Source organism: Vibrio sp. 10N.261.45.E2, assembly GCF_002875705.1.
GTDB lineage: Bacteria > Pseudomonadota > Gammaproteobacteria > Enterobacterales > Vibrionaceae > Vibrio.
Window position 1 is genome coordinate 1 of sequence record NZ_MCZZ01000069.1, and the last position, 57,671, is coordinate 57,671.

Sequence of the window (57,671 nt, forward strand, 5' to 3'; positions counted from 1 at the left end):
TCGCAGTTGAATTCGGGAGTGACTAACTATTTGTGTAAACATCATGGCTTAAAATAGTGTGTTATTTAGTCAAGCTCATTTGATGTTTAAAAGTACGGTAGACACTTGGATTCTTGGATTTTGAGAGTTTTGAGAGTTTTGAGAGTTTTGAGGTTGGTTGATCTGTGCTATGAACAGAAGATACTTTGAATATCGCGTGTATGGCTTAGAGAGGCGGCTTCAGTCGTTGCGGGCATATTGGGATAGATAGCAATGAAAAAGCCGCTATGAGAAGCGGCTTTGGATGAGAAAGGAGTGAAGTGCTTTGAGTTAGATCAGCGCACCAATACTCAGTACAACAATGCAGAACACCATCAAGATACCGACTAATGGCATCACCCATTTAACCCAGCGTACATAAGGGACGCGAGCTATCGCTAAACCACCCATTACCACCGCAGAGGTCGGGGTGATTAGGTTCACCAAGCCAGATGCAGATTGGTACGCAGTGATAACTAGGTCGCGACCTACACCTGCAAAGTCAGCCAGTGGAGCCATGATTGGCATGGTAAGCACCGCTAAACCAGAGGTCGATGGCACTAAGAACGACAGTAGAATCTCTAAGAAGAACATCACGTTAATGAAGATAACGGAAGAAAGCCCCGTCACCATTTGTTCTGCAGAAAAGAGAATAGTGTCAGTGATCATACCGCGGTCCATCACCACCACGATACCACGTGCAATACCTATGATAAGTGCTACACCAAGTAGGTCGCGGGCACCATCAATGAAGCTAGTGGTGAACTCTTCTTCGCTCATACGAGCCACAATACCAACGATGATGGTCGCCGCAAGGAACATTGCAGATATCTCTGCCATCCACCATCCAGCAACGGATACACCGTAAATCATCACAGCGAATGAGCCGCCAAAAATGGTCAGAATCAGTTTGCGAGTCGCGGTGAATTCCAGTTTTTCTCCGCTCGAGTTACCAAGGAAGTGCGCTTTGTTCTCTTCGTATTTGTCGTAGACAATGGATTTTGTCGGGTCGGCTTGTACCATTCTTGCGTAGCGCATGACGTAGGCAACACAGATACCCCAACCAATAATCAACATTGCCACACGTAGCACAATACCGTCAGTAAATGGAATGCCAGAAGCGTTAGCAGCAATAACGGTTGCGAATGGGTTAATGGTTGAGCCTAGCACCCCTATGCCCGCACCTAGAAGTACAGTTGCTGCGGCCACTAGAGGGTCAAAACGCGCCGCCATCATTACAGGCACTAACAGCGTATAGAATGGTAGTGACTCTTCTGCCATGCCGTAGACAGTACCGCCAGCGGCAAACAACGCCATCAGTATTGGTATCATCAACTCTTCTCGCCCTTCTAAGCGGGCGGTAACGCGCTCGATACCTGCATCAATGGCACCAGTTTTAGTTACTAGCCCTAAGAAGCCACCAATGATTAAGATGAACAGCGAAACGTCGATCGCTGCTGCTTCATAGCTATTGTGGTCGTAGAAGCCGTCAATAGGCGCTAGTAGTACGTCAATCACGCCTTGAGGGTTACCTTCAACCGCTTGATAGGTTCCGGTGACGGGTACTTCTCGGCCTAGCTCTTCATTCATTGCACGGTCGTATTGGCCTGCTGGAACAATCCAGGTAAGCAGAGCGACGAACGCAATGAGAATAAATAGAATGGTGTAGGCCGAAGGGAATTTAAAATTGGCAAAGAAGCCGCCCTTTTTTGTCTCGCTTGGTATCGTTTGAGTTGTCATGGCTATCTCCTTACATCATCTTAAATAGAAGTGATGTGAATTAGCGACTAATGATTTATAGATTGTAAATACACTGACTCTAATAAAGTACCCAACGATAAAAGTTGCTGACTTTAAATTAAGGTTATTTTTATATTTACCAATCCAAATGAATTTAGATTTATTTTAGCTGCGGTTATTTTATTCCTTACGTAGCTATTTAAGTTTGGTGCTGTTCACAAAAATAATCGCCAATGAATGGGCTAGAGAATGGTAAAAAAACGGCAAGGTTTTTTGGTTAGTTAGCTTGGATTAATATTCGATGTGGATAAAAGGAAAGCTAGGGGAGATTGATTTGATAGGTGCTGATTCTAGTTGGTTTGAATAACCTTGGAATTTTATTCAAACTTTATTTTTAGGCAGTTTTTAAAGTTTATAATGGTTATTTGACGTGTATCAAATATCACATTGAGTAGAAAACAAAAAAGGAAGCCGAAGCTTCCTTTTAAATGTTCAATCACCAGCGAATGTTAGATAAACAGACCGCCGAATGCGAAGCCTAGCGCTACCGCAGTACTGATTGTTACCACACCTGGAATGAAGAATGGGTGGTTGAATACGTAGTTGCCGATGCGCGTTGAGCCTGTGTCATCCATCTCAACCGCTGCTAGTAGCGTAGGGTAAGTTGGAAGTACGAACAGCGCACTTACCGCCGCAAAAGAAGCAACCGCTGTTAGTGGTGCTACGCCAATCGCAAGTGCTGCAGGCATAAGTGCAACCGTTGTTGCACCTTGAGAGTAAAGCAGCATAGAAGCGAAGAACAGAACAAGTGCCAGCATCCATGGGTAGTCAGCCAGTAGTGCACCTGCAACGTCTTTGATTTCAGCAACGTGTGCGTTTACGAACGTTGAACCTAACCAAGCCACACCAAGTACACATACACACGCCGTCATACCAGAGCGGAACGTTGGTGCTGAAGAGATCTTCGCTGCATCAATCTTAGTAAACATCACGATAGCCGCCGCTGCAGCCAGCATCACAGACATGATTGCTTCGTTACGACCTAGCGCTGGGTTTTCAATTAGGCCAACAGAGCTTGAAATCGCTGCTGCGTAACAAACCACGAAACCAATCGCAGCTAGGAAGATGTAAGTTGCTTTCTTCGCTGTTGGAAGGATTTCGCGTTTCTCTTCTGTTGCCAGTTTGATTAGACCTTTCTCAAGGCGCTCTTGGTAAACAGGATCGTCTTTCAGCTCGCTACCCATGTAGTTCGCAACAACCGCACCAACCATACAAGCGATGAAGGTTGTTGGGATACAAACCATCAATAGTGTTAGGTAATCAACACCAAATGGTGCAAGCATCGCTGCGAAAGCAACAACTGCCGCCGAGATTGGCGAAGCTGTGATAGCAATTTGAGAAGCGACAACAGCGATAGACAGTGGACGAGAAGGACGCACGCCTTGGCCTTTCGCTACTTCTGCGATAACAGGAAGCGTAGAGAATGCTGTGTGACCAGTACCCGCCATTAGTGTCATTACAAATGTCACAATCGGCGCGTAAAAAGTGATGCGTTCAGGGTGCTTACGCAAAAAGTTTTCTGCAATTTGTACCAACCAGTCCATACCGCCAGCAACCTGCATTGCAGCAATTGCGGTGATAACCGACATGATGATCAAGATTACGTCGATCGGGATGAAAGATTGGCTTGTTGGAACGCCAAGAATAAGTGAAAGGGCAATAACACCAGCACCACCGGCAAAACCGATACCGATACCGCCAATTCTGGCCCCTAAAAAGATAAAGAGCAGGACGACAAACAGTTCTACTGCAATCATAAGTAACACCTCATTTAGATTTTATTATGTGAACACTCGCCGCTGGAATGTTCACATAATAGTTCTATGGTTTAGGTTCAATGTAGCAAAAGCACAACCTACGGAAATCCACAAAATAAAAAGGGTTAACCGTATTGGAGCCTAAAAAAGGGCTCCGTTTGGAGCCCTTTCTCGCTAACTTTATTCGTAGCGCTTCGCTTTATACTGAGGATGCATCAAATTTTCAACAGAGAAAATGTCATCAAGTTCTTCTTCGGTCAATAAACCGCGCTCTAGAACCACATCACGCACGCTCTTACCTGTTTCAGCACAGATCTTACCAACAATGTCGCCCTCGTGGTGGCCAATGTATGGGTTTAGGTAAGTGACGATACCGATAGAGTTAAATACGTGTGATTCACATACTTCTTTGTTTACTGTAATGCCGTCTACACACTTGTCGCGTAGGTTCACACAAGCGTTTGTTAGGATGTCTAGAGACTCAAACATGCTTTGTGCAATAACAGGTTCCATTACGTTCAGTTGAAGTTGACCACCTTCTGCAGCGAAAGAAACCGTGTTGTCGTTACCTAGAACTTTAAAGCAAACTTGGTTTACTACTTCAGGAACAACTGGGTTTACTTTAGCAGGCATGATTGAAGAACCCGCTTGCAGTTCAGGTAGGTTTAGCTCGTTCAGGCCAGTACGTGGACCAGAAGAAAGCAGACGCAAATCGTTACAAATTTTAGACAGCTTAACAGCCAGACGCTTAAGTGCGCCGTGCGTCATTACGTATGCGCCACAGTCAGATGTTGCTTCGATTAGGTCTTCTGCAGGTACACACTCTAGGCCAGTTACTTCCGCTAGGTGCTTAACTGCAAGGCCTTGGTAACCTGGTGCTGCGTTCAGACCTGTACCGATTGCCGTTGCGCCTAGGTTAACTTCAAGCAGTAGCTTTGATGTGTATTCTAGGTTTTTGATTTCTTCGTTGATGGTTACAGCCCAAGCGTGGAACTCTTGGCCAACCGTCATTGGAACAGCATCTTGAAGCTGAGTACGACCCATCTTCAAAATTGTGTTGAATTCTTGGCTCTTAAGCTCGAATGCACCTTTTAGGTATTCAATCGCATCGATCAGTTTTAGTACGCTGTTGTAAACAGAGATACGGAAGCCAGTTGGGTAAGCACAGTTTGTAGATTGGCTGCGGTTTACATGGTCGTTCGGGTTGATGAACTCATATTGGCCTTTTTCTTTGCCCATAAGTTCAAGTGCCACGTTCGCTACTACTTCGTTCGCGTTCATGTTTACAGAAGTACCAGCACCACCTTGGAAAACGTCCGATGGGAACTGATCCATGCACTTGCCCGTGTCTAGAATTAGGTCACAAGCTTGGATGATGTATTTAGCCACTTCGCTAGGAATTACACCTAACTCTTTGTTTGCTAAAGCAGCTGCTTTTTTTGTCATCACCATACCGCGAACGAATTCAGGTACATCTGAGATCGTTACATTTGAGATGTTGAAGTTTTCAACTGCGCGTAGAGTGTGGATGCCGTAGTAAGCATCAGCCGGAACATGACGTTGACCTAAAAGATCTTCTTCGAGACGAGTAGCTTGAGGAGCATCAACTTGTGCTTCTGATAGAGTAGCCATAACAGGATCCTTAGAGAATTATTCTGATTATATAGTTAGTTATTAGCCTATTCTGTGTGCAAATACTCCGTTCGCTAGAATATTGGGCTGATAAATCCGTCCTGACTTATGTGGCACATGATACTGTACTTAGCGCATAAAAATATTAAGTTGATCACCTTTTTCAGTTTTGTTTCGTCAATATTTTGCAAAGTTATTCTTGGTCAATAAACACGCTTATTTACAGGATAAATTTGAGATTGTTAGGGCTTTCAGCGTAAACTGCAAGTAACAAAGGAGGGCGTGTGTTTCCTATCTTATTATTACTCTTTATCTTCGTACCCATCATTGAGATTGGGCTATTTATTCAAGTTGGTGGCTTCTTAGGATTGTGGCCAACTATTGCATTGGTTTTGATCACGGCATTTGTGGGTGCATCGCTTGTTCGTAGCCAAGGCATTCAGACACTGATGTCTGTGCAAGGTCGCTTGCAACAAGGTGAAATGCCAGCACAACAGATTCTGGAAGGCGTGATGCTTGCAGTTGCTGGTGTATTGCTGCTGACTCCGGGCTTTATGACGGATGCACTTGGTATGTTGGTGTTGCTACCAGCACCAAGAGCCATGATTGCCAAGAAAATGATGGAAAAAATGGTGGTTAAAAATATGTCTGGTGGTTTCCATACCGGTGGGCAAGCTGGCTTTGGTCAGAGTCCTTTTGGACAAGACCCATTCAATCGCGACCCATTTGACCAGTCAAAAGACGGCAACACCTTTGAAGGTGAGTTTGAGAAGAAAGACGACGACAACGATCGTAACCGATTAAACTAATTGATTTTTTCTCTTCTTATATAGAGGAAAAACAGAAAAGGCTCTTACCTTTATCCTTCGCAAGAAAGTGATAATGGTAAGAGCCTTTTTTATTGCGTGTTAGCGATCATTGGTAGCAGATAACCGCCCTAGTAAGCGATCGGTTATACCGCGCCTTCAAAGCCCATTTGTCGCCACGCTTCGAAGGCGATGATAGCAACCGCATTAGACAGGTTTAGGCTGCGTGCATCTGGCATCATTGGGATACGAATACGTTGCTCCATTGGCATACTTTCGATGAACTCAGCGGGCAGACCTCGAGTCTCTGGGCCAAACATCAACACATCACCTTGTTGGAATTTTGCATCCACGTGGTGGCCTGTCGTTTTAGTGGTGCAAGCGAAGATGCGGAAGTCACCCTCGCGTTCATTTTCTAGATACTCAAGGAAGGCTTCTAGGTTCTTGTGACGCTTAACACGCGCTAGATCGTGGTAATCCAAGCCAGCACGGCGAACTTTCTTCTCTTCAAAATCAAAGCCAAGCGGTTCAATCAGGTGCAGGTTTGCGCCGCAGTTAGCACATAGGCGGATGATGTTACCCGTATTGGGGGCAATTTCTGGTTCGTATAGAGCGATATCAAACATGTTGGTTCACAAGAATAATCAAAGATAGCCAGAGTATACGGTGGCAAGCTGAGTGAGTACAGTTCACCACCATTAGCTTACGCTTTATTCGCGAGTGCTTGTGTGTAGTTTTCAGACACGGTATCCCAGTTGACTACATTCCACCAGGCGTTGATGTAGTCTGGGCGTCGGTTTTGGTAGCTGATGTAGTAGGCGTGTTCCCAAACGTCGAGCGCAAGAATTGGCTCACCGTTGCTGGCGATGGTATCCATCCTCGGGTTGTCTTGGTTTGAGGTTGAGATGATCTTCAGTTGTCCTTCTTCTACCACCAACCACGTAAAGCCTGAACCAAAGGTATTGATTGCCGCTTGAGCGAACTGATCTTGGAACGTCTCGAAATCTCCGAATGTGCTCTTGATAGCATCACCAAGTTCGCCTGTCGGTTCTCCACCACCGTTCTGAGACATGCAGTTCCAATATAAGATGTGGTTGTAGTAGCCACCGCCATTGTTACGTACAGCCGGGCTGTGCTGAGATATGTTGGCGAAGATCTCGGTCAGAGATTGTTGTTCTAGATCGGTTCCAGATACCGCTGCAACAAACTTATCGTAGTAGGTTCTATGGTGTTTGCTGTAATGCACTTCCATCGTTTTAGCATCAATGTAAGGCTCTAGGGCATCGTAAGCGTAGGGTAAAGCAGGGAAAGTGTGCGACATGGTAAATCCTCCATAATTAGAGGATTTACCATAATGATAATAACAATCATTATCAACTGTGATCTTTGTGGGGGTATTACATCGGTAGGATAGGCAGAGTAATTTCGAGCTGTAATCCACCTAACTTACTACGGCTTGCCGTGATGGTTCCACTGTGTTGGCGAATCGCACTTTCAGTAATCGTCAGACCAAGTCCAGTGCCGCCCGAGTTACGATCTCGAGCGGTTGATACACGGTAGAAAGGTCTAAAGATAGAGTCCAACTCATCCTCTGGCACACCATCACCATTATCATTGACGCAAATCGTTAGCTGATCTTGGACCACATGGAATTGCACATCCACTTGGTCTTTACCGTAATAGATGGCATTACGTGTAATGTTGTCTAGCGCACTCATCAGCAGTTTAGGGTTACCTGAAATAGAGCGTTCCGGGATCTCCGAAAACGTCAGCAACTTGCCCATCTGTTCAGCTTCAAACTCTGCGTCTTTTAAGATCTCTTCCCATAGGCTCGAGATAGGTTGAACCTCACGAGTAATATGGCTGTCGACCTGCATACGAGATAACGTCAGTAGCTCACTGATCATCTGTTCCAGACGTTGTGCTTCGGTATCAATGCGTTCTAACTCTTGGCTCTCACCTTGTTTACGAATCGCTAGCGCATTGGCCATGCGAAGACGTGTCAGTGGTGATCGAAGCTCGTGTGAAATATCAGAGAGCAGTCGCTGTTGCCCTGAAATCATCTGGTTTACCGCTTCGACCATCTGGTTAAAGCTTTCACCGGCTTGTCTGAATTCTGAGGTGCCTTTTTCGAGTGTTGGATCGACCTCAAACTGACCTTTCGCCACACGTTGTGCTGCACGTTCGAGCCTACGAGCAGGTTGGCTCAATGCCCAAGCTAACCAAAGTAATAGCGGGGTACTCGCTAACATCACGGCAAGCAATAACTGCAGGGGCTTATCAAACAGGCGCAACAAGAACGGCGGTGGTTGATTCCACTTTATTCCGGCGTACATCAACAACTCTTCACCCGCCAGTTTAATCGGCACAGGGCCAGCTACCATGTAGTGCCCGTACAGCTTTTGTTTCGGTACTTCAGGGTTATCTATCGAGGTAACAAAGTTGCGAATCGCTTTAAGCTTGTAGTCTGAATGCCTTTTTGAGGTAAGGACTGCGCCTTCAAGATCGGTCAGATAGATGCGAGCACGAGAATCCTTGCGGCTGCGTGGCGCCTCAAGTTGGAAAACTATTTTGCCCAGATTAGGTTCTTTGGCGTAGCGTTTCTCTGTGATTTTAGCGATACGCTCGAGTTTATCGAGGTGATCTGCGGGCACATTTCGCGCGACTCGAGGGTCTAAATGGGGAAGTGACAGCACCGACAAAAGCACCAGTAACATGGTGAACCAAAAGATAGCAAAGATACGTCCATATAAGCTGGTGATTTTAGGGATACGCATTAATCTTCCTCTACCAATAAGTAGCCACGGCCTCGCAACGTCTTGATGCGAGCTTTACCATCACTGCGCTCAGGGATCTTTTTACGAAGGTTAGAGATATGCATATCAATCGCGCGGTCAAATGCCGCAAGCCTTTTACCTAGTACATCTAGGCTTAATGCTTCTTTGGTGATCACTTGCCCCGGGTTCTGGATTAGGTGGCTCAGCAGGGCGAACTCGGTAGTGGTGAGGTCGATAAGCTGGCCATTACAATAAGCTTCTTGTTTGCCAGGGAATACCTCGATGTCTTGATATTGAACCTTATCGCTGGTGGTTTTAGGTGCCGCAGTGGTCTGCGTTCGGCGCAAGATAGCTCGAATACGCGCTAACAATTCACGGTCACTGAAAGGCTTAGGTAGGTAATCATCCGCGCCAAGTTCAAGGCCAATAACACGGTCGATCTCTTCGCCTTTTGCCGTCAGCATTAGCACTGGCGTTTCCCAATTTTCTCTCAGTTTCTTTAGTGTTTCCATGCCATTCAGACGCGGCATCATCACATCCAAAAGAATCAGGTCGATCTCATCATTGATCGCTTCAAGCCCCGCATAGCCATCATTAGCTTCGGAAACAGTGAAGCCCTCAAAGCTCAGAATATCTTTGAGTAAGCTGGTTAACTCGGTGTCGTCATCAATAAGAAGAATGTTCGCCATTGGGAAGCCTTAATCGGTTATCTACTATTTACACGTTAATAATACTGCTAATTATTCGCCTGCTTTCGCTCTTTACGATTCTTTACGCTTTCTAAACGTCACTTTACGAGGGAAAGACTAATCTATATTCAAGCGCTGAGAAACAGACGCAACACATGACTTATTATACCGAATTGAGGCAACAATTATGAAAATGACTAAGAAACTTGTATTAGCAGCTGCGGCACTTCCACTTATTTTAGGTACAGCAAGTGCGTATGCTTATGGCGGTGGTGATAAAGGTGACCACAAAGGCATGCACGGCAAATGTGGCGGCTTCGATAAGAAAGTGATGCGCCAACTAGACCTAACTGACGCACAAAAAACAGAATTGAAAGAGATGCGCGAAGCGAACCGCGCTGAAATGAAAGAAAAACACGCAGGCAACAAAGCCGATAAAATGGCGAAAATGAAAGCGCACCAAGAGAAAGTTCAAGCATTGGTTCTTGCTGACAATTTCGACGAAGCGGCAGCAAACGACCTAGCAAGCGAAATGGTTGAAAAGCAAACTGAGCGTCGCGTGGCAATGCTGAAGAAGCAACACGAAATGATGAACGTACTAACGGCTGAGCAAAAAACTCAACTGAAAGAGATCCAACAAGAGCGCATAACTAAGTGTGCTGAGAAAATGGAAAAACGCATGAACAAAGACAAGTAATTCGGGCTTGATAAAGCAGCTTTGAATGAAAGTGTTTAGAAAGAAGCGGCCGTGTGCCGCTTTTTTTGATCCCTAAAAATGAATGTCTTACACCTTAGCTGTCATATTCAATTGATTGTTTGCAGGTTATACTTTGTGCTATCAGCCACTTTATAGCCAAGTTATGAAACAAGAATACGCACGTTTAGTTACGCTCGCCGCTTGGGCAGCCACCACCATTGCTACCATTTTATTGATAGTGAAAGTCGCAGCGTGGTGGGTGACAGGTTCTGTGAGTCTGTTGGCTTCCGTGGTGGACTCAATGCTGGATATCGCGGCCTCTGTCGTTAACCTTATCGTGGTTCGTTATTCTCTGCAGCCAGCCGACAAAGAACACACCTTTGGTCATGGCAAGGCTGAATCCCTCGCTGCATTAGCGCAGGCGATGTTTATTTCAGGCTCAGCATGTTTCCTTATTCTCAACGGTATTGAGCGCTTCTTCCGACCTCATGAGCTTAACTCTCCAGAGATTGGTATCTACGTCAGCTTATTTGCGATGGTGATGACCTTCGGCTTGGTTCTATTCCAAAAACATGTCGTGAAAAAAACGGGCAGCCAAGCGATTGCGGCCGATTCACTGCACTATCAATCAGACCTTTATATGAACGCCGCGATCATGCTGGCGCTGGCATTGAGTTGGTTTGGTATTGGCCAAGCGGACTCTGTATTCGCGGTAGGTATTGGTGTCTACATTCTTTACAGCGCTTATCAAATGGCGATGGAAGCGGTTCAGTCTCTGCTTGATCATAAGCTCCCTGATGAAGAGCTAAAACAGATAAAAGAGACATCATTGAGCGTGGAAGGTGTGTTGGGAGTGCATCAATTACGAACGCGTCGTTCGGGTCCGATTCGTTTCATCCAACTGCATCTAGAACTGGACGATAATATCCCACTTATTGAAGCGCATCGCATTTCTGACGAAGTAGAGGCTAAGCTTATCTCCGTGTTCCCTGATGCTGATGTATTAATTCACCAAGACCCGTACTCAGTGGTATTTGGGCCAGAGAAGCAGCAAAAATTCCACTCGTGGTAATGCGTGCTAAAAATTAGCGGGCAAATGGTAAGTGAGTGGCTTTTGAACTACAGTGAGTAAAAATTATTAACTGTTAGGTGATTCAAAAACCACCTTAGTAACAATTAATGTTGATTCTGATGTGAATCAACAAAGTTATTGAGTAAAACTGTAATACTCTTACAGAAGTAGAAATGTTACATAATTTTACGCGATTTGAGTGCTATTCCTGTTGAGGAAATGTAACATAACGCACAAATATAGATTTAAAATCTTGTTGATATACAATCAGCAAGAACAAGAATTGAATAATAGATTCCCAAAAATCGAGGGTGAGCATGATTAAGAAGATCGGTGTTTTGACCAGTGGTGGTGACGCTCCAGGCATGAACGCAGCAGTTCGCGGTGTAGTTCGTACCGCGCTATCAGTTGGCATTGAAGTTTACGGCATTTACGATGGCTACCAAGGCCTTGTTGAAGACCGTATCGAAAAGCTTGACCGTTCAAGCGTATCTGACGTGATCAACCGTGGTGGTACTTTCTTAGGTTCTGCACGTTTCCCTGAATTTAAAGACGTTGCTGTTCGTGAGAAAGGCATTGAGAACCTTAAGAAGCACGGTATCGAAGCACTTGTTGTTATCGGTGGTGACGGTTCTTACATGGGTGCTAAGAAGCTGACTGAAATGGGTTACCCATGTATCGGTCTTCCAGGCACAATCGATAACGATATCGCAGGTACTGACTACACTATCGGTTACCTAACAGCGCTTAACACTGTTATTGATTCAATTGACCGTCTACGTGACACGTCTTCTTCTCACCAACGTATTTCTATTGTTGAGATCATGGGCCGTCACTGTGGTGACCTTACGCTTATGTCAGCAATCGCGGGTGGTTGTGAGTACATCATTACTCCAGAGACTGGCCTAGATAAAGAGCAGCTTATCAGCAATATCCAAGATGGCATTGCTAAAGGTAAGAAGCACGCAATCATCGCTCTAACTGAGCTAATGATGGATGCTAACGAACTGGCTAAAGAGATCGAATCTTCAACAGGTCGTGAAACTCGTGCAACGGTTCTTGGTCACATCCAACGTGGTGGTCGTCCTACTGCATTTGACCGTGTACTTGCTTCTCGCATGGGTAACTACGCTGTTCACCTTCTTCAAGAAGGTCACGGTGGCCGTTGTGTTGGTATCGAGAAAGAAGAACTTGTTCACCACGACATCATCGACTGTATCGAGAACATGCAGAACCCAGACCGTTCTGAGCTGTTCCGCGTTGCAGAAGAGTTGTTCTAAGCCGCGCATAGCGTTCGCTTAAAGAATTTAAAAACCGCTGATTTATCAGCGGTTTTTTTGTACCTGCCGTTTGAGGTTTCAGGAATGACAGGCACTAAAAAGGCCAACCTAAGTTGACCTTTCATCTAATTTAAACAGTGACGTTTAAATTAAGCTTTTGCTTCAGCTGCTGCTTTAGCGATAGCTGCGAAGCTTTTCGCGTCTAGAGCTGCGCCGCCAACTAGAGCACCGTCGATGTCTGGTTGTGCGAAGTAAGCTGCTGCGTTTTCTGGCTTAACAGAACCGCCGTATTGGATAACAACTTTCTTAGCAACTTCTTCAGATTTCTCTGCGATGTGTGCACGGATTTGAGCGTGGATGCGTTGTGCATCTTCAGCTGTAGCTGCTTTACCAGTACCGATAGCCCAGATTGGTTCGTAAGCGATGATAGCGCCTTCAAGAGCTTCAACACCTTGAGTGTTGATAACAGCGTCAATTTGACGAGCACATACTGCAACAGTTTCGCCTGCTTCGTTTTGTGCTTCAGATTCACCGATACAAAGAACTGGAGTTAGGCCGTTCTCTTTTAGGAATGCGAATTTCTTAGCTACGAATTCATCTGATTCGTTGTGGTATTCACGACGCTCAGAGTGACCGATGATGATGTGAGATGCGCCGAACTCTTTAAGCATTGCTGGAGACATGTCGCCAGTGAATGCACCGCTGTTGTTTAGGTCAGAGTTTTGAGCACCTAGGATGATCGCGCTGCCAGCTTCAGTAAGCGTACGCTCTGCAAGATCAACGAAAAGTGCTGGTGGAGCAACTGCTACGTCTACGCCTGTTACGCCTTCAAGTTCAGCGTTAAGACCGTTTAGTAGTTCAACAACCATTTCTTTGCTGCCGTTTAGTTTCCAGTTACCCATAACTACAGGATGACGCATAGGAATATCTCCAAAGTATTTAAATAAATCGAATGTAAAAAAGTAAACTTTATTACGAAATAATATAACAGATTAATATCAACAGATCATGACTGTGGTCATGACTTTATTGGATCTTACTCAATGGTCAGAGTAGATTTTGAGCATATATCAGTGATCCGGCAGACAGAATAATAGCTAACTTCTCGGATTTTTCATCGTTAGTTGCTATTAAGGGACAAACGATTGCGCTAACAACAGGAAGTAACAATGCCGAATTTAGTTCTAGAGTACTCCAATTCAGTGGATGAGCGAGTGAATATCCAAGGCTTACTGGAAGATCTCCACCAAGTAGCACTCACATGCGGTTTGTTTGATGTGCCGTCAGTGAAATCTCGTTCACTGCGTTGCCATAATTGGTTGGTCGGTGATGAGGAAGATAGTGTAGACTTTATTCATATCAGCTTTGAGTTACTTTCGGGACGAACGGAAGAGCAAAAGCGAGAATTGTCACGATCGTTAATGCAAATCCTGCAAGAGCAAGCGAGCCATGTAAGAAGCTTAACGGTGAATATTCGTGATATGGACAAAAGTTGCTTTCAAAAAGTAATAAATTAACCATTGCTGCTGACTTTTAGCGGCGTATAAATTTGAGTATTTAAGATGTCGATGAAAGAATTACTGCTCTCTTTCAAAGGGAGAATTGGTCGTAAGACTTACTGGATGTGGAATATTTTCTACTATATAGCGATTACCGGTTTTGCTTCTGGTATTTCTGTATTGTTCCCTGCTTACTCTTACATCCTGCTACCAATCTTCCTATTGATGCTTGTGATCCCAGATCTTGCGGTTACCGCTAAGCGCTGGCATGACCGTAATAAGTCGAACTATTGGCTACTGTTGAATGTACCACTAGTGCTGGGTCGCTTGGCTTCCCCAATGGCAGCGACTACGACAGAGCCAGTATCACCCGTTCACATGGCAGCAACTGTAGCGGCATTAGTGTGTGGTTTGTGGATTCTGATTGAGTGTGGTTTATTGAAGGGCACTGAAGGTCGTAATGACTACGGCGAAGACCCTTGTAAATATTGAACAGATGAAAAGGGAGCATTGTGCTCCCTTTTTTCTTTTTAATACCTTCTATTTTCAATACATCTTGGGTTCGGTATTCGGTTTAAAAGGGACGACATTTTCAGGAGGCGTTTCTTCAAAGCCGCAGCGACCTTCAAGTGCATCTTGGAACTTACAGACCTGACAGCGCAACTCTTGCATGAGCACGACATTGGCATGGTGTGGGTTTTTACAGCGGCTAACCACCAAGTCGATGTGACTTTGTTGAGCGCGAAGTCGGTCTTGCATCACTTCTGAAGCTGAGCAGATCATCTGTTCACACATATCGTGTTTGAATTGATTGAATGCTTTAGGATCGCTTTTCGCGAGTTGGACAAGTTCATCAAAGGGTGGCAATTTTTGAGCGGGTTGTGGATGTGCCATCATTCCTTCCTTAGCATTAAGCCTGTTTCATATGCATTAAGCTTAAGAAAGAAATTTGTACAATTTTTAATCTATTTGTTTTTTCTCAATATTGAGACGGTATTAACCGCTTACCGCTATGATTAAAGTGCAGGCGTTAGAGTGTAAGTACAGCGTCGCTCACCAGCAATGATGTGCTCTGTACGGCTCACATGACACTCATCTTTGAGTAGTTCAGTAAACACATTGAGCTCTGATTGGCACAGGCTAGGGCAGCGAGTTGCAGCTTTGCAGATAGGGCAGTGGTTCTCAATCAGGATGTAGTGATCGTCATGCTCTTGAAGCTCAGCCATGTAGCCTTCGTCTTCACGAAGCTGGGTGAGTTTTTTAAGCTTGCTGATGAGCGAATCACAGTCAGACAGCGCAGTTTGATATAGCTTGAGTGTGTGTTGTTCACGCTCAGCAGCAACCTTAGCCAGTCCTTCTTTACCAAATAGATTTTCTACAGCATCAATCACTTGAATGGTGAGTTCACCATGTCGATCTGAAAATTGGCTGTGGCCTTGTTGAGTCAGGGACCAGTGGCGAGTCGGGCGACCCACTTTCACTTTCACATCATGAAACGCAAGGATACCGTCATCTTCCAGGCTTTGCAGGTGTTGCCTTGCACCCATTGTCGTCATGCCAAATTCTTCTGACAGTTGTTTCGCGGTTACCGCGCCTTGACGTTTAATGGTCTGTAAGATTTTGTCGCTTGTTTTCATACTATCCCTACCTCATGAACCTTACTATTATGAGGCAAGGTGTTTATAAAGCAAACCATTTACTATATTGATGGTGATTTACTTTATAGAGCGCGTTTTACTCTATCAGCAGTCATGGTGAGATTCTGGTGCGCCAATAAAACAAAAGGCTGATACTTGGTATCAGCCTTCGAATACTCTGTTTAACCTAGCTTTGGTTTACAGGATATGACCTACTACTTCTGGATCTTTACGCTCTAGGTAGTGGATAGATTTGATGCGGCGAATCGTACGGCAACGGCCACGGATAAGTAGTGTTTCCGTTGTTGCTATATTGCCCTGACGAGAAATGCCTTCTAGCAAGTCACCCTTAGTGATACCCGTCGCTGAGAATACAACGTTGTCGCTGCGTGCCATGTCTTCCATTTTCAACACGATACCCGCTGTTACGCCCATTTCTGCACAGCGCTCAAGTTCAAGTTCACCGTGCTTGCGGTTTTCTTCTGTGTCGCCCTTTACTTCGTGACGAGGAAGAAGACGACCGTGCATGTCGCCGTCGAGTGCGCGAATTACCGCAGCTGAAACCACGCCTTCAGGTGCACCGCCGATGCAATACATTACATCTACTTCGCTGTCTGGCATACACGTTAGGATAGAAGCCGCAACATCACCGTCTGGCACTGCAAATACACGAACGCCCATTGTTTGCATCTCTGCAATAACTTGGTCGTGACGTGGCTTAGCCAGTGTAGTTACAACCAGTGTATCCAGTGTTTTACCTAGTGCTTTAGCAATGTTTTCTAGGTTTTCTTTCAGTGGCAGTTCTAGGTCAATCACGCCTTTTGCGCCAGGGCCAACAACCAATTTTTCCATGTACATGTCAGGTGCTTTAAGGAAGCTGCCTTTTTCGCCTGCAGCCAATACAGCTAATGCATTTGATTGGCCCATTGCTGTCATGCGTGTCCCTTCAATTGGGTCAACTGCGATGTCGACAGCATCGCCGCCTACACCTACGTTTTCGCCGATGTATAGCATAGGTGCATCATCGATTTCACCTTCGCCGATAACAATCTCACCGCTAATTTCGGTTTTGTTAAGTAGGCTACGCATTACTTCTACAGCAGCGCCATCTGCCGCGTTTTTATCGCCACGGCCAAGCCACTTGTAACCAGCTAGTGCTGCGCCTTCTGTGACACGAGAGAATGACATTGCTAAATCGCGTTTCATGCGGACTCCAAAATTTTCAAAGGGGGAATAGAAATTTCGCGGCGGATTTTACCATATCCAAAAGAAAACGTTTGCCTTTTTGTTTTTTGGAGATTGCTCTCGATCAATTCGCAGTGGAAAACAGTTATTATTCATCAAAATAATCGGTTTGCCGTCGTGGCAGTAATCGTTCACGTCAATATTCGGTAAAAAGCGCTGTTTTTTTCATCGAATGGCGCAAAATATCGAATATATTGAGTGTTTATCCTTGCTCTGCTGAGTAGAATGGGGAAATAAGTGGAGTGAACCTTCACCATCAAACGGATAACTTAAAGGTAGGCCAGAATGTCTTTTGAAGTACTAGAGCAGCTAGAAGCAAAAATTCAAACAGCAGTAGATACAATTGCACTTCTTCAAATGGAAGTGGAAGAGCTTAAAGAAGAGAAACAAGCACTAGCAACAGAAGCTGGTGAGCTTAAAGCAAGCCGTCACGAGCTAGAGCAAAAAACTCAGCAGATGCAAGAAGAGCACTCTGCATGGCAAGATCGCATCCGTAACCTTCTTGGTAAAATGGATGAAGTAGAGTAATTGACTCTTCAGAATTAAAAAACGCCCGCTACTCAGTAGCGGGCGTTTTTGTTTGTGTTCATATGTTTTGCTTCGAAGCTTAGTGAGTTGTGAGTTACTCGACCTCTTCTTCCTCAACATCCAAATCAAGCTCTACATCCAAAGGCTCTGCAGAAAGAATGATGCCGGTGTTGTCTGCGTAGAGGTAATCTTCTGGTAAGAAGGTCACACTACCAAAATTCACTGGGACGTCTATCTCTCCGACACCTTCTTGGCTTGCACCAACAGGAATAGAAGCCAAGGCTTGGATGCCTAGGTTCATGTCTTCAAGCTCATCGACTTCACGAACGCAGCCGTAAACCACAATACCTTCCCACTCATTGTCTTCGGCAAGCAGGGCAATCTCAGCATCGATCAGCGCTTTGCGTAGTGAGCCGCCACCATCGATTAACAACACACGCCCCAGGCCATCTTGCTCTAGTACAGAGCGAATCAAAGCGTTGTCTTCAAAACACTTTAATGTCGTGATCTGTCCTGCGAAGGATGCACGTCCACCGAAGTTGCTGAACATTGGCTCCACGACATCAACTTGATCCAAATATATGTCGCACAGTGTTGAAGTGTTGTATTCCATTAGTATACCTTTTGAACAATGAGCTTACTTTGAGTATATCGGTGCTTGATCCCTTTGCAATGATTAGTCTCAATTAACTCAGTAGAGTTTGAGCTACGACAACCCCTGCAAACAATAGGTTAGTGACCAGTGAGCATTTCACAATCACAGGCATCATTGGTGCAATCTGCGCTGGTTTTTCGGTTTCCCAAACGGCCTTCCCGTGCTTATAAACAACAACAATGCTCAGTAAAAACGGTAGGCTGATCCAAACTGGTTTTTCTTGAATCAGTAGGTAAATAGCAAAAGAGACAAGTGCCAAACCAAGCAGTGCAAAATGGTAGTGCTTGGCTTTGCGTTGTCCTAGACGAACCGCCATGGTGCGCTTGCCGCATTCGCTGTCGTTTTCGATGTCACGCATGTTGTTGATATTGAGTACTGCAACTGCCATCAAGCCACAGCCCAATGCTGGTAAAAACAGACTTGGTTCAACATGGCCAGTGTGTAAGAAGTAAGTTCCGGAAACACCGAGCAAACCAAAGAAGATAAATACCGATAAGTCGCCAAGGCCAATATAGCCATAAGGCTTATTTCCGACGGTGTAAGCGATCGCTGCAGCAATGGCTAATACGCCTAACGCAATGAAAGATAAGATACTTTCAATCGAGGTTAAGGCGTGGAAAATAAGAATCAGCCCAGCGATCATGGTAAACACGATGTTGAGGATGATGGCTTGCTTCATGGTTTTAGCGGTTACCGCGCCAGACTGCATTGCACGTGTTGGCCCAAGGCGATTTTCGTTGTCTGTGCCTTTTACTGCGTCACCATAGTCATTGGCTAGGTTCGATAGGATCTGTAATAAAGTGGCGGTTAAAAATGCCAGTAGTGCTATCGATAAAGAAAACTGACCGCCGGCGAACGCTAAACTACTTCCTGTAAGAATAGAGACGAGTGCAAGAGGCAGAGTTTTTGGTCGTGCGGCATCAAGCCAAATCAGTAGAGATTGTTTCATCGTAGGTCTAATTCTTTGTAAGTCTTCGTTTCAAACTGTGATTTGAGTATACGCCCATTTTTCGGGTAATAAAAAGCCCACTCGAAAGTGGGCCTTGAATTCGCTTATTAGCTGCTATTTCTTTGAGATAGAGCAATAAGTTGGAGTTTCGTGTGCTACAGGATGAAGCGGCTTAGGTCTTCGTCTTCAACGAATTCGCCAAGCTTCGACGTTACGTAAGCTTCATCAATCACTAGCTTGCTACCCGCTTTGTCTGTTGCGTCGAATGAAATCTCATCCATCAGGCGCTCCATTACTGTGTGTAGACGACGTGCACCGATGTTTTCAGTGGTTTCGTTTACGCGCCATGCTGCGTCTGCGATTTGATTGATGCCATCTTCAGTGAACTCAATGCTCACATCTTCTGTTTTCATTAGGGCAATGTACTGCTCTGTTAGAGATGCTTTTGGTTCAGTCAGGATGCGTTTAAAGTCATTTGCAGAAAGCGCTTCAAGCTCTACACGGATTGGTAGACGACCTTGCAGTTCAGGGATCAGGTCAGATGGCTTAGCCACTTGGAATGCGCCTGATGTGATGAACAAGATGTGGTCTGTTTTCACCATGCCGTGCTTGGTTGATACAGTGCTGCCTTCAATAAGAGGTAGTAGGTCACGCTGAACACCTTCGCGAGATACGTCTGGGCCTGAGCTGTCGCCACGCTTACAGATTTTGTCGATCTCATCGATGAATACGATGCCGTTGTTTTCAGCGTTGAAGATCGCGTTCTCTTTTAGCTCTTCTTGGTTCACAAGCTTTGACGCTTCTTCTTCCGTCAGTGCTTTGAATGCGTCTTTGATTTTCATCTTACGCTTTTTCTTGGTGTCGCCAGCTAGGTTTTGGAACATGCCTTGTAGCTGGTTAGTCATCTCTTCCATGCCCGGAGGTGACATGATTTCAACGCCCATTTGTGGTGCTGCTACGTCGACTTCGATCTCTTTGTCGTCTAGCTTACCTTCACGCAGTTTCTTGCGGAAAATCTGACGAGTGTTTGAAGAGGTCGTGTCTTCAGTTGATTGCTCGTTCTGACCCCAAGCATCACGAGCTGGTGGTAGAAGGGCATCAAGAATACGTTCTTCAGCTTGTTCTTCAGCGCGATATTTTACTTTTTCCATCGCTTGCTGGTGCGTCATCTTGATTGCAACGTCCGTTAGATCACGGATGATGGTCTCAACTTCTTTACCAACGTAGCCAACTTCGGTGAACTTAGTTGCTTCTACCTTGATGAAAGGCGCGTTTGCGAGTTTCGCTAGACGGCGAGCAATTTCAGTTTTACCGACACCCGTTGGACCAATCATTAGGATGTTCTTTGGTGATACTTCAACACGCAGGCTCTCTTCAAGCTGCATACGACGCCAGCGGTTACGCAGAGCGATAGCGACTGAACGCTTAGCGTTGTCTTGGCCGATAATGTGGCGATTGAGTTCGTGAACAATTTCGCGAGGAGTCATCTCAGACATGGTTTTTCCTTAATTCTTTAATCACTGTTGAATACAACGTTATTGGTGGAAGCGTTCGTTACTCTGGCTTTGGCAGTTCAACGGTGCTTTCTAGTTCTTCAACGGTGTGGTGATGGTTGGTGAATACACAGATATCGCCCGCAATGTTCAGCGACTTTTCTGCGATTTCACGCGCATCTAAATCAGTATTTTCTAATAGTGCCGTAGCCGCTGCTTGAGCGAAGTTACCGCCCGAACCGATCGCAATCAGGTCGTTTTCAGGTTGAACTACGTCACCGTTACCAGTGATGATCAGTGAAGCGGTCTCATCCGCTACTGCTAGCAGTGCTTCTAACTTACGTAGAGCACGGTCGCTACGCCAATCCTTCGCCAGCTCAACGGCAGCTTTGGTCAGATGGCCTTGGTGCATTTGTAGCTTGCTTTCAAATTTTTCGAATAGCGTGAAAGCATCAGCCGTACCGCCAGCAAAACCAGCCAGTACTTTGTTGTTGTATAGGCGACGTACTTTACGGGCATTGCCCTTCATTACAGTATTGCCTAGAGATACTTGTCCATCACCCGCGATGACGACTTTATTATTACGACGTACAGATACAATGGTAGTCACGAGTAGGGCCTCTTAATATTTCTTATCTTTGGGTATAAAAACTATATGAGGATGGCGCTCGGATAATTCAAGGAAGGGCGAGTGATGTCGCGCAACTTATCGGTGGAAGTTGTAAGGAAATTTGGCTGAACGGAGGGGAGATAAAAGAAAACCTCCACAATGGGAGGTTTTCAATATTTGGTTTTATGCTTTTACTAAGACTGAAACTGGCGCTGAATCTAAAACTACTCGGTGTCTTTCCAAATAGCGCAAGGTTCGATTTTCGCTCTTTGCAGCTTGTGGCGATCTCGCTCTGCGTCACGCTTCAATTTGTAAGGACCTAAAACCACACGGTACCAGCTACTGCCATCTTTCTTGCGGATCTCACTCGAGATACCTTGGAAGGCAATATCTAACTTACGTGCTTCTGCCTGCGACGAGGTTTTGTAAGCGCCACACTGCATGATGTAAGGGATCTTAGAGATCTGCTGCTCTTTGGCTTTGACTTCAACTTCTCGGCTTGGCAGCGTTTCAACATAATCCCACTTCTCTTCAGGAGGCGGTGGAATGACTTTCGCAGGTTTTGGCTTAGGCTTTGGTTTGGTTGCCACAGGAGTCGGTGCTGGCGGCTCAGGATCATTACTCAATAGGTAAAGTCCGTAACCAAAACCACCGGCAAGGAGGATCGCCAAAAGACCACTGCGCCAAGGTTTACGGCGAGGGGCTTGTTTCTTGGTCGGTTTCTTCGTGCCACGACCGCGCTTTACATAATCTCTATTAGCCACAAGACAATTCAATAGTTGCTGATTCTGCTCTCATGGTAATCCAGATTGCGCGAGGATAATAGTGCAGAAATGGAAGCGGCACATCAAAATGTGCCGCAGATTTATATCGGTATTTCTAAGGCTTACATTCGAGGTGGCGCAGTACTGCCTCGAACCACTAACTTAGCTTCAAGCAGGCGTGAACCAGCTTGCACATCGTTGCCTTTCAGGAGGTCAAGCATCATTAACATCGCTTGGCGTCCAATCTCATAACGAGGTTGAGAAATGGTGGTTAGCGGTGGATCGCAGTATTGAGCGAACTGGATGTCATCGAAGCCAACAATGGATAGGTCTTGAGGTACGCGTAAGCCTAGTTTCTTCGCTTCTTGAATCGCACCAATGGCCATTGCATCGTTGTGACAGAAAATAGCCGTTGGCTGTTCAGGAAGTGCCAGTAATTGACGAACCGCTTGAGCGCCTGCTTCAAAGGTAAAGTCACCGACCGTGCTGTAGGCTGGGTTCATTGTGACTCCGGCACGACGTAGCGCTTGTTGGTAGCCTTGCTGGCGGAACTTACACAGGGTTGCTGATACTGGCCCTGAGATTTGAGCGATACGTTTATGACCTAACTGAGCTAGGTAGTTAACCGCTTCAAATGCAGAGGTCAGGTTGTCGATGTGTACCGTAGGCAGTTCAAGCTCTGGGGCAAATTCACACGCCATGACCATCGGTGGTAAGTTCTTTTGTTCAGGCTTGCTGACATCAAACGGGTGGTCAGTACCAAGCAGTAGCATGCCGTCAGCTTGTTTGGTGAAAACTAAGTTAACAAACGAAGATTCGCGTTTCTTTTGCTGACCGCTATCACCCAGTAGAACAAGGTAATCATTTTCTACTGCGGCATCTTCGATACCACGAATGATCTCGGCGAAGTAAGGGTCACAGATATCAGGAACAATAGTGATGATGGTTTTTGATTCGTTGCGACGTAAGTTTCTAGCTAATGTATTGGGTGAGTATCCAGCTTCAAGTACTGCTGTTTCTACTCGCTTACGAGTTGAAACTGAGACTTTCTCAGGATTCATCAATGCACGTGATACCGTGGCTGTTGAGACGCCTGCTAGCTGGGCAACATCCTTCATTGTCGCCATAAATTAAACCCTCTTTTAAGTTCCTTTGTCGCCTAAGTATCTAAGGCGTGAATAATAAATGTAATCGAATAGATATTGTGAAAGTGTTGCTAACACTTTTTTTATTGCAATATTTTATTCGTTTAAATCGCGTAAAGTTACGGCTAGATTAACAAAAATCACATGACTAGTGTGAAGTTGCTCACGAGTAATATGAAATATTTGTGAATAAACTTATCATTAGTTTTAACCCAAGTGGGTTTAGCTCAAATCTTGAGGCTCAATATCGAGTGACCAGCGGACTTTTTTCGCAGCAGGTAACATATTGATCGCCGGCTTGGCACTCATTAAAAGCTTCTGCATTAACGACCGCGTCTGAGTTTGTAAGATTAGCTGCCAACGCGATTTGCCCGCACGTTTAGCTAACGGAGCAGGGGTTGGCCCTAGAACCATGCAATATTGGTCAAACAGTGGATGCGATTCCAATGTGTGACGAACCTGGCGCAAGAACTCTTCCACTAAGCGTGTGTCGTTCGCTTCTGCTCTAAACAGAGTCATAAAGGTATAAGGCGGTAACATAGCTTGCTTACGTTCTGCCAGTGCCGTCTGAGCAAAGTGGTTATAGTCTTTGTGCAGCAAGGCTTGCAGCAATCCATGTTCTGGGTGGTGAGTTTGTAAGATTACCTCACCGGGTTTGCTAGCACGACCTGCTCGCCCTGCTACTTGGATGAATAGCTGGGCAAGACGCTCAGATGCTCGGAAGTCACTGCTATATAAAGACCCATCAACATCCAATAACGCCACAAGTGTCACGTCAGGGAAATGGTGCCCCTTAGCCAACATTTGTGTGCCGATTAAAATCTGGTATTCACCTTTACGAATCGACTCTAGCGCGCTTTCTAAGCTGCCTTTACGGCGGGTGCTGTCGCGGTCAATGCGAATTGTTTTGTATTCAGGGAATAGTTGGCCAAGTTGAGCTTCTAATTGCTCGGTACCTACGCCTACTGTTACTAAGTTCGAAGACCCACAACCTTGACAATTGTGCACAATGTGCTGCTGAGAACCACAGTGGTGGCAGCGCATCTCATTGCTGTATTGGTGATAGGTGTAGTAAGCATCGCAACGTTTACATTCGGCAGTCCAACCACAATCGTGACACATCAATGCGGGAGAAAACCCTCGGCGATTGAGAAACAGCATCACTTGGTTGCCTGCTTTGAGGTGTCTTTGCATCTCGGCAATTAACGATGCAGACAAGCCACTTTCTAGATATTCACCCTTAACATCCAACACCTTATTGGTGGTCGGCAATGCGACACCTGCGCGTGAGGTGAGGGTAAGGTAGCTGTATTTACCGATCTGAGCATTGTGCAGTGTTTCAAAGGCCGGAGTCGCCGAGCCTAACACTACTGGAATCTGTGCTTTGTGCGCACGCATGATCGCCACATCACGAGCATGGTAGCGCAGGCTATCTTGCTGTTTATAAGAGGCGTCGTGTTCTTCATCGACAATGATAATACCCAAGTCCGCAAACGGCGTGAACAGAGCCGAACGAGTACCAATCACGATGCCCGCTATTTTATCTCGCGCCGATAACCACGCATTCAGTCGTTCAGAATCATTTAAACCAGAGTGGATAACCTCAACAGGCACATTAAAGCGTCGCTTAAAGCGGTTAATCGTTTGAGGTGTTAGGCCGATTTCAGGCACTAACACTAATGCTTGTTTACCCTTATCGAGTATCGGCTTGATCATATTCAGGTAGACTTCTGTTTTACCAGAACCTGTGACGCCTTCTAGCAGGAAACAACCAAAGTCGGTTTGACTATTTACTGTTGCAATCGCGATGGCTTGCTCGGCATTGAGCTTAGGTTTGTCTTGGTCATTTTCAAGATCAACAGGCCAAGGCTGACGTTTCGGCTTTTTCTCTACCGATTCAATCCAACCTTTCTCTTCGAGTGTTTTAAGGACAGCGCTACCCACCTCTTCATCGATGAACTCTTGATGAGGGACGGCGCCGAGCTCCAGCATGTGCATCACTTTGGCTTGCTTGACCGCACGACCAAAGCCTTGCATCAATTGATCTCTGCCTGATGGTGTCAGTTGCCATTCAACCAATGTTGCGAAGTCAGCTGCTTTACCTTTACGTAAAGCACTTGGCAGGGCATTGGCAAAGGTTTCGCCAAGCGGGTACTGATAAAACTGACTGCACCACGTTAGGAGAGAATAGACAGATTCCGGCCAAACCGGTTGATTGTCTAATAACGCTTTAATAGGTTTGAGCTTGTCTAGCTCGAATTCTGATTCGTTAACCAGAGCCGTGACAATACCGGTTAAGGTTTGTCGTCCAAAAGGTACAGAGACTCGCCCACCAATAATCGGAAATAGGTGGCTTGGAATCTTGTAATCGAACTGCTTGTCGAGTGGAACAGGCAGTGCCACGCGGGCAATCATTGGACGCATAAAGGGACGGCTTTATCTGAGTTGACGAGAGCGAACAGTCTAAAGGATAAGGCGCTTAAATTCGAGAAGCAGTTTGGATGAAGGCGGCGAGTAAGCTTATACAAGTAAAGAGAGCCAGAAATCTCAAGCCGATAAAAGAAATAAAGATACAATTGGTGAAAAATGTATCAAATCAGTTGATCCTACCTTATAGATTCATTACTATACTGCGCCTTAAAGGTATGGCTTCGTCACTCTTTTGTGCGAATGCGGTGTCTTTATTTCTTTTTTAAACTACGTGTGGTGTGCGGCTTAGAATCGTATAGCGACACGGCCTACTTGAGGTTATCCCATGAAAGCTGGAATCCACCCAGAATACAAAGCAGTTTCTGCAACTTGTTCTTGCGGCAACACATTTGAGTTCAACTCAACTCTTGCAAAAGAATCTATCCACCTAGACGTATGTGACAAATGTCACCCATTCTACACTGGTAAGCAACGTATCGTAGATACAGGCGGCCGTGTTGATCGCTTCAACAAGCGTTTCGGTGCTCTTTCTAGCAAGAAGTAATTCTCGCTATTTAGACATGAAAAGGACACTTCGGTGTCCTTTTTTGTTGCCTGCAATTTAAGAAAGCAGCGACTTTCATTTAAGCTTTAACCCCACCTAACGATAGGTAGCCTCTCTATTCTATTACAGGGCAATTCCTTACTTATCATTCGCCGCTAAAATTCCGCACGAAAGTTCAACAAGCGATAGTAATTTCAACTGCTCACTGGTCTTATTAGTAGTGAAATCTCGTTTTTTAATGAGACAGAGGCTTCAACCACCTAGGAACTTTGAAGTACATCCATTAACATGAACAAGATCCCCCAAATAATAATATCCTAGGAACCTACACCTATGTCTGAAGACAGCAGCCAAGCTCAATCCTCTCAAGAATTATCACCTCAAGAACAATTCCGTCAGCAAGCTCTTGATTATCATGAGTTCCCAATTCCAGGCAAAATTGCCGTAGAACTGACGAAGCCTGCAAACTCTGCAGAAGACCTAGCACTTGCATACAGCCCAGGCGTAGCTGAGCCTGTACGCGAGATCGCACAGAACGTTGATAACGTTTATAAGTACACAGGTAAGGGCAACATGGTTGCAGTTATCTCTAACGGTACTGCGATTCTTGGCCTAGGTAACCTTGGTCCAATTGCTTCTAAACCAGTAATGGAAGGTAAAGCGCTTCTGTTTAAGCGTTTCGCTGGTTTAGATTCTATCGATATTGAAGTAAAACACCGCACAATCGATGAGTTCGTTGATACGGTTGCCAACATCGCAGATACATTCGGCGGTATTAACCTAGAAGACATCAAAGCACCAGACTGTTTTGAGATTGAACGTCGTCTGATTGAACGTTGTGATGTACCGGTATTCCACGATGACCAACACGGCACGGCGATTGTAACGGCAGCGGGTATGCTGAACGCGATCGAGCTTCAAGGTAAGAAGCTTGAAGAGTGTAAGATCGTTTGTTTAGGTGCTGGTGCAGCTGCGGTAGCTTGTATGGAGCTACTGATTAAGTGTGGTGCTCAGCGTGAGAAGATCTACATGCTTGACCGTAAAGGTGTGATTCACACTCGTCGTGATGACCTAAATGAATACAAAGAGCTGTTCGCAAATAACACTGACAAGCGCACGCTTGAAGATGTTATCGAAGGCGCTGACTTATTCTTGGGTGTATCGGGTCCTAACTTGCTTCCTGCTGAAGCACTAACTCTGATGGCTGACAAGCCAGTTGTGTTTGCATGTTCAAACCCAGATCCAGAGATCAAGCCTGAGCTTGCAAACGAAGTGCGTTCTGATCTAATTATGGGTACAGGCCGCAGTGACTACCCTAACCAAGTAAACAACGTACTTTGTTTCCCATTCATTTTCCGTGGTGCATTAGATGTGCGTGCGAGCGAAATTAATGACGAAATGAAACTAGCGGCGGTTAAAGCGATTCGTGAACTAGCGAAAGAAGAAGTGCCAGCTGAAGTACTGGCAGCTGCGGGTGAGACTGCACTGGAGTTCGGTAAAGGCTACATCATTCCTAAGCCAATGGACCCACGTTTACTTCCTCGCGTAGCACGAGCAGTTGCGGAAGCGGCTGTTGAATCTGGCGTAGCTCGTATCGAGATGCCTGCTAACTATATGGCATAGAGACATAGATACTGGATGACATAGTCGTCTGGTATTGTCGTTTCGGTATCGAGACGAAAAAGAATAATAAAAAACCGACTCATCTGGAGTCGGTTTTTTTATGTCTATCATTCACAGCGCAGTCATAAAAACGCAATGCGTGATGTGATAAATAGGGTCAGCTAGAGCGAATCAATAATGAAGGCAATGACTGAGTTATTTTTATTCTTCGTCAAACGCTTCGAACTCGATACCCATTTCTGTCATCAGTTTTTTAACTTCAGCAGGGATATCGTCTGGACGATCTTTACGAAGGTCTTCATCCGTTGGTAGTGGTTGGCCTGTGTACGCATGTAGAAAGGCTTCGCACAGTAGCTCACTGTTTGTTGCATGGCGTAGGTTGTTAATCTGGCGGCGAGTGCGCTCGTCAGTCAGAACCTTTAACACTTTTAGAGGGATAGAAACTGTAATTTTCTTTACTTGTTCGCTTTTCTTTCCATGCTCAGCATATGGGCTTATGTATTCACCATTCCAGTCGGCCATTGCGTACCTTCATCACTTTAGTTGTTAGAATAAATTAATAGTGGTGATTTTAGCGGGATTTACTGCCATAAGCAAAGACATATAGACGTCTAGAAGTGTTGACGTCTCACGTTTATGAAAGTAAAGTGAATAACATATATCTAACACAGCCGCAAAATGCCGACAAGCAGCTGTGACTCTCAGACGCAAAACTTGTAAGGAAGCACCTATGAGCAGCCGGAAGCCAGCAACCATCGCAGTACGTACTGGTATCGAGTCAGACACGCAACACCATGCCGTTGTCCCACCCATTTATCTTTCGACTAACTATGGGTTTCCCGCTTTTGGTGAAGTGCCAAAGTACGATTACACCCGCTCAGGTAACCCAAATCGCGGTTTATTAGAAACGGCACTGTTTGAACTTGAGTCAGGTAAAGGCGCGGTTGTCACGAACTGCGGTACTTCTGCGCTCAACTTATGGGTTTCTGCTTTCCTAGGTGGCGATGATCTTATTATCGCACCACACGACTGCTACGGCGGTACTTACCGTCTGTTTAACACTCGTTCACTGAAAGGTGACTTTAAAGTTCTGTTCGTTGATCAATCGGATCAAGCGGCGCTGGATGCGGCGATCGCGCTTAAGCCAAAGTTGATCTTAATTGAAACACCATCGAATCCTTTGGTTCGTGTGGTTGATATTGCAGAAACTTGTCGTAAAGCGAAAGAGGTTGGTGCTCTGGTTGCTGTAGACAACACGTTTTTGACTCCTGTGTTCCAAAAGCCTTTAGAGCTGGGTGCGGATTTTGTTATTCACTCAACCACTAAGTACATCAACGGACACTCGGACGTTATTGGTGGCGTTGTCGTCACGAAAACAGAAGAGCACGCTGAAGAGCTCGCATGGTGGGGCAACTGTATTGGTGCGACCGGCACACCATTTGATAGCTACATGACTTTACGTGGTATTCGTACGCTAGGTGCGCGTATGCGAGTTCACGAAGAAAGCTCACGTGAAATTCTTGCGTCTCTGCAGCAACAAGATCTTGTCGGCACTATTTACCACCCAAGTCTTCCTGAACATCCGGGTCATGATATTGCGAAGAAACAGCAATCGGGCTTCGGCTCAATGCTCAGCTTCGAGTTTGCGGGTTCATTTGAAGCACTTAAGTACTTTGTCGATAAGTTAGAGCTATTCTCTTTGGCAGAATCTCTGGGTGGTGTTGAAAGCCTGATTTGCCACCCTGCGTCGATGACTCACCGTGCGATGGGTGACGAAGCTTTAGCGGAAGCGGGTGTTTCTCAGCAGCTACTGCGTCTATCTGTTGGCCTTGAAGATGCAGAAGATTTGATTGATGACCTTAAGCAAGCATTTGAAAAGACACAAAGCTTTATCGCTGAAGGGGAGGTTCAATAATGGCAACCTTTCGCCAGCTACATAAATTTGGTGGCAGCAGCTTAGCGAACCCTGAATGTTACCAGCGCGTGGTCAACATTCTTAGAGAATACTCATCAACCACTGACTTGGTCGTGGTATCGGCAGCGGGTAAAACAACTAACCGCTTGATTGAGTTTGTTGAAGCGCTCGACAAAGATGGTCGTATCGCTCATGAATGTCTGCAAACACTTCGTCAGTTCCAACTTGAGCTGATTGAAGCCTTGCTTGAAGGTGAATCTGCGGCTCAACTAACGACAACCATTCAACAAGAATTTACCGCTTTGGGTGAGCTAACGGCTCCTCTAAGTGAAGCACAAAAAGCACAAGTGCTCGGACACGGTGAGATTTGGTCTTCACGTCTGTTAGCTGCGTTGTTGTGCCAACATGATTTACAAGCCGTAGCTCAAGATGCGCGTGCCTTTTTACGTGCAGAAGTGGGCGCTCAGCCTGAAGTTGACCGCGCACGTTCTTACCCTCTGATTAAAGAAGCCTTGGCGCAGCACGCACATTGCCGTGTGGTGATTACTGGCTTTATGGCTCAAAACACTGAGGGTGAAACGGTGTTGCTTGGCCGCAATGGTTCGGATTACTCAGCAACTGTGATTGGTGCCTTGGCTGAAGTTGAACGCGTGACGATTTGGAGTGATGTGGCGGGCGTTTACAGTGCTGACCCTCGTTTGGTTTCGGATGCGTGTTTACTACCTCTACTTCGCCTTGATGAAGCGAGTGAATTGGCTCGTTTAGCTGCTCCAGTGCTTCATAGCCGAACGCTACAGCCTGTGGCTCAAAGTGCTATGGACTTAAGCTTACGCTGCAGCTATCAGCCAGAGGCGGGCTCTACACAGATAGAGCGTGTACTGGCATCGGGTCGTGGCGCGAAAATCATTACCTCTTTAGATGAAGTACTTATCGTGCAGCTGACCTTTGGTCACGGTCATGACTTTGACCGTCTAGAAAGTGAAGTACTTGAAGGGCTAAAACGAGCTCAACTTGAGCCGCTTGCTTACGAGCTTGAACCGGATCAACACTGCCTACGTCTTGCTTACACAGAAGAGATCGCTGGTGGCGCTCTGGAATATCTACAAGATCACGCGATTGAAGCTGAGATTAAATTAAAAGAAGGTTTCTCTTTGATTGCTGCGGTGGGCGCGGGTGTGACTAAGAATCCGAACCATTGCTACGGTTTCTACCAGCAGCTTAAGAGCTCGCCAGTTGAATTCATCTCAGAAGCGAACTCAGGCTTAAGCTTGGTGGCAGTCATTCGTAAGAGTGAAACATCAAGCCTAGTGAAAGGCATTCATTCTCAACTGTTCCAAGCGCAGAAGCGTGTTGCGATTGCTTTGTGTGGTAAGGGCAACATTGGTTCAAGCTGGTTAAGCCTGTTTGCTGAACAAAAAGCAGAACTTGAAAAGCGTCGTGGAATGAACTTTGAATTAGTTGCTGTGGTTGATAGTCAAACCTATTGGTTCGATGACCAAGGCATTGATGCGACCTCAGTGAGTAAGCGTTTTGATGATGAAGCGATTGCTAACAATGGTAACGACTGGTTGGAGCGTCTGGGTTCTATTCAAGGTTACGATGAAGCCGTTGTTCTCGATGTTACTGCGAGCCCAGTGCTTGCCGCAAAATATCTGCAAATAGCACAACAAGGTATTCACTTGATCTCGGCGAACAAGGTGGCAGGTTCTGCATCAAGCGAGTACTACCATCAGGTGCAAGATGCTTTCGCTAAGATCAGCCGTCATTGGTTGTACAACGCGACTGTGGGCGCTGGATTGCCGATTAACCACACAGTAAGAGACCTGCGTGAAAGCGGCGATGACATTATTGCGTTGTCAGGCATTTTCTCAGGCACGTTGTCCTGGTTGTTTCAACAGTTTGATGGCACGGTGCCATTCAGTGAGTTGGTCGACTTAGCGTGGCAACAAGGCCTGACTGAACCAGACCCACGAGCTGACCTAGATGGGTCAGACGTGATGCGTAAGTTGGTGATTCTGGCGCGCGAATCGGGTTTAGATATTGAACCTGAAAACGTAAAAGTGGAATCACTGGTACCTGAAGAGTTGCAAGATCTGTCGGTGGATGACTTCTTTGATAAAGCTTCTGTACTGAGCGAAGAGTTGGCTGAGCGTTTAGAGAAAGCGCACTCTCAACAAAAAGTTCTACGCTATGTAGCGCGTTTGGAGAAGAACGGTAAGGCAACCGTCGGCGTTGAAGCACTGTCTAAAGAGCACGCTCTAGCTAACTTACTGCCTTGCGATAATATCTTTGCGATTGAGAGCAAATGGTACAAAGATAACCCGTTGGTTATTCGTGGCCCAGGTGCAGGGCGTGAAGTCACAGCTGGCGCGATTCAATCTGACCTAAACAGAATGTCTAGCCTGTTTTGATTTTCAGATCGGTTGGTTTAGTGTCTAAATAGCATACTATTCACTAAGATAAATAAGGCTGAAAGCACGATGTGTTTTTCAGCCTTTTTTCTACCTTATTTCTGCTTTGCGACCCATTTAACGACTTGAGTTTTACTCACGATCTACTTGAGAAAAATTCATAATGGATCTGTTGACATTAAATCGTATTCAATTCATTCTACAGACATATAGACGTCTAAACGTCGTTTAAGGATTTGAGTTTTTAGTGGTTGCTTTTGCCACAGGGAGAGTAAGATGGGATACACACACGCTAGTCATATCGACGCTTTAAATCAGAATATCGCTGAGCTTTCTGACAACATCAATGTGTCATTTGAGTTTTTTCCACCAAGCAGTGAAAAGATGGAAGAGACACTGTGGAATTCTGTTCACCGTCTTAAAACACTTCAACCAAAATTTGTATCGGTGACTTACGGTGCGAACTCGGGTGAACGTGACCGTACCCACTCAATCATTAAAGAGATTAAAAGCCAAACAGGTTTAGTCGCAGCACCACACCTAACGTGTATTGATGCGAGCCGTGAAGAGCTGATTCAAATTGCCGACGATTACTGGGCGAATGGTATCGAGAGCATTGTTGCGCTGCGTGGTGATATTCCAGCAGGCGGCGGCGCGCCAGAGATGTACGCATCAGACCTAGTAGAGCTGCTTAAATCTCGTCACGACTTTGATATATCAGTCGCGGCATTCCCTGAGGTTCATCCTGAAGCAAAAAGCGCTCAATCGGATCTTATTAACCTCAAGCGTAAAGTGGATGCGGGTGCTAACCGTGCCATCACTCAGTTCTTCTTTGATGTAGAAAGCTACCTACGCTTTCGTGACCGTTGTGTGGCGGCTGGTGTGGATGTTGAGATTGTACCGGGCATCTTACCGGTTTCTAACTTCAAGCAAGCATCTCGCTTTGCTGCGATGAACAACGTAAAAGTACCAGGCTGGATGGCGAAGCAGTTCGAAGGTTTGGATGATGATCCTACGACTCGTCAGCTTGTTGGTGCTAGCCAAGCGATTGATATGGTTCGTACACTGAGCCGTGAAGGTGTGAAAGACTTCCACTTCTACACGTTGAACCGTGCAGAAATGACTTACGCACTTTGCCACACGCTAGGCGTTCGTCCACAAGTCGCTGCGCTTTAAGCAAAGTCTAACAAGTAAAGCCTAAGCGCTTGTAAAAGCTTCTGGCAGTAAAATTTCAAATCCTAAAGATACAAAAAAGGCTTGGACTCTAAGAGTTCAAGCCTTTTGCTTTTCTAGCTTCTAGCTTCTAGCTTCTAGCTTAACTTAAGCAAGAGAACCAAGTTCAAGCAGTACTTCTTCAGCCCATACAATCCATGCTTCACGGATAAGTAGGTTGCGACGAAGAGTAAGACGCTCAAGGCGTGCTTGCTTGTCTAGAGTTGATGGCGTTGCGTAGTAAGCTGCTTCGATTTCACGGTAGTGAGAAACCAGTTTGCGAGACTCTTCTACTAGCTCACCAAGTTGTACACGGTAAGCGTCAGAAGGTTGTACAGCACAAGCCATTAGCTTAGCTGAGAACTCGTCACGAACGGTTGGGTGTGCAGTTGGTTGTTCAAACCATTCACCTAGCGCGCCACGGCCAGCATCAGTGATAGAGTAAACTTTACGATCAGGTTTGCCTTCTTGAGGCTCAAGCACGCAAGTTACCTGGTCGTTCTGAGCCATTTTATTTAGCTCGCGGTAAACTTGTTGGTGGCTAGCTTTCCAGAAGTAACCAATGCTTGCGGAGAATTCTTTTGTGATATCGTAACCAGTAGCATCGCGTGTACTTAAAACGGTTAGAATTACGTGTGGTAATGACATGTCTGAAATCCAAATGGTAAACAGTAAACAAATACTTAAACAACAAGTGTGCTTCTAATGGCACGTTATATTGGTTATGTCTAAGTAGCACCAACTCATCGGTTGGTTATGTCACCTTACAAAGCCGTTTATCACCTAGGTTGACCAGTTTATTGGTCAAGATGCTGCAGATTATTTTTTTGGAGTGTTTCCGCAGCGGAGCAGTAGTATATCTAAATAATAAGCATAAAGTAGAATACATGGACAAAATAACCCAAAAAACTGACAAAATACTCACTAGTGGTTATTTTGCAAAATAAAAAGGCCGCACGAGGCGACCTTTTGTTCTTTTTATAGTAGGAACCACTAATTAACCAGTGTTTCGCATGCCTGCTGCAATGCCTGCAATCGTCACCATTAGCGCTTCTTCTAGCTCTGCTGGTGGTGTTTCACACTTACGAGTACGGTAAAGCAGTTCTGCTTGAAGCATGTTTAGTGGCTCAACGTAGATGTTACGTAGGCGAATTGACTCAAGCCCCCAAGGGTCGCTCTGCATCAAGTTCTCGTTATTTTCTACATTCAGTACCGCTTTGATGTCTTTTTGTAGCTGTTCACGCAGTAACTCACCCAGAGGTAATAGCTCTTCGTCAACAAGACGTTGGTCGTAGTACTTCGCAATTTCCATGTTGCACTTCGAGTACACCATTTCCAGCATACCTAGGCGAGTTGAGAAGAATGGCCATTCACGACACATCTCTTCAAGTAGCGCTTGGTGGCCTTGGTCTACTGAGTATTGAATTGCTTCGCCTGCACCTAACCATGCCGGAAGTACCAAGCGGTTTTGGCTCCAAGAGAAGATCCATGGAATTGCACGTAGGCTTTCTACGCCGCCATTCGGGTTACGTTTCGCAGGGCGAGAACCAAGAGGTAGTTTACCTAGCTCCAGTTCAGGCGTCGCTTGACGGAAATAAGGTACAAATTTCTCTTCACCACGAACCACGTTACGGTAAGCCTCACAAGAGACTTGAGACAGCACTTCCATTAGGTCGCGCCACTCTTGTTTAGGCTCTGGTGGCGGCAGAAGGTTCGCTTCTAGAATCGCACTTGCGTATAGGTTGAAGCTGTTTACTGCAACATCCGGCAAGCCAAGCTTAAAGCGGATCATTTCGCCTTGTTCAGTTACACGTAGGCCGCCTTTCAAGCTCTTAGGTGGCTGAGAAAGAAGAGCAGCGTGCGCCGGAGCACCACCACGACCAACTGTACCGCCACGGCCGTGGAATAGAGTCAGTTCAATACCTTCTTCGTCGCAAACCTTAACCAGCTTGTCCATCGCATCGTATTGAGCCCAACCTGCGGACATTACGCCGGCATCTTTCGCTGAGTCAGAATATCCGATCATCACCATTTGGTGATTCTGGATAAAGCCACGGTACAAGTCGATGCTCATTAGTTGCTTCATTACCGCTTCTGAGTTGTTCAAGTCGTCTAGCGTTTCGAACAGTGGACATACGTCCATGCGATACGGACAACCACACTCTTGCAGCAGCAAGTGAACTGCCAGTACATCGGATGCAGTACGAGCCATAGAGATAACGTAGGCACCGAAAGCTTCACGAGGTTGAGCAGCAATGACCTTACAGGTGTCTAAAACCTCTTTAACCTGTTCAGATGGCTCCCAATCACGAGGAAGTAGTGGGCGTTTTGAGCTTAATTCATTGGTTAAGAATGCGATCTTGTCTTGCTCGCTCCATTGGTCGTAATCGCCAATGCCTAGGTAGCGAGTCAGTTCAGACAGCACATCTGAGTGACGGGTACTTTCTTGACGAACATCGAGACGAACTAGGTGTACACCGAATGCTTTTAGGCGGCGCAGAGTATCAAGCAGAGAACCGTCTGCGATCACGCCCATGCCACATTCGTGTAGCGATTGGTAACACGCGTACAACGGTGTCCAAAGTTGGTCGATATTCTGTAGTGTTTCTTTCTTCGGTACTTCTGCATCATGCAGTTTCGCATCAAGTACTTCTAACGTGTTGTTCAGCAGAGTACGAAGGCTCTTTAGGATTGCACGGTATGCTTCGTGCTCGTCACCCGCTAGCTCACGAACGGCATCATTGCACTTAGTCATCGACAGTTCGGTAATCAGCTCGTTTACGTCACCTAGGTAAAGGTCAGCGGCTTTCCAGCGAGATAGGCGCAGCACTTCTTTGGTAATGGTGTGCGTTACGAATGGGTTACCATCGCGGTCACCGCCCATCCAAGATGAGAAGTGTACTGGGCGCGCATCAATTGGCAGGCCTTCACCAAGATAACCTTTTAGTCGGCCATCCATTTCACGTAGGAAATCAGGAACCGCTTCCCATAGCGAGTTTTCTACAACTGCAAAGCCCCATTTAGCCTCATCAAGTGGTGTAGGGCGTTGCTGACGAATCACATCTGAGTGCCAGCCTTGAGCGATAAGTTGCTCTAGGCGACGTTCTGTTTTCACACGCTCTTTGTGTGATAGGTCGCTTAATTCTAATTTAGATAGACACTCGTTGATCTTAACCAGCTTGTTAATCATGGTGCGACGAGTGATTTCTGTTGGGTGTGCAGTCAGAACGAGTTCAATGTTCAGGTCGCGAACGGCTTGAGCCGCATCTAGCTTGCTGATGTCATTCTGGTTTAATTTGGAAAATAGAGATTGCAGCACATCTGGTTCGCAAACATGCTCCTCACAGTGGCGAGAGATGGTGTGGTACTGCTCTGCCATATTGGTGAGGTTGAGAAATTGGTTAAACGCACGAGCAACAGGAGTCAGTTGTTCGTTCGGCAGGTTTTTGATTTCTTCAACTAGGCTGTCACGGTCAGCTTTGTTGCCTGCGCGGGCGGATTTGGAAAGTTTACGGATAGTCTCCACTTTCTCTAAGATAACGTCACCATGTGCATCTTGGATTGTGTTACCTAGCAAGCGTCCCAGCATGCTTACGTTACTCTTGAGAGCGGCGTATTTCTCGTTCATTGTCATCCTGCCTCGTAAAAAAATTACATCCATTGTTCCTTGTTAAGTACACAATCTAGCGAAAACTGCTGTATCTAGTCAAATAAAGCATTCTAAGTTTGCAATTATTAGTTTTCGAAATGCGGGAGAAGTAAATTTTCCAATACTTCGGAATCAAAGTGAAATTTAATTACAAGATCAGGCTGTGTCAGGGATAACAGAATAAAAGCCACTTTTTCGAGTGGCTTTTATACGAAAATATTGGAAGAAAAGTAATCGCTAGAAACAATATTTACGGATCGATTTACTTAGAACATCAATCGTTGGATCAATAAAATCGAAGCTTAGGAACTCATCAGGTTGGTGAGCTTGGTCGATTGAGCCTGGGCCCAGAACTAAGGTTGGGCAAAGTTCTTGAAGGAAAGGCGCTTCCGTACAGTAGTTCACGGTTTGCGATTCAATCTCACAAACTGATTCCATGCCACCGATAAATGGATGGTCGTGTTGGCACTCGTAACCCGGGATAGGTTCGTGTAGTGGCGTGATCTCAATTCTGCCCGGCCATTTCGCTTCCACTTCTTTGAGTGCGCTGCGCAGCATGTTGTCTAGGCCATCTAAGCTGATACCCGGCAAAGGACGCACATCGTAGTGCAGTTCACAGCAACCACAGATACGGTTAGCGCTGTCGCCACCATGAATATGACCAAGGTTTAGAGTAGGGCTTGGAATTGCAAAACCCGGGTGATGGTACTCTTTGACTAGCTTGTCGCGCAGCTGCATTAAAGCAAATAGCACTTCATGCATGATCTCGATGGCGTTGACGCCTAATGCCGGGTCTGAAGAGTGACCCGATTTACCGGTTACTCGCACTGTATTGGCGACATGACCTTTATGACCACGAATCGGCACTAGGCTGGTTGGCTCACCAATGATGCAGTAATCCGGTTTAAACGGTGCATTCTCGGTGAAGTGACGTGCGCCGAGCATGGTGGTCTCTTCGTCACAGGTTGCCAATACATATAGCGGCTTGGTCTGTTTGCTCCAATCCATCTTCTTTGCCGCTTCATAAACGAAAGCGAAAAAGCCTTTCATATCGGCCGTGCCTAATCCATAGAAGCGATTGTTGTGTTCGGTCAGTGCGTGAGGGTCGAAGTTCCAACGGCCTTCATCGAATGGCACGGTGTCGCTGTGTCCCGCTAATAGCAAGCCACCTTCACCAGAGCCCATCTTCGCGATCATATTATGCTTGCCGGGTTCGACTTCCACGACTTCAACGCTAAAGCCCAAGTCTTTAAACCATTGAGCCATTTTTTCGATCACTTTCTCGTTGCCATGATCCCAACTTGGATCGGTCGAACTAATAGAGTCTGTGGAAATTAGGCCTTTGTAGACCTCAAGAAAACTCGGTAATTGCATATTATCTTCACTTCTACTATTGACAGGAAAACTATAAGTCGGTAAAACACATATTAAATCATATTTAATGCATAAGAAATCAAATAAAGCTAAAAATTAAGTATGAATAGTCAAATTTTGAAATGTAACTTACCTCAAGAATGGATGTGTTGAGATGTTGAAAACCACGATCATTGGCGCAAGCGGCTACACAGGAGCAGAACTGGCTCTAATGATAAACAGACACCCTGAGCTCACGCTATCAGGTTTATATGTCTCAGCCAATAGTGTAGACGCAGGTAAACCTATTGCGGCATTGCACGGTAAGTTAGCTGGCTTGATTGATATGCCAGTGCAACCACTAACGAATCCAGAAGAAGTGGCTAAACAGTCTGATGTGATTTTCTTAGCGACTGCGCACGAGGTAAGTCACGACCTAGCGCCAATCTTTCTAGAGAACGATTGCCAAGTCTTCGACCTATCGGGTGCCTTCAGAGTTAAAGGCGAGAACTTCTACCAAGAGTTCTACGGTTTTGAACACCAACACGAACAATGGCTAGACAAAGCCGCTTACGGTTTAGCGGAATGGAACGAACAAGAAATTAAAGAAGCTCAACTTGTCGCAGTTGCGGGTTGTTACCCAACCGCATCTCAACTGGCGATTAAGCCTTTGGTTGAAGCAAAGTTATTGGATGAGAACCAATGGCCAGTGATTAATGCAACCAGCGGTGTTACTGGTGCCGGTCGTAAGGCGACTATGGTTAACAGCTTCTGCGAAGTAAGTCTGCAAGCTTACGGCGTCTTTAATCACCGTCATCAACCTGAAATGGCTGCACATTTAGGATGTGATGTGATTTTCACTCCGCACCTCGGCAACTTTAAGCGCGGTATTTTGGCGACCATCACCATGAAACTGGCTGAAGGCGTGACAGAACAACAGATACAAGATGCCTTTGAGCAAGCCTACCAAGGCAAGCCTGCGGTGAGATTACTCGAAGAGACATTACCAAGAATTCAAGATGTAGAACAGACACCTTTCTGCGACTTAGGTTGGAAGGTTCAAGGGCAACACATCATCGTTGTTTCAGCGATTGATAACTTATTAAAGGGTGCATCTAGCCAAGCGATGCAGTGTTTAAATTTACGTTATGGTTTTGCGCCATTAACTGCGTTAGTGTAAGGAAATCTAGATATGAGCCTTAATAATCAACCATTAATCATAAAGTTAGGTGGCGCTGCGCTATCTTGTGGTGAAACACTTAGCAAGTTATTTGGTGCTATCTCTGCTTACCAACAGCAAGCACAACGACCAATCGTGATTGTTCACGGCGGTGGTTACCTTGTTGATGATTTGATGAATAAGTTGAACCTCGAAACCGTTAAGAAAGAAGGGCTACGTGTTACTCCTTACGATCAGATCCCAGTGATCGCTGGCGCACTAGCGGGTACGGCGAATAAATTACTTCAAGGTCAGGCGATTAAAGACGGTATCAATGCCGTTGGTTTGAGCCTAGCGGATGGTGGTTTATGCAAAGTGAGCGAACTGAACCCTGAACTAGGTGCAGTAGGAAAAGCGGAGCCGGGCGACTCAACTGTGCTGCAAGCAATTCTTAATGCGGGTGCACTGCCAATCATAAGTTCTATTGGCCTAACTGAGCAAGGCCAACTGATGAACGTCAATGCCGACCAAGCTGCGGTTGCCGTTGCTGGCGCACTTGATGCTGAACTGGTACTTCTTTCTGATGTAAGTGGTGTGTTGGATGGCAAAGGCCACCTCATTTCAAGCCTTAATCAACAACAAGCCGATGACCTTATTGCAGGCAAAGTGATTACTGACGGCATGATCGTTAAGGTTCAAGCCGCACTAGAAGCCGCTAACGACCTCGGACGACCAATCGAAGTTGCTACTTGGCGATACCCAGAAAAGCTAACACAACTGTTTTCAGGTAAAAGCATAGGAACACAGTTTTTACCTCAGTAGTTCTCACAACGAGTTACTACTTAAAGAATTTAGACAAACTAAATAAACATATAATTATGAAGTTATTTCCAACGCTGACCGCCATGTGCAGTATGGAAACTAGGAGAAAGAAAATGAGCAAAGTTAACGTAAAGAAAGTTGTAGTAGCCTACTCTGGCGGTCTAGACACATCAGTAATCATCCCATGGTTGAAAGAGAACTATGACTGTGAAGTGGTTGCGTTTGTCGCGGATGTTGGTCAAGGCGACGAAGAATTGATTGGTATCGAAGAGAAAGCGAAAGCTTCTGGTGCTTCTGAGTGTTACATCGCTGACCTTAAAGAAGAGATGGTGGCAGATTACATCTACCCAACGCTAAAAACAGGCGCTTACTACGAAGGCAAATACCTACTAGGTACTTCTATGGCTCGTCCAATCATCGCGAAAGCGCAGGTTGAAGTTGCACGTAAAGTAGGTGCAGACGCATTGTGCCATGGCTGTACTGGTAAGGGTAATGACCAAGTTCGTTTTGAAGGTGCATTCGCAGCACTAGCACCAGACCTACACGTAATTGCACCATGGCGTGAGTGGGATCTAGTAAGCCGTGAAGAGTGTCTAGATTACCTAGCAGAGCGTAACATCCCTTGTACGGCTTCTCTAACTAAGATCTACTCGCGTGACGCAAACGCATGGCACATCTCGACAGAAGGTGGTGTTCTAGAAGATACATGGAACGCGCCAAACGAAGATTGCTGGGCTTGGACGGTAGACCCAGAGCAAGCGCCAAACGAATCTGAAACAGTGACGCTTAAAGTTGAAAAAGGCGAAGTGGTTGCGGTTGATGGCGAAACAATGACGCCATACAACGCACTGGTTTACCTGAACGAGAAGGGTGCTAAGCACGGTGTTGGTCGTATCGATATCGTAGAAAACCGTCTTGTAGGCATGAAGTCTCGTGGTTGTTACGAAACTCCGGGCGGCACAATCATGATGGAAGCACTACGCGCTGTAGAGCAACTGGTTCTTGATAAAGCTGCATTCGAATTCCGTGAAGAGCTAGGTGTTAAAGCTTCTCACCTTGTATACGATGGTCGTTGGTTCACTCCGCTATGTAAGTCAATCCTTGCAGCGACAGAAGAGCTAGCACAAGACGTGAATGGTGAAGTCGTTATCAAGCTTTACAAAGGCCATGCAACGGTAACTCAGAAGCGTTCTGACAACAGCCTATACTCTGAAGAGTTCGCAACCTTTGGTGAAGATGAAGTTTACGACCAAAGCCACGCTGAAGGCTTCATCCGCCTTTACTCGCTATCAAGCCGTATCCGTGCTCTGAATAGCCAAAAGTAATCCTAACAATGAGTTAGTGAGCGAACCTTTGATGAAAGCTTAAAGGTCAGTAAACAGACATTATTATGCAAAGCCCATTCACTATTGATTAGTGAGTGGGCTTTTTAGTTTCTATTCGCCTAATAAATCAGCTTCGGTTTTTACTATCGAATGGCATATAATTCGCGCTCCACGCTGAAAATAAGCAATGGATTCAACTTTTGGTGAATAAATATGTGAAAATAATGAATTAATACTTTATTTTCATTTTGAATTGCCGTAAGTTTAAACCATCAGAAAAATACTGAATCTTAATCAGAATTATCATTTGCAAAAACAGTGAGCACTGTGCAATTAGGAGATACACAATGGCATTATGGGGCGGTAGATTTACCCAAGCAGCAGACACCCGGTTCAAAGATTTTAACGATTCTCTTCGTTTTGATTACCGATTGGCTGAGCAAGACATTGTGGGCTCAATTGCCTGGTCTAAAGCTCTACTGTCGGTCAACGTATTAACAGAAGAAGAGCAACAGAAGCTTGAGTTAGCACTGAATGAGCTAAAACTTGAGGTGATGGAAGATCCTGAACAGATTCTACGTTCTGATGCAGAAGATATTCACAGCTGGGTTGAGCAACAACTTATCGGCAAAGTCGGTGACTTGGGTAAAAAGCTTCACACTGGCCGTTCTCGTAATGACCAAGTGGCGACAGACCTGAAACTATGGTGTCGTCAGCAAGGTAACCAACTGCTACTAGCATTGGATCGCCTACAAAGTCAAATGGTGAACGTTGCTTCTCAGCATCAAGAAACCGTGCTTCCTGGTTATACTCACTTACAACGTGCTCAGCCGGTAACTTTTGCTCACTGGTGCTTGGCTTACGTTGAAATGCTTGAGCGTGATTATTCTCGTTTGAATGATGCGATTAAGCGTCTAGATACATGTCCGCTGGGTTCTGGTGCCCTTGCAGGAACCGCTTACCCGATGGACCGTGAAGAGTTAGCTCACAACTTAGGTTTCCGTCGTGCAACGCGCAACTCTCTCGATTCAGTATCTGACCGTGACCATGTGATGGAGCTGATGTCGATCGCTTCTATCTCTATGCTTCACCTTTCGCGTCTTGCAGAAGATATGATTTTCTACAACTCTGGTGAATCAAACTTCATCGAGTTAGCGGATACCGTGACGTCAGGTTCATCTCTGATGCCACAAAAGAAAAACCCAGATGCGCTAGAACTTATTCGTGGCAAAACGGGTCGTGTGTACGGTTCATTAGCCGCAATGATGATGACAGTAAAAGCTCTACCTTTGGCGTACAACAAAGACATGCAAGAAGATAAAGAAGGTCTGTTCGACGCTTTAGACACTTGGAATGATTGTATGGAAATGGCTGCTCTTTGTTTCGATGGCATAAAAGTGAACGGCGAACGTACACTGGAAGCAGCGAAACAAGGCTACGCGAACTCAACCGAATTGGCTGATTACTTAGTTGCGAAAGGCATTCCTTTCCGCGAAGCTCACCATATTGTCGGTGTAACGGTAGTGGCGGCGATTGCGAAAGGCTGTGCATTAGAAGAATTAACCATCGCAGAGATGAAAGAGTTCTCTGAGGTGATTGAAGAAGATGTGTACGACATCCTAACCATTGAATCGTGTCTTGAAAAACGTAGCGCGCTAGGCGGTGTATCACCACAACAAGTGGCTTACGCGGTTGACCAAGCTGAGAAACGTTTATCACAGCGTGACACTTCCATCGTCAAGGTGCGCCCTGCTCGTCTGACCGATATTGAAGCGTTGGAAGGTATGGTCGCTTACTGGGCAAATATGGGTGAAAACCTCCCTCGTTCTCGCAATGAACTGGTGCGTGATATTGGTTCGTTTGCGGTCGCAGAACACCATGGTGAGGTGACAGGTTGTGCATCACTCTACGTGTATGACTCTGGCTTAGCGGAAATTCGCTCTTTGGGTGTTGAGGCCGGCTGGCAAGGTCAAGGGCAGGGCACCGCGATTGTTCAGCACTTGGTTGAGAAAGCACGCCAAATGGCCATCAAGAAGGTATTTGTACTGACTCGTACACCTGAGTTCTTCATGAAGCATGACTTCTTACCAACATCGAAATCTCTGCTACCAGAGAAAGTACTGAAAGATTGCGACCAGTGTCCTCGTCAACATGCATGTGATGAAGTGGCGTTAGAAGTAAACTTGGTAGAACAGATCATCGCTAAGGTTAATGTTGCATAAGGTATTGATTTTATAGCCCCTAAAAAAAAGATCAAAAATCTGATCTTTTTTGGGAACAAATTAAGAAAAGCCAGGTCTATTAAAGTACCACTGCTTTTTCTTAGAATTTTCTAAGAAAGCCCTAGAATCGATTGGTTCTGGGGCTTTTTTCTATCTGCTGTTTGGAAAATGATGATGGCTTGCTAAGCCGGGTCATTTAATTAGGCATCTAGTCTATATCGCTTCTCCAACAAAGCTCTCGGTTAACGCTTTTTGTTCCTTAAAGGCAGCACCACAAACTTCATTATCCAATGCAATGATAGCAAACCACTGAACGCGAAAGCAGCCATCATCAAAGCGATCGCATTGATGGTTTTTGGGTCTTCTCGGAAAAATAACCACCACGCTCCCCAACTCAAAATCGACAATATCATCAGCTGATTCATGCAACGCTGGCAACGACCGAGTTTGTTACGGATTTTTTCACTTTTATTGCAATGAATGCATGTCATCTTGGGTTTGATTCGCGTTATGCTTGTTGCCCTGATAATAACACGTCACAAGATATTGGATCACGGTGACACAGAGAGAGAAAGTCGATGATTGAGCGCCAAGAAACCAAACAACGCATGAGCCGTATTGTTAAACACAACGGCACTATCTACCTATGTGGCCAAGTGTGTGCTGATGCAACCAAAGACATCACTGAGCAGACACAGACGATGTTGGATAAAGTAGAAGTCCTACTTGAGCAAGCAGGCAGTGATAAAGAGCACATGCTGTCAGCAACGATTTACTTGAAAGACATGAAAGACTTCCAAGAAATGAACGCAGTATGGGATGCATGGGTTCCTGAAGGTCACGCTCCAGCTCGCGCATGTGTGACTGGCGACATGGCCCGCGAAGCGCTACTTGTTGAGATCTCTGTGATTGCAGCTGAGAAGTAATTCTCTAGTATTTAGCGATAAGTAACGGCTTTAAGAGATTCCAGATACCTCATCCCTCGGTTCTGGAATGACGAGCTTAGTTTTGGTTTAGCTGATGCGTCACTTTGATTCAGTTTAGACGCGTTTTGAAAAGCACCGCAATTCTGGTTAGCTTCGCCTAGACGTGTATGAAAATTACTGTCATTCCCGAGAGCGGCGAAGGAGCGTAATCGGGAATCTATTATTTACTCGTTGCCAAAAACAAAAAGGAAAGCCAATGGCTTTCCTTTTTAGTATCTAATCTATGTGTTCTATCTCAATCCACCGAGATTAACAGCCAGGACCACAATCCAGACAGTGTTTCACCATCTCTGGACCTAGGTGTAGTTTCGCATTGAGGTCACGTAGCGCTGTTCGAACACCTTCTTCAATTACTGGGTGGTAAAACGGCATGTCTAGCATCTCAGAAACCGTCATCTTGTTCTGGTGTGCCCATGCTAACAAGTGAGCCAAGTGTTCGGCGTTTGGTCCCATCATTTCAGCACCAAGGAAGCGACCTGTACCTTGCTCACCGTAAACATGCAGAATACCTTTGTTGCGTAGCATTACTCGTGAGCGGCCTTGGTTCTCGAAAGAAACTTCACCCGTTGCGAAACAACCACATGTACCTAAGCGAGTAGTGATCTCTTTGTAAGTCTCACCCACCATCGCGATTTGCGGGTCAGAGAAAACCGCTGAGATTTTAGAGCGGCGTAGGCCTGCACGAATCTCAGGGAAGCGACCTGCGTTGTCGCCGGCAATGCGCGCTTGGTCTGCCGCTTCGTGTAGCAGGGGCAGTTGGTTGCTGGCATCACCTGCAATGAATACTGATGGCAATGATGTTTGTAGTGTGTAGTGGTCAGCGATTGGAACTCCACGCTCATCAAGCTCAAGAGAGGTATTCTCTAGGCCAAGTTTATCTGTATTGGGACGACGACCTGTTGCTGCCAGCACGTACTCAACGACGTTGGTTTCTAGCTCACCTTGCTTATTGATGAATTGGATCTCGACGCGAGCCTCACCTGATTCAGTGGTAATACGCTTCATGCTTTCGATTTTCACGTCGGCATCTAGATAGAACTCTTCATTGAAGGCTTTATCAGCGTAAGCCATGATCTCAGGGTCAGTTACTGGGCCAACTTGACCACCTAAACCGAACAGTTTTGTCTTCACACCTAAGCGGTGCAGCGACTGGCCAAGCTCAAGGCCAATAACACCTGGGCCAAATACGGCAACTGATTCTGGTAAGTCATCCCAGTTGAACACGTCATCGTTAATGATTAGGCGATCACCAAGCTCGTTCCAAACTGCAGGATATGCAGGGCGCGAACCGGTTGCGATAACAATACGCTTAGCCGTCACAACCGTGTGGTCATCAACTTGCAGCGTGTTGTCGTCTAAGAATTTTGCGTAGCCAGAAATCTTGTCTTGCTCTGGGATTTCATCCACGCCTTCTAAAACAAAACCAACAAAACGGTCACGTTCAAACTTTACTCTGTCCATCACTTCACGGCCGTTAATCACGATATCACCTTGTGGGTGAACGCCAAAAGCCGGAGCTTTCTCGATTTGGTGTACGCTTTCTGCGGCTGCAATAAGCAGTTTAGATGGCATACAACCAACGCGAGCACAGGTAGTACCGTAAGGGCCGCCTTCAATCATCACGACACTGTCAGTGTGTGCTTTTGCAGCGCGGTAAGAACCTAGACCTGCCGTACCGCCCCCGATAACTGCTACATCTACATTGACTTGTTTCATAATAATTTTCTCGCAATGGCTGAATTTAGTTTGAACGAACCCCTCCAACTCATGTGATATTTTTGTGAGTCAGGATAGCGGGTCAGTTTTGTGATTCTGTTTTATTAGGTTTAGCTTGTGACTGTGGTTAATGCGAGCCACAAGCTTGATTCAACCCGATAGGGTTAGCTAACTCACAAGTGAGTGAGTTAGCCATTTGGCAGTGATTAGCCCAGGAAAGCTTCTAGCTCTTCGCTACCACCGATGTGTTTGCCACCGATGAATACTTGAGGAACGGTAGTGCGACCAGAGATTGCACGTAGGCTCACTGTTGTTGCATCTTTACCTAGTACTACTTCTTCGTAGTTTAGACCTTTGTCGATTAGGTTCTGTTTCGCTTTCATACAGAAAGGACAGCCTGGCTTAGTGAATACTGTGATTGACTCTTGCTCTTTGTGCTCAGGAGCAAGGTAGTTAAGCATAGTATCAGCATCAGAAACCTTGAACGGGTCGCCTGGTACGTCTTCTTCGATGAACATTTTCTCTACCACGCCGTTTTTAACCAGCATGCTGTAGCGCCATGAACGTTTGCCGAAGCCAATGTCGTTTTTCTCAACTAGCATGCCCATGCCGTCTGTGAAATCACCGTTACCATCTGGGATGAATGTGATGTGTTCCGCTTCTTGGTCAGCTTTCCATGCGTTCATTACGAACGTGTCGTTTACAGAAACACACAGAATGTCATCAACACCGTTCTCTTTGAACACAGAGTGTAGCTCGTTGTAACGAGGTAGGTGGCTTGAAGAACATGTTGGCGTAAACGCGCCTGGTAGGCTGAATACGATAACTGTCTTGTCTTTGAAAAGCTCTTCTGTCGTTACGTTAACCCATGCATCGCCTTGGCGAGTTGGGAATGTTACTTGAGGGATTGATTGACCTTCTTTAGATGCAAACATATTGATTTCCTTAAATAGTATTTTTAATTTTATTCTATTAGAGCTTAACGTTTTTCGTCGCTCTGTTTCGTTTTGTTGAGCCCATTATTAGATAAATCCTTTGATAGCTCTAATCGTTTGATGTTATGGTTTTGATAGGTAAATTCTATCAAGAGCATTTTTCTTTTAAATGTTTCGATTAGAACCCCTTGTTCTTATTAAAACCTGAGGTAAGAGACTGATCATGAACATTCGTGACTTTGAATACTTGGTGGCACTCGCAGAGCATAAACACTTCCGAAAAGCGGCAGAAGCGTGCTTTGTCAGTCAGCCGACACTAAGCGGTCAAATACGCAAACTAGAAGATGAAATTGGACTTCAGTTAACCGAGCGTAGTCCAAGGAAGGTAATATTTACAGAATCAGGGTTACAACTTGTTGAGCAAGCCAAGCGTATTCTCAATGAAGTGAAAACTTTTAAAGATATGGCGAGTGGACACGGTGAAGCGATGACGGGACCGATGCACATTGGTTTTATTCCAACCGTTGGTCCTTACATCTTGCCTAAGATTGTTCCTCATCTTAAAGAGAGCTTCCCAGATCTTGAGCTTTACCTGCATGAAGCTCAGACCCATCAGTTAGTGAGCCAACTTGAAGATGGCAAGCTTGATTGCTTGGTATTGGCTGCGGTCGATGAAACGGCGGTGTTTAAAGAGATTGATGTGTATGACGAGCCGTTAAGTGTTGCGGTTCCATGTGATCACGAATGGGCTCAGCAAGACACTGTCGATATGCTGCAGCTAAATGGGCAAACCGTACTGGCACTAGGTGACGGACACTGTTTAAGAGACCAAGCCTTGGGCTTCTGTTTTGCTGCGGGTGCGAAAGATGACGAGCGCTTTAAGGCAACCAGCCTAGAAACGCTGCGTAACATGGTGGCTGCGGGGGCGGGTATTACCTTGTTACCTCAGTTATCGGTACCAAAGGAAAAGCAGAAAGATGGAGTGTGTTACGTGCCAGCGGTGAATCCAACACCTTCACGAAGAATTGTCGTGGCTTACCGCCCCGGCTCTCCGTTGAAGGGACGTTTCGAGCAGTTGGCTGAGACTATCCGAGCTCAATTGGAAAAAACGGATTAGCGATCGAGTTTAGAGCGGAGTTCGTTCAGATGTAGATATAAAAAGGGTTGATATGAATTCATATCAACCCTTTTTGTTGGTTCATGTTGCTAGGTTAAACCCTATCTAGAACAGTTCTTCTACTGCTTCACCGGATGAAGTTGAGTAGATATCATCATTGAAACGCTCTGTGATGTACTCGGTTGGCTCTGTGCCTTTCTCGAAGTACTCGAACATTGATGAGCTATCGAACTTGTTGGTTAGTAAGCCAGTTTCACGGTCGATACGAACGCGGACGATGTTCTCAGGAATCTCTTTGCGCTCAGCAGGAACGCCCGCTAACGCAGTACCCATGAAATCAACCCATGCTGGTTCTGCTGTTTTCGCTCCAGCTTCTGCTCCTGTAATTTGGTTCTTGCCAAGATTCGAGTTCGCTTTGGTTCGGCCTAGGTTGCGATTGTGGTTATCAAAACCAACCCATACCGTTGCAACCATGCCAGGGCCGTAGCCGCTGTACCAAGTATCTTTCGAGTCGTTAGTCGTACCTGTTTTTCCGCCAATGTCGCGACGCTTCAACGGCTGTGCACGCCAACCTGTACCGTTCCAACCAGTACCAGCGCTCCAATCACCGCCACCCCAGATGTTGCTGTACATCATTTCACGAACTAGGAACGCGTTCTGTTCAGAGATAACTTGAGGTGCGTATTGCACTTCGGCATCTACATCTTGTTCTGCAAACTCATCTGCCATTGGGTCTGCTGTAATGGTTTGCTTGCAATCGTCTTTACAAACCACTTTCGGTGTTGCTTCAAACTCAGTCTCACCAAATGGTGTTTCAACGCGGCTGATGTAGAAAGGTTCAACGTAGTAACCGCCATTCGCGAATACTGAGTAACCTTGCGCTACTTTCATTGGCGTTAGGCTACCAGCACCCAGTGCAATGGTTTCAGAGCGAGGTACTTCATCAATATCAAAGCCGAAACGAGTTAGGTAGTTACGAGTATCATCCAAGCCAACTTCGCGCAGTACACGTACCGCCATTACGTTTTTCGATTGAGCTAAGCCAATACGTAAACGAGTAGGGCCCACGTAAGTCGGTGGTGAGTTCTTCGGTCGCCATGCTGTACCTTGGCTCTTATCCCACTGGTTGATCGGCGCATCGTTGATAAGAGATGCCAGTGTTAAGCCTTTCTCAATCGCGGCAGAATAGATAAATGGTTTGATACCAGAGCCTACCTGACGAATAGATTGCGTCGCACGGTTGAATTTGTTGTGAACGAAGTTAAAGCCACCCACCATCGACAATACCGCGCCGTTGTTCGGGTTCATTGCTACAAATGCAGTATTTGCATTCGGCACTTGGCTTAGGCGCCAAACAACCGGTGTTTCGGATTCTGTCGTCGCTGACTCTTCTGTTGGCTCTTCAGAGACTTCGTCGCCTGTTACTGCTTCATGGCGAACCCAAACTTGCTCACCAACAGCAAGAATTTCTTTTGCTGTAGATGGGGCAGGGCCTTGGCGGTCATCTGTTAGGAACTTACGCGCCCAGCTCATGCCTTGCCACTCAATCGTGCCTTCGCCTTTGTTCTTAACCCATACCTGAGCGCTTTTAGAATCAATGGCAGTAACAACCGCAGGGACGAGGTCACCATAGGTTGGTTGAGACTTTAGGTGTTTAACGATCTGGTCATGATCCCAAGCCGATTGAGCTGTTTGCCATAACACTTTTTCTGCACCACGGTAGCCATGACGTTCATCGTAGCCAAGTAGGTTCTTAATCGCGGCTTGGTTCGCTGCTTTTTGCAGTTTCGAATCAACGGTCGTGTAGACCTTCATGCCTGATGTATAAGCTTCTTCACCGTAGCGTTCTACCATCCAAGCTCGTGCAACTTCAGCGACATATGGTGCGCTCAGTTCAATTTCTGCACCATGGTATTTCGAAACAAGCTCTTCGTTACGAGCGTCATCGAACTCTTCTTGAGTGATGTAATTCTCGTCTAACATACGACGCAATACGACGTTACGACGGTTGGTCGCACGCTCAATAGAGTAAATAGGGTTCATCGTAGAAGGTGCTTTTGGCATACCCGCAAGCGTCGCAATTTCACTCAGGGTTAGATCTGGAAGATCCTTACCGAAATAAACGCGCGCTGCTGCGCCAAAACCATACGATCGGTGACCAAGGAAGATCTTGTTTACGTAAAGCTCCATGATCTCTTCTTTACTAAGAAGCTGCTCAATGTGGATCGCAATGAAGATCTCTTTAATCTTACGCATGATCTTTTTCTCATTAGATAAGAAGAAGTTACGCGCAAGCTGCTGAGTAATGGTACTCGCACCTTGTTTGGCAGAACCCGACATAGCAACCACGATCGCTGCACGAGTAATACCGATTGGGTCAATACCTGGGTGTTCGTAGAAACGGCTATCTTCGGTAGCAATCAAAGCCTCAACTAAGTGGCGAGGAATCTCGTCATAAGTGACTGGATTACGACGTTTTTCACCAAATTGAGAGATCAATTTACCGTCATGACTGAAGACTTGCATCGGCGTTTGGAGTTCAACGTCGCGCAAAGTGGCAACATCAGGCAACTCTGGTTTTACGTAATAATAAAACCCGAAAATTGTACTGACTCCAAGAATCATGCAAATCAATGTAAATATGAATAATCGCTTTATGAACTTCACCGGATAATCCCTGATTAGTTAAGGCTGATAAGCAGCAAACCCTTGTACTCTAGGTTAAAAACTTAGCTTTCGTTTATTAACGCTTATTTAACTAATAATCACAACCCCTAGATAATCAACGAAATGCTTGGCACTTCAGGAGCTAGGTCACATGGGTTCATCATTAATTACAGGTATAGATATAAATCATCACAGCATCAAAGCTGTGGTACTAAAACCCGTGGGGGAGTTGTATGCCCTAGTGGGATACAAAGAGCTGCCGATTTCGGACGACATTTTTACAGCTAACCATACTTTGGAGTATCAGAAAACTGTTAAGAAACTCAAAGAACTTAGGAAAGGACTGCCTTTTGGCTGTCGCAACGTCGCCATTTCGGTACCTGATAACACAGTGATCAGCAAAGTACTGCAAATAGAGAGTGAGTTAGAAGACAGAGAAAAAGAGTTTTCTATCTATCAAACCTTTGCTCATCAATCTCCCTTTCCTATCGAGGAGCTGAGTTTAGATTTTGTAAAGCTGGAAGACAAACGATTTGGTAAAGGTTCGACAAGCAGCTACCAAGTCTATGCCACTCGTAAGGAGGTGGTGGATAGCAGAGCTGATGCGCTAACTAAGGCTGGTTTTAAACCTGTGGTGGTGGATACGCAGGCGCATGGGTTACTTAATATCTGGCAACTGGCCTCGCGTCTTTATCCCGAAAAGAAAAACTGGCTGCTGGTGGATGTTGGAATTGAGCAAACATCGCTGGGTATCATTCCACAGAATTTAGCACCGTTTTACAAAGACATCGCCTTTGGTACCAAAGATCTTCGCAGTCATGAAGCCCCAAGTGATATCGAGAGTGTGTTTGGCACTACGGAAGATACACATCAATTCATTATTAATTTGATTGAGAAGCTCAAGCGCCAATTGCAGCTCTATTCATCGGGAAATGCGCAGCAACCTATCTCAGGGATCTGGCTGATGGGCGAGGGTGCCAGCATCCCTATGATAACCGAAGAGCTCGAACGCCATTTTCAGATGAGCTGCGAATCATTGAACCCTTTGTCTCTGTTTGAGAACAAGGTCTCCAAGAGGCGCCGACTGCCGATGGACTGGCAACACTTTGGTATCGCAGCAGGTATGGCGATGAGTGGACTCAAGTGGCAGGGAGAGAAGCATGTTGCATCAAATTAACCTACTGCCGTGGCGTGATGAGATTCGTGCTCAGCACAAGAAGCGTTTTATCCACTTGGTCATTCTTGGCGTCATCATTGCGCTTGGTGGGCAATGGGCGGTTGGTCACTATTTTCACGACCAACAAGCCAAGCAGCAAGCCCGCCTCAACTATCTCAATCAGTACATTGCTGATCTCGACCGACAAATTCAGTCGTTAAAAGTCGCGGAACAAGAACACAAAGCGATTCTGACTCGACTTGATGTGGTTGAGTCGCTGCAGCTTGGCCGTAATAAAACCACCGACTTTATGAATTTGATGCCGGAGCTGATTCCTGAGGGTGTGTATGTCGACAAGATAAAGATGAATGGTCAGGAGATTGAAATGTCGGGCATCAGCGACAGTACCGCTCGTCTCGCCACCATGTTGGACAATCTAGAGCGTTCAGATTCCCTGAAAGGGGTCGAGATGCACTCTATCGTTCATAACCGCAAGCGCTTCAATAAAGAGTTTCAAACCTTCAAGGTCTCTTTTGTGTTCAGCCCTGTGTCTTTAGAGAGCACAACCGCGAGCAGAAAAAAGAAGGGGGCGCATCATGGCTAACCTTCAAAATAGGATTAGTTGGCAAAACCGGATGAGCTTGCAAGACCTCGATGTTGATGAGATCACCGAATGGCCTTTGTTGCCCCAGTTTATCGTGATTCTGGTGTTGATGGTGTTAATCCAAGGCGTCGGTACTTGGCTTTATGTACTGCCGCTCGACGATGAACTGCAGCAGATGAAGCAACAAGAACAAACCTTAAAGACGACCTTAAGAATAAAGGCTAATAAGGTTGCAGCCTTACCTAAGTTGCAAAGCCAGTTGGATGAGTTAACCAGCCGCTACGATTATCTGTTAGAGCAACTGCCCGTGCAAAAAGAACTGGCCAGTATGTTGGCTTCAGTAAATGAGCTCGGCTTGGATAATTCGCTGACCTTTACTCGAATCGATTGGGGACAAAAGCAGAACAAGGAGTTCCTCTATCGTTTACCTCTCAATATTGAGCTTACAGGTGATTATCACGAGATTGGTGATTTCTCGGCTGCCATCGCCAAGCTGCCGCGTATCATCAGCTTTGATGATGTGAATTGGCAGCGAGTCAGCCAAGAAAGTAGCACGCTGCACTTTAGGGTTCGAGCCTATACCTACCAGTTTAAACCGGAGGTCAATGATGAAACCCAATAGCGCACTTTACTCAATTGTGTTGTTGCTTGCGTTGTCTGGCTGCAAGGCTAATCAAGATTCACTGCAAGACTTTGTGGCGCAGGTTGAAGCCAAAGCGAGAAAAGATGTCGAGCAACTTGTCCCTGCAACTGAATTCACGGCGGCAACTTATCAGCGTCGCGCATTTCGTCCTCCCTTTGAACTGCCTAAAGAAGCCATTGTGCAAAACCAACCTTTGGTTAAGAAAGATTGTTGGCAACCCAGAGCCCGTTCTCGTAATGGAAAGTTAGAGAAGTATCCGCTGAGTAAGCTTCGTTTAAGAGGCGTGATGGGCAGTGGCTCAAGCGTGTTTGGCTTAGTGCAAACACCCAATGGGAACGTGGTAAACGTCAAGAAAGGCCAGTTTATCGGCTTAAACAATGGTCGAGTGACTAAGGTGACGAGCCAGTACGTTCAAATTAATGAAACTCTTCCAGATGGCTTAGGTTGTTGGCATAAGCGCAACGTTAGGCTGGCTCTGAAGTAAACCAATGTCACATGATGTGGATATGAGATGTAAATATGATTAAAGGAATAAGTGGATTAGTGAGCAAGGCTCTACAAGGTTTTGCTGTGTCTGTGATGTTGGTTGTTAGCGTGCTCAGCCATGCCGAGAGCTTACCTAACAAATTGGAGAATATTGATTTTAGGGTGAACAAGGATAAAGACGCCATCATTATCCTTGAGCTAGCGACCACCACCGCTGTGGTGGATGTTCAACGTGCTCAGGAAGGCTTGAGCATAGAGCTACTCAATACTCAGGTTGATGATGACAAACTCTACCTTCTGGATGTGAAAGACTTCGCCACGTTAGTTGAAGGGATTGAAGTCTACAAAGAGACACCAAGCACTCGGCTGCTTGCGACGATTAGCAGTGACTATCAGTATGAATACAATCTAAAGGGGCGTTTTATTGAGGTGGTGATAAGCAAACCGGTTATCGATGAAGCGACCAAAGAAAAAAGCATCCTAGAGAAAGAGGGCAAGCTGATATCGATTAACTTCCAGGACATCCCAGTACGAAATGTCCTTCAGTTGATCGCAGACTACAACGACTTTAATCTCGTGGTGTCTGATTCTGTCGCGGGTAACCTGACTTTACGCTTAGATGGCGTACCTTGGCAGCAAGTTCTCGACATTATCTTGCAAGTTAAAGGCTTGGATAAGCGTGTTGATGGCAATGTTATCTTAGTCGCGCCGAAAGCAGAGCTCGACCTTCGTGAGCAGCAAGCGTTAGAGAAATCGCGTTTAGAGGAAGAGTTAGGGGAGCTCAAATCGGAAATCATTAAGATTAACTTTGCTAAAGCCACCGACATAGCCGACATGATTGGTGGTGAAGGCGCAGTCAGCATGTTGTCCGATCGTGGTTCGATTACCATTGATGAGAGAACCAACTCACTACTGATTCGTGAATTGGAAGAAAACATTGCGGTGATCAGAGGCATCATTGAGTCGCTGGATATTCCCGTGAAACAGGTACAGATAGAAGCGCGTATTGTTACTGTTACCGAGGGTAACCTTGATGAGTTAGGAGTGCGCTGGGGTGTTTCCTCAACCAACGGAAGCTTCACGGTTGGCGGTTCAATCGAAGGTAACCACCCATCAGCGATTACGCCATATGACGACGATAGCGGCAGCAGCGTGATAGATGACTATCTGAACGTAAACTTAGGGGCAACGTCACCGAACGCTTCGAGTATTGCGTTTCAGGTGGCCAAGTTGGGGTCTGATACCTTACTCGATCTTGAGCTCTCAGCACTGCAACAAGAGTCGAAAGCTGAAATCATTTCGAGCCCACGCTTAATCACCACCAATAAAAAGCCGGCTTATATTGAGCAAGGTACTGAAATACCTTACTTAGAGTCCTCTTCAAGTGGTGCAACGTCGGTCGCATTTAAGAAAGCGGTATTGAGTCTCAAGGTGACGCCGCAGATAACGCCCGACAATCGCTTGGTGTTGGATTTGAGTGTGACTCAAGATAGACCAGGACAAGTGGTAAAAACCGGAACCGGTGAAGCTGTGGCGATTGATACTCAACGTATTGGTACGCAAGTGCTTGTTAATAATGGTGAAACTGTCGTCCTTGGTGGGATATTTCAACACAGCGTGAGCAGTACGGTCGATAAAGTTCCTCTGTTGGGAGACCTGCCAGTTTTGGGGGCATTGTTCCGTCGCAGCTATGAAAATGTAGGTAAAAGTGAACTACTTATTTTTGTCACACCTAAAGTTGTGATTCAGTAATGAACAATTAGATTAAAAATAAAGTTGCATTAGTGGCACCTAACCTTGATAATTTCGGGTCTTATCACGAATTATCTGTGAGGAATCGGTGCCACGGGCCTTTTAATTTCAGTACTTGTACTGACCTACCTTGTGGCGATGTCATTGAATTAACGTTGTAAATTACTGCTAAAAACATGGCTGAGAAACGCAATATTTTTCTTGTTGGCCCAATGGGCGCCGGCAAAAGTACAATTGGTAGACACCTAGCTTCCCAACTTCATATGGAGTTTCTAGACTCTGACACTGTGATCGAAGAGCGCACTGGCGCAGACATCGCATGGGTTTTTGATGTTGAGGGCGAAGAAGGTTTCCGTAAGCGCGAAGAATCTGTAATCAATGATCTGACAGAAGAACAAGGTATTGTTCTTGCGACAGGTGGTGGTTCAGTGTTGAGCAAAGAAAACCGTAACCGTCTATCTGCACGAGGCATTGTTGTATACCTAGAGACAACAATTGAAAAGCAACTTGCTCGCACTAACCGCGACAAGAAACGCCCTCTACTTCAAACAGACAACCCGCGTGATGTGCTAGAAGATCTAGCTGTATCTCGCAACGCACTATACGAAGAAGTGGCGGACTACACAGTTCGTACTGACGACCAAAGTGCAAAAGTGGTAGCCAACCAGATCGTAAAAATGCTAGAAGAACGTTAAGTTCATTTTTCGGAGAGCAAACCCATGGAACGGATTACGGTCAATCTAGCTGAGCGTAGCTACCCTATCTCTATTGGCGCCGGGTTATTTGAAGACCCGGCGTACCTTTCTTTTTTATCAGGCAAACAGAAAGTTGTTGTTATCAGTAATGTGACAGTAGCGCCTCTTTATGCTGATAAAATTTTATCGCTATTGGATCAAGTCGGCTGTCAGACATCTCTTTTAGAGTTGCCAGACGGTGAACAGTACAAAACCCTTGAAACGTTCAATTCAGTGATGAGCTACATGCTTGAAGGAAATTACAGCCGCGATGTGGTGGTGATTGCTTTAGGTGGTGGTGTTATCGGTGACTTGGTCGGTTTTGCTGCTTCTTGTTACCAACGCGGTATTGATTTCATTCAAATCCCGACGAGCCTTCTTTCTCAAGTGGACTCTTCTGTTGGTGGTAAAACCGCAGTAAATCATCCTCTTGGTAAGAATATGATCGGCGCTTTTTACCAACCGAAATCTGTGATCATCGATACCAACTGTTTATCAACGCTTCCAGAGCGCGAGTTTGCAGCGGGCATTGCTGAGGTGATCAAATACGGCATCATTTACGATGAAGCCTTCTTTGATTGGTTGGAGCAGAATCTAGAGAAACTTTATCAACTTGATGAAGAAGCACTGATTACCGCGATTGCTCGTTGTTGTGCAATTAAGGCTGAAGTGGTGGCTCTAGATGAAAAAGAGTCAGGAATCAGAGCGTTATTGAACCTAGGTCATACATTTGGTCATGCGATTGAAGCAGAACTAGGCTATGGTAATTGGCTACATGGTGAAGCTGTGTCGTCAGGCACTGTAATGGCAGCGAAAACAGCTCAATTACAGGGACTGATCTCTCAGCAGCAACTTGAGCGAATTATTTCTATACTCAAGAATGCGAAACTACCAATCCATACGCCAGAAAGCATGTCTTTTGAAGACTTTATGAAGCACATGATGCGCGATAAAAAAGTGCTGTCTGGTCAGTTGCGTTTGGTATTACCAACAAGTATTGGTACTGCTGAAGTGGTCGCTGATGTGCCTCAAGACATCATTAAACAAGCGATCGATTTCTGCCGTACTCTTTAAATTTGGTTGTGAGGTTGCCTAGCTAAACTCTAGGCAACTGAAGCGTTTTACTGATCGATCTTATCAGTAGGGATCCCCAATGA

At 45.8% G+C, this 57,671-nt stretch carries 52 protein-coding genes and 1 pseudogene (1 of these 53 running past the window's edge); 26 read left to right on the top strand and 27 right to left on the bottom strand.

Annotation, left to right across the window (positions count from 1 at the left end; translation table 11 throughout):
• Nucleotides 1-309 precede the first annotated feature (309 nt).
• From BCT34_RS03630 to aspA, 3 genes are all read right to left on the bottom strand, one after another.
• Nucleotides 310-1,758: a YfcC family protein gene (locus BCT34_RS03630; RefSeq protein ID WP_076656754.1), complete on the bottom strand. Its 1,449-nt coding sequence runs from the start codon at nt 1,756-1,758 to the stop codon at nt 310-312.
• Nucleotides 1,759-2,267: 509 nt separating this feature from the next.
• Nucleotides 2,268-3,575 carry an anaerobic C4-dicarboxylate transporter gene (locus BCT34_RS03635; protein ID WP_017061168.1) on the bottom strand — a complete coding sequence of 436 codons (1,308 nt, stop codon included), beginning with the start codon at nt 3,573-3,575 and terminating at the stop codon, nt 2,268-2,270.
• A 180-nt stretch (nt 3,576-3,755) separates the two neighbouring features.
• The gene (gene aspA, locus BCT34_RS03640; RefSeq protein ID WP_017630905.1) at nt 3,756-5,207 is read right to left on the bottom strand and encodes an aspartate ammonia-lyase; all 1,452 of its coding nucleotides are present in this window, start codon (nt 5,205-5,207) and stop codon (nt 3,756-3,758) included.
• 284 nt (nt 5,208-5,491) lie between these two features.
• On the opposite strand from aspA, the gene BCT34_RS03645 reads away from it, so the two are divergent.
• A complete protein-coding gene (locus BCT34_RS03645) occupies nt 5,492-6,016 on the top strand; it encodes an FxsA family protein (protein WP_076656755.1) in 525 nt (174 codons plus the stop codon).
• A gap of 143 nt (nt 6,017-6,159) precedes the next feature.
• Here the strand turns inward: BCT34_RS03645 and trmL are convergent, their stop codons facing one another.
• The 4 genes from trmL to BCT34_RS03665 all read right to left on the bottom strand — a co-directional run bounded on the left by trmL (nt 6,160) and on the right by BCT34_RS03665 (nt 9,479).
• Nucleotides 6,160-6,639 carry a tRNA (uridine(34)/cytosine(34)/5-carboxymethylaminomethyluridine(34)-2'-O)-methyltransferase TrmL gene (trmL, locus tag BCT34_RS03650; RefSeq protein WP_009844716.1) on the bottom strand — a complete coding sequence of 160 codons (480 nt, stop codon included), beginning with the start codon at nt 6,637-6,639 and terminating at the stop codon, nt 6,160-6,162.
• 77 nt (nt 6,640-6,716) lie between these two features.
• Nucleotides 6,717-7,334, bottom strand: a complete 618-nt coding sequence (locus BCT34_RS03655; protein WP_076656756.1) for a superoxide dismutase — start codon at nt 7,332-7,334, stop codon at nt 6,717-6,719.
• A gap of 76 nt (nt 7,335-7,410) precedes the next feature.
• Nucleotides 7,411-8,790, bottom strand: coding sequence for an envelope stress sensor histidine kinase CpxA (gene cpxA, locus BCT34_RS03660; protein ID WP_076656757.1), 1,380 nt, complete (start codon nt 8,788-8,790; stop codon nt 7,411-7,413).
• Nucleotides 8,790-9,479 carry a response regulator gene (locus BCT34_RS03665; RefSeq protein ID WP_076656758.1) on the bottom strand — a complete coding sequence of 230 codons (690 nt, stop codon included), beginning with the start codon at nt 9,477-9,479 and terminating at the stop codon, nt 8,790-8,792. The genes cpxA and BCT34_RS03665 overlap by 1 nt, the downstream gene beginning before the upstream one ends.
• Before the next feature lie 187 nt (nt 9,480-9,666).
• Between BCT34_RS03665 and BCT34_RS03670 the strand changes: the two genes are divergently transcribed.
• From BCT34_RS03670 to pfkA, 3 genes are all read left to right on the top strand, one after another.
• Nucleotides 9,667-10,176, top strand: coding sequence for a CpxP family protein (locus tag BCT34_RS03670; protein WP_076656759.1), 510 nt, complete (start codon nt 9,667-9,669; stop codon nt 10,174-10,176).
• A gap of 163 nt (nt 10,177-10,339) precedes the next feature.
• On the top strand, nt 10,340-11,248 hold the full coding sequence (gene fieF, locus BCT34_RS03675; RefSeq protein ID WP_076656813.1) for a CDF family cation-efflux transporter FieF: 909 nt from the start codon (nt 10,340-10,342) through the stop codon (nt 11,246-11,248).
• A 317-nt stretch (nt 11,249-11,565) separates the two neighbouring features.
• Entirely contained in the window at nt 11,566-12,528 is a 963-nt protein-coding gene (gene pfkA, locus BCT34_RS03680) for a 6-phosphofructokinase (protein ID WP_017061160.1), read from the top strand.
• Between the two features lie 149 nt (nt 12,529-12,677).
• Here the strand turns inward: pfkA and tpiA are convergent, their stop codons facing one another.
• Nucleotides 12,678-13,448, bottom strand: a complete 771-nt coding sequence (tpiA, locus tag BCT34_RS03685; RefSeq protein ID WP_076656760.1) for a triose-phosphate isomerase — start codon at nt 13,446-13,448, stop codon at nt 12,678-12,680.
• 249 nt (nt 13,449-13,697) lie between these two features.
• Here tpiA and BCT34_RS03690 point away from each other — a divergent pair, with 249 nt between their 5' ends.
• Both BCT34_RS03690 and BCT34_RS03695 read left to right on the top strand, forming a co-directional pair.
• Complete coding sequence (locus tag BCT34_RS03690) at nt 13,698-14,045, top strand: 5-carboxymethyl-2-hydroxymuconate isomerase (protein WP_017061157.1); 348 nt, start codon at nt 13,698-13,700, stop codon at nt 14,043-14,045.
• A gap of 45 nt (nt 14,046-14,090) precedes the next feature.
• A complete protein-coding gene (locus BCT34_RS03695; RefSeq protein ID WP_076656761.1) occupies nt 14,091-14,519 on the top strand; it encodes a DUF805 domain-containing protein in 429 nt (142 codons plus the stop codon).
• Between the two features lie 54 nt (nt 14,520-14,573).
• On the opposite strand, the gene BCT34_RS03700 is transcribed toward BCT34_RS03695, so the two are convergent.
• The 3 genes from BCT34_RS03700 to glpX all read right to left on the bottom strand — a co-directional run bounded on the left by BCT34_RS03700 (nt 14,574) and on the right by glpX (nt 16,870).
• On the bottom strand, nt 14,574-14,921 hold the full coding sequence (locus BCT34_RS03700; RefSeq protein WP_076656762.1) for a DUF3135 domain-containing protein: 348 nt from the start codon (nt 14,919-14,921) through the stop codon (nt 14,574-14,576).
• A gap of 122 nt (nt 14,922-15,043) precedes the next feature.
• Complete coding sequence (locus BCT34_RS03705; protein ID WP_076656763.1) at nt 15,044-15,664, bottom strand: metalloregulator ArsR/SmtB family transcription factor; 621 nt, start codon at nt 15,662-15,664, stop codon at nt 15,044-15,046.
• 198 nt (nt 15,665-15,862) lie between these two features.
• Nucleotides 15,863-16,870, bottom strand: a complete 1,008-nt coding sequence (gene glpX / locus BCT34_RS03710) for a class II fructose-bisphosphatase (protein WP_076656764.1) — start codon at nt 16,868-16,870, stop codon at nt 15,863-15,865.
• Nucleotides 16,871-17,194: 324 nt separating this feature from the next.
• Between glpX and zapB the strand changes: the two genes are divergently transcribed.
• Complete coding sequence (gene zapB, locus BCT34_RS03715) at nt 17,195-17,437, top strand: cell division protein ZapB (protein WP_008219652.1); 243 nt, start codon at nt 17,195-17,197, stop codon at nt 17,435-17,437.
• 94 nt (nt 17,438-17,531) lie between these two features.
• On the opposite strand, the gene rraA is transcribed toward zapB, so the two are convergent.
• From rraA to priA, 7 genes are all read right to left on the bottom strand, one after another.
• Nucleotides 17,532-18,050, bottom strand: coding sequence for a ribonuclease E activity regulator RraA (gene rraA / locus BCT34_RS03720; protein WP_076656765.1), 519 nt, complete (start codon nt 18,048-18,050; stop codon nt 17,532-17,534).
• 73 nt (nt 18,051-18,123) lie between these two features.
• The gene (locus tag BCT34_RS03725) at nt 18,124-19,041 is read right to left on the bottom strand and encodes a 1,4-dihydroxy-2-naphthoate polyprenyltransferase (RefSeq protein WP_076656766.1); all 918 of its coding nucleotides are present in this window, start codon (nt 19,039-19,041) and stop codon (nt 18,124-18,126) included.
• 155 nt (nt 19,042-19,196) lie between these two features.
• Complete coding sequence (hslU, locus tag BCT34_RS03730) at nt 19,197-20,537, bottom strand: HslU--HslV peptidase ATPase subunit (RefSeq protein WP_076656767.1); 1,341 nt, start codon at nt 20,535-20,537, stop codon at nt 19,197-19,199.
• 58 nt (nt 20,538-20,595) lie between these two features.
• Nucleotides 20,596-21,144, bottom strand: coding sequence for an ATP-dependent protease subunit HslV (gene hslV, locus BCT34_RS03735; RefSeq protein WP_076656768.1), 549 nt, complete (start codon nt 21,142-21,144; stop codon nt 20,596-20,598).
• 224 nt (nt 21,145-21,368) lie between these two features.
• Nucleotides 21,369-21,908, bottom strand: a complete 540-nt coding sequence (locus BCT34_RS03740) for an SPOR domain-containing protein (RefSeq protein ID WP_076656769.1) — start codon at nt 21,906-21,908, stop codon at nt 21,369-21,371.
• A gap of 122 nt (nt 21,909-22,030) precedes the next feature.
• A complete protein-coding gene (cytR, locus tag BCT34_RS03745) occupies nt 22,031-23,035 on the bottom strand; it encodes a DNA-binding transcriptional regulator CytR (protein ID WP_076656770.1) in 1,005 nt (334 codons plus the stop codon).
• A gap of 240 nt (nt 23,036-23,275) precedes the next feature.
• Nucleotides 23,276-25,477 (bottom strand): primosomal protein N', encoded by a 2,202-nt coding sequence (gene priA, locus BCT34_RS03750; protein WP_076656771.1) that lies wholly within the window; start codon nt 25,475-25,477, stop codon nt 23,276-23,278.
• Between the two features lie 331 nt (nt 25,478-25,808).
• On the opposite strand from priA, the gene rpmE reads away from it, so the two are divergent.
• Nucleotides 25,809-26,027 (top strand): 50S ribosomal protein L31, encoded by a 219-nt coding sequence (rpmE, locus tag BCT34_RS03755; RefSeq protein ID WP_076656772.1) that lies wholly within the window; start codon nt 25,809-25,811, stop codon nt 26,025-26,027.
• A 333-nt stretch (nt 26,028-26,360) separates the two neighbouring features.
• Nucleotides 26,361-27,650 carry a malic enzyme-like NAD(P)-binding protein gene (locus BCT34_RS03760; protein ID WP_076656773.1) on the top strand — a complete coding sequence of 430 codons (1,290 nt, stop codon included), beginning with the start codon at nt 26,361-26,363 and terminating at the stop codon, nt 27,648-27,650.
• Nucleotides 27,651-27,851: 201 nt separating this feature from the next.
• Here BCT34_RS03760 and metJ read toward each other — a convergent pair whose 3' ends face one another.
• On the bottom strand, nt 27,852-28,172 hold the full coding sequence (gene metJ, locus BCT34_RS03765) for a met regulon transcriptional regulator MetJ (protein ID WP_004415993.1): 321 nt from the start codon (nt 28,170-28,172) through the stop codon (nt 27,852-27,854).
• Between the two features lie 208 nt (nt 28,173-28,380).
• Here metJ and BCT34_RS03775 point away from each other — a divergent pair, with 208 nt between their 5' ends.
• From BCT34_RS03775 to metF, 3 genes are all read left to right on the top strand, one after another.
• Complete coding sequence (locus tag BCT34_RS03775) at nt 28,381-29,565, top strand: O-succinylhomoserine (thiol)-lyase (RefSeq protein WP_076656774.1); 1,185 nt, start codon at nt 28,381-28,383, stop codon at nt 29,563-29,565.
• Nucleotides 29,565-31,976: a bifunctional aspartate kinase/homoserine dehydrogenase II gene (locus tag BCT34_RS03780; protein WP_076656775.1), complete on the top strand. Its 2,412-nt coding sequence runs from the start codon at nt 29,565-29,567 to the stop codon at nt 31,974-31,976. Before BCT34_RS03775 ends, BCT34_RS03780 begins: the two co-directional genes overlap by 1 nt.
• Nucleotides 31,977-32,252: 276 nt before the next feature.
• Nucleotides 32,253-33,152, top strand: a complete 900-nt coding sequence (gene metF, locus BCT34_RS03785; protein ID WP_076656776.1) for a methylenetetrahydrofolate reductase — start codon at nt 32,253-32,255, stop codon at nt 33,150-33,152.
• A 144-nt stretch (nt 33,153-33,296) separates the two neighbouring features.
• On the opposite strand, the gene BCT34_RS03790 is transcribed toward metF, so the two are convergent.
• The 3 genes from BCT34_RS03790 to argE all read right to left on the bottom strand — a co-directional run bounded on the left by BCT34_RS03790 (nt 33,297) and on the right by argE (nt 38,211).
• Nucleotides 33,297-33,836: a PadR family transcriptional regulator gene (locus BCT34_RS03790; protein ID WP_076656777.1), complete on the bottom strand. Its 540-nt coding sequence runs from the start codon at nt 33,834-33,836 to the stop codon at nt 33,297-33,299.
• 349 nt (nt 33,837-34,185) lie between these two features.
• Nucleotides 34,186-36,822 carry a phosphoenolpyruvate carboxylase gene (gene ppc, locus BCT34_RS03795; protein WP_017063683.1) on the bottom strand — a complete coding sequence of 879 codons (2,637 nt, stop codon included), beginning with the start codon at nt 36,820-36,822 and terminating at the stop codon, nt 34,186-34,188.
• Nucleotides 36,823-37,074: 252 nt separating this feature from the next.
• Nucleotides 37,075-38,211 carry an acetylornithine deacetylase gene (gene argE / locus BCT34_RS03800; RefSeq protein ID WP_076656778.1) on the bottom strand — a complete coding sequence of 379 codons (1,137 nt, stop codon included), beginning with the start codon at nt 38,209-38,211 and terminating at the stop codon, nt 37,075-37,077.
• A gap of 154 nt (nt 38,212-38,365) precedes the next feature.
• On the opposite strand from argE, the gene argC reads away from it, so the two are divergent.
• From argC to argH, 4 genes are all read left to right on the top strand, one after another.
• A complete protein-coding gene (gene argC / locus BCT34_RS03805) occupies nt 38,366-39,370 on the top strand; it encodes an N-acetyl-gamma-glutamyl-phosphate reductase (RefSeq protein WP_017063685.1) in 1,005 nt (334 codons plus the stop codon).
• A 12-nt stretch (nt 39,371-39,382) separates the two neighbouring features.
• On the top strand, nt 39,383-40,171 hold the full coding sequence (gene argB, locus BCT34_RS03810; protein ID WP_076656779.1) for an acetylglutamate kinase: 789 nt from the start codon (nt 39,383-39,385) through the stop codon (nt 40,169-40,171).
• Between the two features lie 113 nt (nt 40,172-40,284).
• Nucleotides 40,285-41,496 carry an argininosuccinate synthase gene (locus BCT34_RS03815; RefSeq protein ID WP_017632086.1) on the top strand — a complete coding sequence of 404 codons (1,212 nt, stop codon included), beginning with the start codon at nt 40,285-40,287 and terminating at the stop codon, nt 41,494-41,496.
• Between the two features lie 347 nt (nt 41,497-41,843).
• Nucleotides 41,844-43,718 carry an argininosuccinate lyase gene (gene argH, locus BCT34_RS03820; protein WP_017061136.1) on the top strand — a complete coding sequence of 625 codons (1,875 nt, stop codon included), beginning with the start codon at nt 41,844-41,846 and terminating at the stop codon, nt 43,716-43,718.
• A 242-nt stretch (nt 43,719-43,960) separates the two neighbouring features.
• On the opposite strand, the gene BCT34_RS03825 is transcribed toward argH, so the two are convergent.
• Nucleotides 43,961-44,209 (bottom strand): DUF3624 domain-containing protein, encoded by a 249-nt coding sequence (locus tag BCT34_RS03825; RefSeq protein ID WP_076656780.1) that lies wholly within the window; start codon nt 44,207-44,209, stop codon nt 43,961-43,963.
• A gap of 87 nt (nt 44,210-44,296) precedes the next feature.
• On the opposite strand from BCT34_RS03825, the gene BCT34_RS03830 reads away from it, so the two are divergent.
• Nucleotides 44,297-44,644: a RidA family protein gene (locus BCT34_RS03830; protein ID WP_076656781.1), complete on the top strand. Its 348-nt coding sequence runs from the start codon at nt 44,297-44,299 to the stop codon at nt 44,642-44,644.
• A gap of 309 nt (nt 44,645-44,953) precedes the next feature.
• Here the strand turns inward: BCT34_RS03830 and BCT34_RS03835 are convergent, their stop codons facing one another.
• The 3 genes and pseudogenes from BCT34_RS03835 to BCT34_RS24595 form a co-directional block, all read right to left on the bottom strand.
• On the bottom strand, nt 44,954-46,420 hold the full coding sequence (locus tag BCT34_RS03835) for a dihydrolipoyl dehydrogenase (protein ID WP_076656782.1): 1,467 nt from the start codon (nt 46,418-46,420) through the stop codon (nt 44,954-44,956).
• Nucleotides 46,421-46,626: 206 nt separating this feature from the next.
• On the bottom strand, nt 46,627-47,355 hold the full coding sequence (locus BCT34_RS03840) for a glutathione peroxidase (RefSeq protein WP_076656783.1): 729 nt from the start codon (nt 47,353-47,355) through the stop codon (nt 46,627-46,629).
• A gap of 44 nt (nt 47,356-47,399) precedes the next feature.
• Nucleotides 47,400-47,580, bottom strand: a pseudogene (locus tag BCT34_RS24595) (hypothetical protein).
• On the opposite strand from BCT34_RS24595, the gene oxyR reads away from it, so the two are divergent.
• Entirely contained in the window at nt 47,579-48,472 is an 894-nt protein-coding gene (gene oxyR / locus BCT34_RS03850) for a DNA-binding transcriptional regulator OxyR (protein WP_076656784.1), read from the top strand. The pseudogene BCT34_RS24595 and the gene oxyR overlap by 2 nt on opposite strands.
• Nucleotides 48,473-48,577: 105 nt before the next feature.
• Here the strand turns inward: oxyR and BCT34_RS03855 are convergent, their stop codons facing one another.
• Nucleotides 48,578-51,139: a PBP1A family penicillin-binding protein gene (locus tag BCT34_RS03855; protein ID WP_076656785.1), complete on the bottom strand. Its 2,562-nt coding sequence runs from the start codon at nt 51,137-51,139 to the stop codon at nt 48,578-48,580.
• 151 nt (nt 51,140-51,290) lie between these two features.
• Between BCT34_RS03855 and pilM the strand changes: the two genes are divergently transcribed.
• From pilM to BCT34_RS03895, 8 genes are all read left to right on the top strand, one after another.
• The gene (pilM, locus tag BCT34_RS03860; protein WP_076656786.1) at nt 51,291-52,316 is read left to right on the top strand and encodes a type IV pilus assembly protein PilM; all 1,026 of its coding nucleotides are present in this window, start codon (nt 51,291-51,293) and stop codon (nt 52,314-52,316) included.
• Nucleotides 52,300-52,899, top strand: coding sequence for a PilN domain-containing protein (locus BCT34_RS03865; protein WP_076656787.1), 600 nt, complete (start codon nt 52,300-52,302; stop codon nt 52,897-52,899). Before pilM ends, BCT34_RS03865 begins: the two co-directional genes overlap by 17 nt.
• A complete protein-coding gene (gene pilO, locus BCT34_RS03870; protein WP_076656788.1) occupies nt 52,892-53,521 on the top strand; it encodes a type 4a pilus biogenesis protein PilO in 630 nt (209 codons plus the stop codon). The genes BCT34_RS03865 and pilO overlap by 8 nt, the downstream gene beginning before the upstream one ends.
• Complete coding sequence (locus tag BCT34_RS03875; protein WP_076656789.1) at nt 53,508-54,026, top strand: pilus assembly protein PilP; 519 nt, start codon at nt 53,508-53,510, stop codon at nt 54,024-54,026. The genes pilO and BCT34_RS03875 overlap by 14 nt, the downstream gene beginning before the upstream one ends.
• Nucleotides 54,027-54,061: 35 nt before the next feature.
• Nucleotides 54,062-55,780, top strand: a complete 1,719-nt coding sequence (locus BCT34_RS03880; RefSeq protein ID WP_076656790.1) for a type IV pilus secretin PilQ family protein — start codon at nt 54,062-54,064, stop codon at nt 55,778-55,780.
• Between the two features lie 176 nt (nt 55,781-55,956).
• Nucleotides 55,957-56,475 carry a shikimate kinase AroK gene (gene aroK, locus BCT34_RS03885; protein WP_017061125.1) on the top strand — a complete coding sequence of 173 codons (519 nt, stop codon included), beginning with the start codon at nt 55,957-55,959 and terminating at the stop codon, nt 56,473-56,475.
• A 24-nt stretch (nt 56,476-56,499) separates the two neighbouring features.
• Nucleotides 56,500-57,588, top strand: a complete 1,089-nt coding sequence (gene aroB / locus BCT34_RS03890; protein WP_076656791.1) for a 3-dehydroquinate synthase — start codon at nt 56,500-56,502, stop codon at nt 57,586-57,588.
• Nucleotides 57,589-57,667: 79 nt separating this feature from the next.
• Nucleotides 57,668-57,671 carry the 5' end (the start) of an AAA family ATPase gene (locus tag BCT34_RS03895; protein WP_076656792.1) on the top strand. Its footprint extends 1,514 nt past the window's final position, so the window shows 4 of its 1,518 coding nt (coding positions 1-4); the start codon lies at nt 57,668-57,670; its stop codon lies off the right edge, out of view.

Excerpts from the sequence above, each read along its gene's own strand:
- BCT34_RS03655 (WP_076656756.1), bottom strand. The coding sequence starts at position 7,334 with ATGTCGCACACTTTCCCTGCTTTACCCTACGCTTACGATGCCCTAGAG.
- BCT34_RS03835 (WP_076656782.1), bottom strand. The coding sequence starts at position 46,420 with ATGAAACAAGTCAATGTAGATGTAGCAGTTATCGGGGGCGGTACGGCA.
- BCT34_RS03705 (WP_076656763.1), bottom strand. The coding sequence starts at position 15,664 with ATGAAAACAAGCGACAAAATCTTACAGACCATTAAACGTCAAGGCGCG.
- BCT34_RS03665 (WP_076656758.1), bottom strand. The coding sequence starts at position 9,479 with ATGGCGAACATTCTTCTTATTGATGACGACACCGAGTTAACCAGCTTA.
- BCT34_RS03695 (WP_076656761.1), top strand. The coding sequence starts at position 14,091 with ATGTCGATGAAAGAATTACTGCTCTCTTTCAAAGGGAGAATTGGTCGT.
- BCT34_RS03825 (WP_076656780.1), bottom strand. The coding sequence starts at position 44,209 with ATGACATGCATTCATTGCAATAAAAGTGAAAAAATCCGTAACAAACTC.
- metF (WP_076656776.1), top strand. The coding sequence starts at position 32,253 with ATGGGATACACACACGCTAGTCATATCGACGCTTTAAATCAGAATATC.
- BCT34_RS03690 (WP_017061157.1), top strand. The coding sequence starts at position 13,698 with ATGCCGAATTTAGTTCTAGAGTACTCCAATTCAGTGGATGAGCGAGTG.
- cpxA (WP_076656757.1), bottom strand. The coding sequence starts at position 8,790 with ATGCGTATCCCTAAAATCACCAGCTTATATGGACGTATCTTTGCTATC.
- BCT34_RS03865 (WP_076656787.1), top strand. The coding sequence starts at position 52,300 with ATGTTGCATCAAATTAACCTACTGCCGTGGCGTGATGAGATTCGTGCT.
- BCT34_RS03700 (WP_076656762.1), bottom strand. The coding sequence starts at position 14,921 with ATGGCACATCCACAACCCGCTCAAAAATTGCCACCCTTTGATGAACTT.
- rraA (WP_076656765.1), bottom strand. The coding sequence starts at position 18,050 with ATGGAATACAACACTTCAACACTGTGCGACATATATTTGGATCAAGTT.
- BCT34_RS03815 (WP_017632086.1), top strand. The coding sequence starts at position 40,285 with ATGAGCAAAGTTAACGTAAAGAAAGTTGTAGTAGCCTACTCTGGCGGT.
- aspA (WP_017630905.1), bottom strand. The coding sequence starts at position 5,207 with ATGGCTACTCTATCAGAAGCACAAGTTGATGCTCCTCAAGCTACTCGT.
- zapB (WP_008219652.1), top strand. The coding sequence starts at position 17,195 with ATGTCTTTTGAAGTACTAGAGCAGCTAGAAGCAAAAATTCAAACAGCA.
- BCT34_RS03875 (WP_076656789.1), top strand. The coding sequence starts at position 53,508 with ATGAAACCCAATAGCGCACTTTACTCAATTGTGTTGTTGCTTGCGTTG.
- priA (WP_076656771.1), bottom strand. The coding sequence starts at position 25,477 with ATGCGTCCAATGATTGCCCGCGTGGCACTGCCTGTTCCACTCGACAAG.
- ppc (WP_017063683.1), bottom strand. The coding sequence starts at position 36,822 with ATGACAATGAACGAGAAATACGCCGCTCTCAAGAGTAACGTAAGCATG.
- trmL (WP_009844716.1), bottom strand. The coding sequence starts at position 6,639 with ATGTTTGATATCGCTCTATACGAACCAGAAATTGCCCCCAATACGGGT.
- BCT34_RS03670 (WP_076656759.1), top strand. The coding sequence starts at position 9,667 with ATGAAAATGACTAAGAAACTTGTATTAGCAGCTGCGGCACTTCCACTT.
- BCT34_RS03780 (WP_076656775.1), top strand. The coding sequence starts at position 29,565 with ATGGCAACCTTTCGCCAGCTACATAAATTTGGTGGCAGCAGCTTAGCG.
- aroB (WP_076656791.1), top strand. The coding sequence starts at position 56,500 with ATGGAACGGATTACGGTCAATCTAGCTGAGCGTAGCTACCCTATCTCT.
- BCT34_RS03725 (WP_076656766.1), bottom strand. The coding sequence starts at position 19,041 with ATGAAACAATCTCTACTGATTTGGCTTGATGCCGCACGACCAAAAACT.
- argH (WP_017061136.1), top strand. The coding sequence starts at position 41,844 with ATGGCATTATGGGGCGGTAGATTTACCCAAGCAGCAGACACCCGGTTC.
- fieF (WP_076656813.1), top strand. The coding sequence starts at position 10,340 with ATGAAACAAGAATACGCACGTTTAGTTACGCTCGCCGCTTGGGCAGCC.
- BCT34_RS03630 (WP_076656754.1), bottom strand. The coding sequence starts at position 1,758 with ATGACAACTCAAACGATACCAAGCGAGACAAAAAAGGGCGGCTTCTTT.
- cytR (WP_076656770.1), bottom strand. The coding sequence starts at position 23,035 with ATGGCGACAATGAAGGATGTTGCCCAGCTAGCAGGCGTCTCAACAGCC.
- argC (WP_017063685.1), top strand. The coding sequence starts at position 38,366 with ATGTTGAAAACCACGATCATTGGCGCAAGCGGCTACACAGGAGCAGAA.
- BCT34_RS03840 (WP_076656783.1), bottom strand. The coding sequence starts at position 47,355 with ATGTTTGCATCTAAAGAAGGTCAATCAATCCCTCAAGTAACATTCCCA.
- oxyR (WP_076656784.1), top strand. The coding sequence starts at position 47,579 with ATGAACATTCGTGACTTTGAATACTTGGTGGCACTCGCAGAGCATAAA.
- pilM (WP_076656786.1), top strand. The coding sequence starts at position 51,291 with ATGGGTTCATCATTAATTACAGGTATAGATATAAATCATCACAGCATC.
- BCT34_RS03790 (WP_076656777.1), bottom strand. The coding sequence starts at position 33,836 with ATGTCATTACCACACGTAATTCTAACCGTTTTAAGTACACGCGATGCT.
- tpiA (WP_076656760.1), bottom strand. The coding sequence starts at position 13,448 with ATGCGTCATCCTGTAGTTATGGGTAACTGGAAACTAAACGGCAGCAAA.
- argB (WP_076656779.1), top strand. The coding sequence starts at position 39,383 with ATGAGCCTTAATAATCAACCATTAATCATAAAGTTAGGTGGCGCTGCG.
- BCT34_RS03775 (WP_076656774.1), top strand. The coding sequence starts at position 28,381 with ATGAGCAGCCGGAAGCCAGCAACCATCGCAGTACGTACTGGTATCGAG.
- aroK (WP_017061125.1), top strand. The coding sequence starts at position 55,957 with ATGGCTGAGAAACGCAATATTTTTCTTGTTGGCCCAATGGGCGCCGGC.
- metJ (WP_004415993.1), bottom strand. The coding sequence starts at position 28,172 with ATGGCCGACTGGAATGGTGAATACATAAGCCCATATGCTGAGCATGGA.
- BCT34_RS03635 (WP_017061168.1), bottom strand. The coding sequence starts at position 3,575 with ATGATTGCAGTAGAACTGTTTGTCGTCCTGCTCTTTATCTTTTTAGGG.
- BCT34_RS03880 (WP_076656790.1), top strand. The coding sequence starts at position 54,062 with ATGATTAAAGGAATAAGTGGATTAGTGAGCAAGGCTCTACAAGGTTTT.
- hslU (WP_076656767.1), bottom strand. The coding sequence starts at position 20,537 with ATGTCTGAGATGACTCCTCGCGAAATTGTTCACGAACTCAATCGCCAC.
- BCT34_RS03760 (WP_076656773.1), top strand. The coding sequence starts at position 26,361 with ATGTCTGAAGACAGCAGCCAAGCTCAATCCTCTCAAGAATTATCACCT.
- pilO (WP_076656788.1), top strand. The coding sequence starts at position 52,892 with ATGGCTAACCTTCAAAATAGGATTAGTTGGCAAAACCGGATGAGCTTG.
- argE (WP_076656778.1), bottom strand. The coding sequence starts at position 38,211 with ATGCAATTACCGAGTTTTCTTGAGGTCTACAAAGGCCTAATTTCCACA.
- glpX (WP_076656764.1), bottom strand. The coding sequence starts at position 16,870 with ATGAAACGCGATTTAGCAATGTCATTCTCTCGTGTCACAGAAGGCGCA.
- BCT34_RS03830 (WP_076656781.1), top strand. The coding sequence starts at position 44,297 with ATGATTGAGCGCCAAGAAACCAAACAACGCATGAGCCGTATTGTTAAA.
- pfkA (WP_017061160.1), top strand. The coding sequence starts at position 11,566 with ATGATTAAGAAGATCGGTGTTTTGACCAGTGGTGGTGACGCTCCAGGC.
- rpmE (WP_076656772.1), top strand. The coding sequence starts at position 25,809 with ATGAAAGCTGGAATCCACCCAGAATACAAAGCAGTTTCTGCAACTTGT.